The organism is Streptomyces geranii, assembly GCF_002954775.1.
Lineage (GTDB): Bacteria > Actinomycetota > Actinomycetes > Streptomycetales > Streptomycetaceae > Streptomyces > Streptomyces geranii.
Genome location: NZ_PJME01000040.1, coordinates 1 through 57,671 on the forward strand (window position 1 = coordinate 1; position 57,671 = coordinate 57,671).

The 57,671-nt window shown below is 69.8% G+C and carries 43 protein-coding genes and 1 pseudogene (1 of these 44 running past the window's edge); 27 read left to right on the forward strand and 17 right to left on the reverse strand.

The window, feature by feature from the left end; translation table 11 throughout:
• On the forward strand, positions 1-915 hold a 915-nt coding region (locus CW359_RS33415; RefSeq protein ID WP_232838722.1), incomplete at its 5' end, for an aminoglycoside phosphotransferase family protein.
• A pseudogene (locus CW359_RS47690) lies at positions 861-1,037 on the forward strand (cobyrinate a,c-diamide synthase); the annotation flags it as partial. The gene CW359_RS33415 and the pseudogene CW359_RS47690, both read left to right, overlap by 55 nt.
• Positions 1,038-1,275: 238 nt before the next feature.
• Here the strand turns inward: CW359_RS47690 and CW359_RS33425 are convergent.
• Positions 1,276-1,584 carry a hypothetical protein gene (locus CW359_RS33425; RefSeq protein WP_105973959.1) on the reverse strand — a complete coding sequence of 103 codons (309 nt, stop codon included), beginning with the start codon at positions 1,582-1,584 and terminating at the stop codon, positions 1,276-1,278.
• 129 nt (positions 1,585-1,713) lie between these two features.
• On the opposite strand from CW359_RS33425, the gene CW359_RS33430 reads away from it, so the two are divergent.
• The 8 genes from CW359_RS33430 (at position 1,714) to CW359_RS33460 (ending at position 9,046) form a co-directional block, all read left to right on the forward strand.
• On the forward strand, positions 1,714-2,085 hold the full coding sequence (locus tag CW359_RS33430; protein ID WP_105973960.1) for an arsenate reductase family protein: 372 nt from the start codon (positions 1,714-1,716) through the stop codon (positions 2,083-2,085).
• A gap of 97 nt (positions 2,086-2,182) precedes the next feature.
• Complete coding sequence (locus CW359_RS33435; RefSeq protein ID WP_105973961.1) at positions 2,183-2,854, forward strand: RlpA-like double-psi beta-barrel domain-containing protein; 672 nt, start codon at positions 2,183-2,185, stop codon at positions 2,852-2,854.
• Between the two features lie 335 nt (positions 2,855-3,189).
• Positions 3,190-4,218: a glutamine synthetase gene (gene glnII, locus CW359_RS33440; protein ID WP_105973962.1), complete on the forward strand. Its 1,029-nt coding sequence runs from the start codon at positions 3,190-3,192 to the stop codon at positions 4,216-4,218.
• Positions 4,219-4,332: 114 nt separating this feature from the next.
• On the forward strand, positions 4,333-4,455 hold the full coding sequence (locus tag CW359_RS47190) for a hypothetical protein (protein WP_269805616.1): 123 nt from the start codon (positions 4,333-4,335) through the stop codon (positions 4,453-4,455).
• 84 nt (positions 4,456-4,539) lie between these two features.
• Positions 4,540-5,145 carry a winged helix-turn-helix domain-containing protein gene (locus CW359_RS33445; protein ID WP_105973963.1) on the forward strand — a complete coding sequence of 202 codons (606 nt, stop codon included), beginning with the start codon at positions 4,540-4,542 and terminating at the stop codon, positions 5,143-5,145.
• 96 nt (positions 5,146-5,241) lie between these two features.
• Positions 5,242-6,558 (forward strand): sensor histidine kinase, encoded by a 1,317-nt coding sequence (locus CW359_RS33450; RefSeq protein ID WP_105973964.1) that lies wholly within the window; start codon positions 5,242-5,244, stop codon positions 6,556-6,558.
• A complete protein-coding gene (locus CW359_RS33455; protein ID WP_105973965.1) occupies positions 6,543-7,196 on the forward strand; it encodes a response regulator transcription factor in 654 nt (217 codons plus the stop codon). Before CW359_RS33450 ends, CW359_RS33455 begins: the two co-directional genes overlap by 16 nt.
• A gap of 242 nt (positions 7,197-7,438) precedes the next feature.
• Positions 7,439-9,046: a DUF1996 domain-containing protein gene (locus tag CW359_RS33460; protein WP_105973966.1), complete on the forward strand. Its 1,608-nt coding sequence runs from the start codon at positions 7,439-7,441 to the stop codon at positions 9,044-9,046.
• A 94-nt stretch (positions 9,047-9,140) separates the two neighbouring features.
• Here CW359_RS33460 and CW359_RS33465 read toward each other — a convergent pair whose 3' ends face one another.
• Complete coding sequence (locus CW359_RS33465) at positions 9,141-9,602, reverse strand: hypothetical protein (RefSeq protein ID WP_198655489.1); 462 nt, start codon at positions 9,600-9,602, stop codon at positions 9,141-9,143.
• A 188-nt stretch (positions 9,603-9,790) separates the two neighbouring features.
• Here CW359_RS33465 and CW359_RS33470 point away from each other — a divergent pair, with 188 nt between their 5' ends.
• From CW359_RS33470 to CW359_RS33485, 4 genes are all read left to right on the forward strand, one after another.
• On the forward strand, positions 9,791-11,725 hold the full coding sequence (locus tag CW359_RS33470) for a hypothetical protein (RefSeq protein ID WP_105973967.1): 1,935 nt from the start codon (positions 9,791-9,793) through the stop codon (positions 11,723-11,725).
• Positions 11,726-11,883: 158 nt separating this feature from the next.
• On the forward strand, positions 11,884-12,747 hold the full coding sequence (locus tag CW359_RS33475) for a metal-dependent hydrolase (protein WP_105973968.1): 864 nt from the start codon (positions 11,884-11,886) through the stop codon (positions 12,745-12,747).
• Positions 12,747-13,826, forward strand: a complete 1,080-nt coding sequence (locus tag CW359_RS33480; protein WP_105973969.1) for a PDR/VanB family oxidoreductase — start codon at positions 12,747-12,749, stop codon at positions 13,824-13,826. The genes CW359_RS33475 and CW359_RS33480 overlap by 1 nt, the downstream gene beginning before the upstream one ends.
• Before the next feature lie 56 nt (positions 13,827-13,882).
• Positions 13,883-14,608 carry a TetR/AcrR family transcriptional regulator gene (locus CW359_RS33485; RefSeq protein ID WP_105973970.1) on the forward strand — a complete coding sequence of 242 codons (726 nt, stop codon included), beginning with the start codon at positions 13,883-13,885 and terminating at the stop codon, positions 14,606-14,608.
• 29 nt (positions 14,609-14,637) lie between these two features.
• Here the strand turns inward: CW359_RS33485 and CW359_RS33490 are convergent, their stop codons facing one another.
• The 3 genes from CW359_RS33490 to pulA form a co-directional block, all read right to left on the reverse strand.
• Complete coding sequence (locus CW359_RS33490; protein WP_105973971.1) at positions 14,638-14,994, reverse strand: 5-carboxymethyl-2-hydroxymuconate Delta-isomerase; 357 nt, start codon at positions 14,992-14,994, stop codon at positions 14,638-14,640.
• Between the two features lie 49 nt (positions 14,995-15,043).
• Positions 15,044-16,687: a fused response regulator/phosphatase gene (locus tag CW359_RS33495; protein WP_105974026.1), complete on the reverse strand. Its 1,644-nt coding sequence runs from the start codon at positions 16,685-16,687 to the stop codon at positions 15,044-15,046.
• A gap of 71 nt (positions 16,688-16,758) precedes the next feature.
• Positions 16,759-22,227 carry a pullulanase-type alpha-1,6-glucosidase gene (pulA, locus tag CW359_RS33500; RefSeq protein WP_105973972.1) on the reverse strand — a complete coding sequence of 1,823 codons (5,469 nt, stop codon included), beginning with the start codon at positions 22,225-22,227 and terminating at the stop codon, positions 16,759-16,761.
• 206 nt (positions 22,228-22,433) lie between these two features.
• Between pulA and CW359_RS33505 the strand changes: the two genes are divergently transcribed.
• Positions 22,434-24,509, forward strand: a complete 2,076-nt coding sequence (locus CW359_RS33505) for a carbohydrate-binding module family 20 domain-containing protein (protein WP_105973973.1) — start codon at positions 22,434-22,436, stop codon at positions 24,507-24,509.
• Between the two features lie 19 nt (positions 24,510-24,528).
• Here CW359_RS33505 and CW359_RS33510 read toward each other — a convergent pair whose 3' ends face one another.
• Positions 24,529-25,911, reverse strand: a complete 1,383-nt coding sequence (locus CW359_RS33510; RefSeq protein ID WP_105973974.1) for an alpha-amylase — start codon at positions 25,909-25,911, stop codon at positions 24,529-24,531.
• A gap of 216 nt (positions 25,912-26,127) precedes the next feature.
• Here CW359_RS33510 and CW359_RS33515 point away from each other — a divergent pair, with 216 nt between their 5' ends.
• Positions 26,128-27,465, forward strand: coding sequence for a ferredoxin reductase family protein (locus CW359_RS33515; protein ID WP_198655490.1), 1,338 nt, complete (start codon positions 26,128-26,130; stop codon positions 27,463-27,465).
• A 98-nt stretch (positions 27,466-27,563) separates the two neighbouring features.
• On the opposite strand, the gene CW359_RS33520 is transcribed toward CW359_RS33515, so the two are convergent.
• From CW359_RS33520 to CW359_RS33535, 4 genes are all read right to left on the reverse strand, one after another.
• Complete coding sequence (locus tag CW359_RS33520) at positions 27,564-29,240, reverse strand: glycoside hydrolase family 13 protein (protein ID WP_232838723.1); 1,677 nt, start codon at positions 29,238-29,240, stop codon at positions 27,564-27,566.
• A 218-nt stretch (positions 29,241-29,458) separates the two neighbouring features.
• Entirely contained in the window at positions 29,459-30,367 is a 909-nt protein-coding gene (locus CW359_RS33525) for a sugar ABC transporter permease (protein WP_408647548.1), read from the reverse strand.
• A 28-nt stretch (positions 30,368-30,395) separates the two neighbouring features.
• Entirely contained in the window at positions 30,396-31,400 is a 1,005-nt protein-coding gene (locus CW359_RS33530; RefSeq protein WP_105973977.1) for a carbohydrate ABC transporter permease, read from the reverse strand.
• A gap of 116 nt (positions 31,401-31,516) precedes the next feature.
• The gene (locus tag CW359_RS33535) at positions 31,517-32,791 is read right to left on the reverse strand and encodes an extracellular solute-binding protein (protein WP_105973978.1); all 1,275 of its coding nucleotides are present in this window, start codon (positions 32,789-32,791) and stop codon (positions 31,517-31,519) included.
• A gap of 430 nt (positions 32,792-33,221) precedes the next feature.
• Between CW359_RS33535 and CW359_RS33540 the strand changes: the two genes are divergently transcribed.
• A complete protein-coding gene (locus CW359_RS33540; protein WP_269805617.1) occupies positions 33,222-34,256 on the forward strand; it encodes a LacI family DNA-binding transcriptional regulator in 1,035 nt (344 codons plus the stop codon).
• Between the two features lie 98 nt (positions 34,257-34,354).
• Positions 34,355-35,254, forward strand: coding sequence for a phosphatase PAP2 family protein (locus tag CW359_RS33545; protein WP_105973979.1), 900 nt, complete (start codon positions 34,355-34,357; stop codon positions 35,252-35,254).
• 16 nt (positions 35,255-35,270) lie between these two features.
• Here the strand turns inward: CW359_RS33545 and CW359_RS33550 are convergent, their stop codons facing one another.
• Positions 35,271-38,279 carry a bifunctional [glutamine synthetase] adenylyltransferase/[glutamine synthetase]-adenylyl-L-tyrosine phosphorylase gene (locus tag CW359_RS33550; protein WP_105973980.1) on the reverse strand — a complete coding sequence of 1,003 codons (3,009 nt, stop codon included), beginning with the start codon at positions 38,277-38,279 and terminating at the stop codon, positions 35,271-35,273.
• Between the two features lie 172 nt (positions 38,280-38,451).
• On the opposite strand from CW359_RS33550, the gene CW359_RS33555 reads away from it, so the two are divergent.
• Entirely contained in the window at positions 38,452-38,892 is a 441-nt protein-coding gene (locus tag CW359_RS33555; protein ID WP_105973981.1) for a VOC family protein, read from the forward strand.
• Between the two features lie 85 nt (positions 38,893-38,977).
• On the opposite strand, the gene CW359_RS33560 is transcribed toward CW359_RS33555, so the two are convergent.
• Positions 38,978-40,339: a glutamine synthetase family protein gene (locus CW359_RS33560; RefSeq protein ID WP_105974028.1), complete on the reverse strand. Its 1,362-nt coding sequence runs from the start codon at positions 40,337-40,339 to the stop codon at positions 38,978-38,980.
• Positions 40,340-40,627: 288 nt separating this feature from the next.
• Here CW359_RS33560 and CW359_RS33565 point away from each other — a divergent pair, with 288 nt between their 5' ends.
• The 5 genes from CW359_RS33565 (at position 40,628) to CW359_RS33585 (ending at position 46,553) form a co-directional block, all read left to right on the forward strand.
• Positions 40,628-41,323, forward strand: a complete 696-nt coding sequence (locus CW359_RS33565; RefSeq protein ID WP_105973982.1) for a DUF3105 domain-containing protein — start codon at positions 40,628-40,630, stop codon at positions 41,321-41,323.
• A complete protein-coding gene (locus CW359_RS33570; RefSeq protein WP_105973983.1) occupies positions 41,323-41,943 on the forward strand; it encodes a DUF305 domain-containing protein in 621 nt (206 codons plus the stop codon). Before CW359_RS33565 ends, CW359_RS33570 begins: the two co-directional genes overlap by 1 nt.
• A gap of 167 nt (positions 41,944-42,110) precedes the next feature.
• Positions 42,111-44,054, forward strand: coding sequence for a S53 family peptidase (locus tag CW359_RS33575; protein ID WP_105973984.1), 1,944 nt, complete (start codon positions 42,111-42,113; stop codon positions 44,052-44,054).
• A gap of 96 nt (positions 44,055-44,150) precedes the next feature.
• Complete coding sequence (locus CW359_RS33580; protein ID WP_105973985.1) at positions 44,151-45,905, forward strand: NAD+ synthase; 1,755 nt, start codon at positions 44,151-44,153, stop codon at positions 45,903-45,905.
• 33 nt (positions 45,906-45,938) lie between these two features.
• Positions 45,939-46,553, forward strand: a complete 615-nt coding sequence (locus CW359_RS33585; protein ID WP_105973986.1) for an SMI1/KNR4 family protein — start codon at positions 45,939-45,941, stop codon at positions 46,551-46,553.
• Between the two features lie 773 nt (positions 46,554-47,326).
• Here CW359_RS33585 and CW359_RS33595 read toward each other — a convergent pair.
• From CW359_RS33595 to CW359_RS33610, 4 genes are all read right to left on the reverse strand, one after another.
• Complete coding sequence (locus CW359_RS33595) at positions 47,327-48,571, reverse strand: MFS transporter (RefSeq protein WP_105973987.1); 1,245 nt, start codon at positions 48,569-48,571, stop codon at positions 47,327-47,329.
• A gap of 109 nt (positions 48,572-48,680) precedes the next feature.
• Positions 48,681-49,661: an endonuclease/exonuclease/phosphatase family protein gene (locus CW359_RS33600; RefSeq protein WP_408647549.1), complete on the reverse strand. Its 981-nt coding sequence runs from the start codon at positions 49,659-49,661 to the stop codon at positions 48,681-48,683.
• Between the two features lie 298 nt (positions 49,662-49,959).
• Positions 49,960-50,598 carry a TetR/AcrR family transcriptional regulator gene (locus tag CW359_RS33605; RefSeq protein WP_198655492.1) on the reverse strand — a complete coding sequence of 213 codons (639 nt, stop codon included), beginning with the start codon at positions 50,596-50,598 and terminating at the stop codon, positions 49,960-49,962.
• A 101-nt stretch (positions 50,599-50,699) separates the two neighbouring features.
• Positions 50,700-52,298, reverse strand: coding sequence for an MFS transporter (locus tag CW359_RS33610; protein ID WP_105974030.1), 1,599 nt, complete (start codon positions 52,296-52,298; stop codon positions 50,700-50,702).
• Positions 52,299-52,509: 211 nt separating this feature from the next.
• Here CW359_RS33610 and panB point away from each other — a divergent pair, with 211 nt between their 5' ends.
• From panB to CW359_RS33625, 3 genes are all read left to right on the forward strand, one after another.
• Complete coding sequence (panB, locus tag CW359_RS33615; protein ID WP_105973989.1) at positions 52,510-53,394, forward strand: 3-methyl-2-oxobutanoate hydroxymethyltransferase; 885 nt, start codon at positions 52,510-52,512, stop codon at positions 53,392-53,394.
• Positions 53,395-53,612: 218 nt separating this feature from the next.
• Positions 53,613-54,647, forward strand: coding sequence for an ATP-binding cassette domain-containing protein (locus CW359_RS33620; RefSeq protein ID WP_105973990.1), 1,035 nt, complete (start codon positions 53,613-53,615; stop codon positions 54,645-54,647).
• On the forward strand, positions 54,644-55,498 hold the full coding sequence (locus CW359_RS33625) for an ABC transporter permease (RefSeq protein WP_198655493.1): 855 nt from the start codon (positions 54,644-54,646) through the stop codon (positions 55,496-55,498). Before CW359_RS33620 ends, CW359_RS33625 begins: the two co-directional genes overlap by 4 nt.
• A 31-nt stretch (positions 55,499-55,529) precedes the next feature.
• Here CW359_RS33625 and CW359_RS33630 read toward each other — a convergent pair whose 3' ends face one another.
• Positions 55,530-57,671 carry the 3' portion of an AfsR/SARP family transcriptional regulator gene (locus CW359_RS33630; RefSeq protein WP_105973991.1) on the reverse strand. It continues 1,368 nt past the right edge of the window, so the window shows 2,142 of its 3,510 coding nt (coding positions 1,369-3,510); its start codon lies off the right edge, out of view; its stop codon occupies positions 55,530-55,532.

Sequence of the window (57,671 nt, forward strand, 5' to 3'; positions counted from 1 at the left end):
GGTTCGGGGGTGGGGGTGGGGGTGGGGCTGGGTTCGGGTTCGGGGGCGGGTTCGGGTTCGGGGGTGGGGCTGGGTTCAGGTTCGGGTTCGGGGTCGGGGGCGGGGTCGGGGCTGGTGCTTCGGTCGTTCGTCAAGCCCTTCTTCCGGCGGCATGCGCCCGGGTTGCTGAACCGTGAGGCGTCCGTGCTCGCGCTGCTGGCCGGGGAGGAAGGGGTCCCGGCGCCGGAGCTGATCGGCGTGGACGCGACCGCCGAACACTGCGACCATCCCTCGCTGTTGATGTCGTTGCTGCCGGGGCGGGTGCGGGTCGACGAGGAGGATCTGCGGCGGCGGATCGACCTGCTGGCGGCCCAACTCGTACGGATCCACCGGGTCGTTCCGATGGAACGGCCGCGCGACTATGAGGCCTGGACGTCTCCCGAGCGGGTGCGTGTCGGGCTGGGCGGGGGCGTCGGGGAGGACCACGAGGCGTTGTGGGCGCGGGCCGTTGACGTGATCCGGGGGCCCGCACCCTCCTACGACGGATGCTTTCTGCACCGGGACTTCCATCCCGGGAACGTCCTCTTCGAGGGCGAGGGGGACGAGTTGCGGGTCAGCGGGGTCGTGGACTGGGTCGAGACCTCGTGGGGACCCGCCGATCTCGATGTGGCCCACTGTTCGACCGCGCTCGCGTTGTTGCACGGGGTGGAGTACGGCCTCGGGTTCCGGGAGCGGTACGAGGCGCAGGGTGGGGGGCAGCTGGCGGACGGCGGCGACCACTTGTACTGGCGGCTGCTCGACGCGCTCGGCTATGCCCCGGATGCGGGGAAACTGGCGGGGCCTTGGCGGGAGTTGGGGCGGGGGGATCTGACGGCTGAGGTGCTCGGGGAGCGGTTGCGGGGGTATGTGGGTGGGCTGCTGGAGCGGTATGCGTGAGCGGCGGACAAGGCACTTTCTCGCCCCCGCCGCCCCTACCCGTTCCCATCCTTCTGGGGGCTGCGCCCCCAGACCCCCGCTGTCGGCCTGAACGGCCTCGTCCTCAAGCGCCGGACGGGCTGGAGGGCGCCGGCCTGGGGTGGGTGGGGAAGATCGGCTTGGACGGCCTTGTCCTCAAACTCCCCCAGAGGGGGACCCCCAACGGGCTGAGTGGTGTCGGCCGGTGCCGAAGGTGCCCTCGACCCCCGCTGGTCAGTTGGCAGTAAACGGGTGGGTGGGTGGGGGATCGGCCCGGGCGGGCCGAAATGCCCCGCCCGTCCCCGGGTGCCCTGCCCCGTAGGCAGGGCACCCGGGTTGGGGTCAGCGTGAGTAGCGCATCAGTGCTCGGACCATGTGGCACGTCGTGTCCGACGGGGGGTGGATGCCGATCAGGTCCGCCGTGTCTCGGATCGTTTCGTTGCGGGCCTGGTTCGGCATGTAGATGCCCGAGTCGAGCAGGGCTATCGCCAACCGCATCGCCTTGAGGCGGCGGTTGTGCGTGACGTACCACTCGCGGGGGCGGCCCGGCGGGAGCGGGCGCTTCTCCACGGGGGTGCACGGGAGTTCGAGCAGGACTCCCCTCCTGGCGGTGGACTGGGTGGGCGACGGCTTGAGAGCGGCAGCGGGCACAGGCATCCTCCTGTCGCGGTCAGAGTGGCGCCGGAACACCCGGCGCCACCCTCGAACACTTATCCCATTCTACTGCCTGGCACTGACAAAAGGGCCTGGCCATAAGGCCTCTCGCGTACCGTGGGCCTCATGGAAATCTGGATCAACCCGGCCTGTTCCAAGTGCCGTGGAGCCCTCTCCCTGCTCGACGCCGAGGGGGCCGAATACACCGTCCGGCGGTACTTGGAGGAGCCGCCCGGTGAGGGCGAGATTCTCGACGTGCTGGAGCGGCTCGGGCTCGAACCCTGGGACATCACCCGGACCCAGGAGGCCGTCGCCAAGGAGTTGGGGGTTCGGGAGTGGGGGCGGGGCGAGGGGGATCGGGGTCGGTGGGTCGCAGCCCTCGTCGCGCATCCTCGGCTCATCCAGCGGCCCATCATCACCGCCGACGACGGCAGCGCGGTCATCGGCCGGACCGAGGATGCCGTGCGGGACGCCCTCGCACGACGAAACGCCATGTGACGTACGTTACTTCGGCGGCTCCTGTGACCACTGAGCAACGCTGTTCGGTATCTCGTACATAGCGACGAACGCTTCCCCTATCTCTCAGGAGGCGCGCATGTCGCGCAGGAGAACTGTCAGTACGAAGAAGAAGCTGGTGCTGCTGGTCAGCGCGGTGGCGGTGGCCGGCGGTGGCGCCTTCGCCATGGCGGCCACCTCCAACGCCGCCCAGACCGCCGCCGATTCGACCGTCTGCCAGGGGCTCGCCACCGCCCTCGGCAACAACCAGACCTTCATCGCGGGGCAGAAGGCCGCTCCGGACGCCCAGTCGGCCGCCCGGATCGTCAACCGCGAGGCGGTCATCGCTCAGATCAAGGTGCAGCAGGAAGCGTCCGGATGCGTGGTTGGGGAGTCGGCTCAGGACTCCCAGCCCGCCGCTCCGGACGCGCCCGCGGCGCCCGCAAACCCTGCCGCCCCCGCCACCCAGTCCCCGGCACCCACCCAGACCGCCGCTCCCGCCGACCCGGCCCCGCCCGGCGACGGGCAGCAGGTCTGCGACGGTTCCACCGTCACCCTCTCCGGGGAGGGCGGGGCGCCCGCCGCGTCCAGTAATCAGTTCCCGGCCGGGACGAAGTTGCGCGTCACCAACCTCGACAACGACAAGTCCACGACCGTCGAGGTCACCTCGGTCTCCGGCAGTTGCGCCCTCCTCAACAACGCGGCCTTCGAGCAGGTCCGCGAGCCCGGCAAGTTCCTGATCCGCCGGGCGCTGATCGAGAAGGTGGGGTGACGTTCCAGCGCCGACCTCCGCTCGGAACAGGGTCCCGTCGCTCCCGGCCAGGGGCGGCGGGGCCCTGCCGTGTCCACCGGTCCCCGGCACCAGGTCCGTAACCCCTTCGCATACGAGTCCCGGGGCGATCCCCCTCGGTACGCACCCCCGCTCCGCGCACCCCTCCGGGCGTGAAACTCACCACAAGAACACCAGGTAACACGGGGTTCACATTTGAGCAATGATCGGGAAATCGCCTGTTGACAGGCTCGCGGGTAACGAAAAGCGGCGCCCCAGTGCCGCAGCGCCGCAGCACCCGCAAGTGCGCCTAGAGACCCACCCCGAAGGATGGTCCCGTGACCTTCAAGGCTGAGTACATCTGGATCGACGGCACCGAGCCGACGGCCAAGCTCCGTTCCAAGACCAAGATCCTCGCCGACGACGCCAAGGGCGCCGAGCTGCCGATCTGGGGCTTCGACGGGTCTTCCACGAACCAGGCCGAGGGGCACTCCTCGGACCGCGTGCTCAAGCCGGTCGCCTCCTTCCCGGACCCGATCCGCGGCGGTGACGACATCCTCGTCATGTGCGAGGTCCTTGAGATCGACATGACGCCGCACTCGTCCAACACGCGTGCCGCGCTCACCGAGGTCGCCACGAAGTTCGCCGCTCAGGAGCCGATCTTCGGCATCGAGCAGGAGTACACCTTCTTCGACGGCTCGCGCCCGCTCGGCTTCCCCGAGGGCGGCTTCCCGGCCCCCCAGGGCGGCTACTACTGCGGTGTCGGCGCCGACGAGATCTTCGGCCGCGAGATCGTCGAGGCCCACCTGGACAACTGCCTCAAGGCCGGTCTCGCCATCTCCGGCATCAACGCCGAGGTCATGCCCGGCCAGTGGGAGTTCCAGGTCGGCCCGGTCTCCCCGCTGGAGGTCTCCGACCACCTGTGGATCGCCCGCTGGCTGCTCTACCGCACCGCCGAGGACTTCGGCATCACCGCGACGCTGGACCCGAAGCCGGTGAAGGGCGACTGGAACGGCGCCGGTGCGCACACCAACTTCTCCACCAAGGCGATGCGCGAGGGCTACGACGCGATCATCACCGCCGCCGAGTCCCTCGGCGAGGGCTCGAAGCCGCTCGACCACGTCAAGAACTACGGCGCCGGCATCGACGACCGCCTCACCGGCCTGCACGAGACCGCCCCCTGGAACGAGTACTCGTACGGCGTCTCCAACCGTGGCGCCTCGGTGCGTATCCCGTGGCAGGTCGAGAAGGACGGCAAGGGCTACATCGAGGACCGCCGTCCCAACGCCAACGTCGACCCGTACGTCGTCACGCGGCTGATCGTCGACACCTGCTGCTCCGCCCTGGAGAAGGCCGGCCAGGTCTGATCCCGGCGGGATCCCGGACAGATCCGGGCTAGATCCCAGATAGTGAGAAGGGGTGTCCACCGTACGGTGGACACCCCTTCTCCGCTTCCCCACTTCTCTGCTTCAATAGGGTCCATGGCCAGACTTCAGAAGTGCATCGCGACAGGTCGCCACGACCTGGAGCCCTTCTGGCCTTCCCGTCAGCACCACGACTTCGACCGGGTGTGTTGTCGCGCGATGAACGCGCAGGCCCTCTAAAGCCGTATCCCCCGGCCTTCGGCCAGCGCGCAGTCGACGTACGTCAATCCAGACGACCTCCTCGCGCGAAAGAGCTGACCTCTCATGGCGACCACCACTCGTTCACTCTCCCCCGTCTCGCCCCTCTCCCCGGCGCCCTCGGCCCCGAACGGCTCGGCCCGGCACCGACTGCGTGCCGTCGACCGGGACGAGGTGGTCGACGTCGCGGACTTCCTGCCCCCGGGTGCCACCTGGCTGCCCGCTCCCCCGCACACGCTGCCCACGCTGCCGGGCCAGCCGCCGATGATCGGCTACCTGGTGCTCGTCCCGGCCGACCAGCAGCCGCCCGTCCTGCCGTTCGCGCTGCCCGACCCGGAGCTGCAGCCCGAGCCCGTGCAGCCGGCGTCCGACGGCGGCCGGCACCTCGTCCGCGTGGACAACGTGCAGCGCACCGCCGAGGTCGACGGACGCCCGCTGGACCTCACGTACCTGGAGTTCGAGCTGCTCGCCCACCTCGTGGCCCACCCGGGCCGGGTGCACACCCGCGACCAGCTGGTCACCACGGTGTGGGGCTACGGGCACGTGGGCGACGGCCGTACGGTCGACGTCCACATCGCCCGGCTGCGCCGCAAGCTCGGCGCGGAGCACCGGCAGGCGATCCAGACGGTGCGCCGGGTCGGGTACAAGTACACGCCCCCGACCGCGCGTTGACCCCTCCCCCGTACCGAAGGGTGTGCCTGGCACCACCCCCCGGTACGGGTGCTCGCGCCAGTGACCCGGCGGGGTGCGCTCCGCGAGACTGAGCCCATGGACCGTACGGATCGCAGAGAGCGCGTGGATCGCCCCGCCGACAACGACGCCGCCGGTGCGCGGAGTCGGGGGCGTACGGTCGTGCTCGCCGGGCTGCGGGCCCTGTTCCTCGCCGTCGTCTCCCTCGGCGGGTCGCTGTCGCTGCTCGTGCTGTCCCTCGTCTCCCTCGCGCTCGTGCCCGTCCTGGGGGTCGGGCTCCTCACCACTCCCCTGGTCGTCAAGTGGGTGCGGGCGTGGGCGAACTGGCGGCGGCTGGTGGCCGTGCGGTGGGGCGGGGTGCGGATTCCGCCCCGGTACCGGGTGCCGCCCGCCGGCGCGGGGTGGTGGGCGCGGGCCTCCGGAGTACTGCGGGATCCGGCGACCTGGCGGGAGTTCGGCTGGCTGCCCCTCGACGCCGTGCTCGGGTTCCTCACCGCCCTGGTGCCGGCCCTGCTGCTCCTGTACCCCTTCGAGGGGTTCGCGCTCGCCCTGGGGCTGTGGCGGGTGTTCACCGACGGCACGTACGTCGGGTGGTGGTACGGGTTCGTGCCGGTCGGCGGGCAGGGCAGCGCGCTCGCCGCCGGTGCCCTCGGGGCCGTACTCCTGGTCGCCTCCTGGTGGCTGACCCCCGCACTGCTGCGGTTCCACTTCCTCTTCACCCGAGTCCTGTTGGGCGGCGGGCGGGGTGAACTCGCCGAGCGGGTGCGGGTGTTGACCGAGACGCGGCGGGACGCCGTGGACACCTCGGCCGCCGAACTCCGGCGTATCGAGCGGGATCTGCACGACGGTGCGCAGGCGCGGCTCGTCGCCATGGGGATGGAGCTGGGTACCGCCGAGGCGCTGATCGGGAAGAACCCGGAGAAAGCGCGGGAGTTGCTCGCCCGGGCCCGGCGGAGCTCGGGCGAGGCGCTCGCCGAGCTGCGCGACCTGGTGCACGGCATCCATCCGCCGGTGCTCGCCGAACGCGGACTCGGCGACGCCGTAAGGGCGTTGGCGCTGCGGCTGCCCCTCGACACCGAGGTCACCGTCGACATCGGGGGCGGCCGGGCGGACGCGCCGGTGGAGTCGGCGGCGTACTTCGCGGTGAGCGAGGTGCTGACCAACGCCGTGAAGCATTCCGGCGCCGAGCGGGTGTGGGTCGATCTGCGGTACGCGGAGGGGGCGTTGCGGATCGCCGTCACCGACGACGGACGCGGTGGGGCGCGGATCGGGGGCGGTTCGGGGCTGGCCGGGGTCGAGCGGCGGCTCGGTACATTCGACGGCGTCCTGGCCGTCGGCAGTCCCGTGGGCGGTCCCACCGTGGTGACCATGGAGATTCCTTGCGAGTTGTCCTAGCCGAAGACCTGTTCCTGCTGCGCGACGGACTGGTCCGGCTGCTGGAGGCGTACGACTTCGAGATCGCGGCGGCGGTGGAGAGCGGCCCCGAGCTGGACCGGGCGCTCGCCGAGCTGGTGCCGGACGTGGCCGTGGTCGACGTACGGCTGCCGCCCACGCACACCGACGAGGGGCTGCAGTGCGCGCTGCGGGCCCGCCGGGCGCGGCCGGGGCTGCCGGTACTGGTGCTTTCGCAGCACGTGGAGCGGCTGTACGCGCGGGAGCTGCTGGCCGACGGGGCGGGCGGGGTCGGCTATCTGCTCAAGGACCGGGTGTTCGACGCGGAGCAGTTCGTGGACGCCGTACGACGGGTCGCGGCGGGCGGTACCGCAATGGACCCGCAGGTGATCCGGCAGCTGCTCGCGGGGCGGGCCGGGGACGGCCGGCCGCTGGGGCGGCTGACGCCCAGGGAGCTGGAGGTGCTGGAACTCATGGCCCAGGGACGTTCGAACGCGGCGATCGCCGGGCATCTTGTGGTGACGGAGCGGGCCATCGCCAAGCACACCTCCAACATTTTCGCCAAACTCGGACTCGAAGTGTCGGACGACGACAATCGACGCGTCCTGGCGGTACTCGCCTATCTTGACCAGGGGCGTTGATAGCGCGCCAAAGTCGACGATATGCGCCTCCGGTCGACGATATCCGTGCCCCGGTCGGGCACTTGCCGTAAGAGATCCGCAACTCCCGGTACAGCAGGTGAGGTTGGGGTCGAATTGTCCCGCGAATCTCTCACCAATTTCTGAGGCGGCTGAACACTCCTGGGACGCCCCGCGTATGGAATGACGCCGCTTCACTCCTGTCGGGCGCCTCGATAGCCCCGCAAGGAAGTCAGAGGAGTTCCATGGGACGCAACACTCGTAAACGACGCTCACCACTGGCCGTTCGCGCCGTGGCCGCATCCGCGGCCCTCGCGATCGGCGGCGGTGGCCTGGTCTGGGCGAATTTCTACGCCTCCGCACATGAGGAGAACGGCGCCCAGAACCGCACGACGGCAGCCGCGTCGCAGATCGCGACGATCGACTGCCCGGACGTCGGCCAGAAGCTCACCAATGTGCCGGAGAACGCCCGTCAGGGTGTCGCGCAGGAGCTGTCGAAGCTCGACCAGCAGGTCACGGAGGCCTACAAGCGCCTCGCGGACACGCGTCAGGCGCAGGCCGGGGACGCGAGCTTCGTCACCAACTCCATTCTCAGCCCGCTGAAGGCCAAGCGGACGGCCACCATCGACCGGATCAACATCAAGATCCGGAACGCGGGCGGTCAGACCGGCCAGGCCGACCAGCTCGCCGGATGCACCGGTGTTCCGGCCGAGCAGCCGCAGGTCGTCGACGGCAACGGCAACAACGGTGGCAACAACAACGGGAACAACAACGGCGGGAACAACAACAACGGCGGCAACCAGAACGGCAACAACAACGGGAACAACGGCAACAACAACGGCAATGACCAGGACCAGGGCGACAACGGCCAGGACCAGGGCAATGACGGTCAGGACCAGGGCAACGGCGGACAGGCCGGCAACGGCCCGGTAGCCGCCGACTTCCAGGACATCACGCAGGTCCAGCCGAACGGCGGCCCGCAGGGCGTCAACGGCAACGGTCTCCCCGCGAACGGCGACAGCGGTTCGACGGGCTCGTTCACCACGGTCTGTGGCACCAACGAGAACGAGAACCGCAACTCGGACAACGTGATCGTCGCCCCGGGTGTCAGCAACGGCGCCCAGCACCAGCACGACTACGTCGGCAACCAGGCCAACAACGCGTTCGCGAGCGACCAGGACCTGGCCAACGGCAACACGACCTGCCAGAACCAGGGCGACAAGTCCTCGTACTTCTGGCCGGTGCTGCGCGTCCAGGACGGTCAGAACGACATCGACGCCAACGCCCCCGGCGGTGGCCAGGACGGCAACGTCGGCACGATCCTCCAGCCCGCCGAGGCGCAGCTGAAGTTCGTCGGCAACAAGACCAGCGATGTCGTCGCGATGCCGACCGCGCTGCGCATCATCACCGGTGACGCCAAGTCCTTCGTGAACGGCCTGAACAACGCCAACACGAACTGGAGCTGCACCGGCTTCGAGGACCGCCAGCTGACGGACAAGTACCCGATCTGCCCGCAGGGCAGCTCCGTGGTGCGGACGTCCTTCTTCCAGAGCTGCTGGGACGGACAGAACATCGACAGCGCCAACCACCGGACGCACGTCGACTTCGTCGAGCAGGACGGCAGCTGCTCCAACGGCTTCCAGGCCATCCCGCAGCTCCAGGTCCGTCTGGTCTACAACGTCGCGGCCCCGCAGATCAACAACGGGCAGGTCGTCAACCCCTTCGCGGTGGACGCCTTCCCGGACCAGCTGCACAAGCCGATCACCGACCACAACGACTTCATCAACTTCTTCGACCAGAACACGATGAACGAGATGGTCCAGTGCATCAACAGCGGTCAGAACTGCCAGTGAGCCAGTGACCTGCTGAGCAGTCGGCAGTAGCAGTAAGAAGCCGGCGGTGGGAATCTCCCACCGCCGGCTTTCGCTTGCCCCCCGTGCGGAGCGATCAGCTGCTGTGACCGCTGCTGTTGTGGCTGCCGCCGGGGTTCATGTGCGCGGAACCCTCTTCCAGGGCCCCGCCTAGCGAGTCCTGCAGCGCCGCGACCACCTTCTCCTCGCCGACGGCCACCCACTTGCGGCCGACGAGGTAGTAGCCGCCGTAGTCCTTGGCCCCGCTGAGCCATTCGGCCTGGCCGCGGTCGGTGGCGAACGTCGCGAGGACGTACTTCCCGTCGGAGGTCTTGCAGATGGCCTGGCGGATCGTGTCCGCGTCCGTCTGCATGTTCGGCTTGCAGCCCGCCTCGCTCGCCAGGTGTTCGAGGCTGCCGGTCGCGGCCACCGGCACCGCGTCGGTGCCGTCGTGCGCGGAGGCGTGGTCGTCCCCGCTCCCGCCGCCGCAGCCCGTGAGCGCCAGCCCCAGCACAGCCACGGCTCCGGCCGCCGCAAGTTTCGGTCGCGTCAACCTCATCTGTCGTTCCTCCGGTCGTTCCGACGCCGAGCCGATCGGCCCATGCCGCAGAGGGCCCAGGCAAGGGGCCTCTTCTTCGATACGGCTCCCACGCGCCCAGCGCTCAATCGGTTCACCTCCCGCCGCACACCCGGGCCCGCGTCCGGCGTGCCAGGTGACCATCCAACGATTCGCTCGTTCTGCTGAACGTGCAGTCACAGGATGTCGCCTCGAACCCCAACACCACCACCCGCACCAACGCCAAGGGCCGCGCCGTCGTCGACGTGGAGCAGGCCGAGGCAGCGCTCGTCGAGCACTACCCCCGGCTCGTCCGGCTGGCCTATCTGGTGCTGCCGCCGAACCTGGGCCGCGGCCGGCGCGTCCTGACCGCGCACGCCCTCACCCAGCGCGCGCTGCCCAGGGGACGCACCTCCTCGGCCTCGATCCCGGCCCAGTCCAGGGGCCGCGCGGAGGACCCCGGCTACGCGCTCGTCCGCCTCCAGGTGCTGCGTACGGCACTGGCGGCGGGGCAGCCGTGGCGGGGCCGTACGCTGCCGAAGCGGTCGCAGCTGCCGCCGCTGCTCCCCCAGGTGTGGGGCCTGCGCCTCTTCCCGCGCTCGGGCGGCGCCGACGAACTCGCCCTGGACCAGCGGCTGTCGGAGCTGTCCGGGCCCGCCCGGGCCGCGTACGTCCTGCGCGGTCTGGAGAACCTCCCGGACGGCGAGGTCCGCACCACCCTGGAGGCCGCCGGGGTCGACCGGCCGACCGAGGCGCTCCGCGAGGCCGACGAGGTTCCCGCGCAGTACGCGCTGCTCGGATCCGCCGAGTTCGACCCCTGCTCGCTGCACGCCCGCCCGACCGACCTGATGCGGCGCAGGCAGCACCTGAAGGCCGCGCTCGTCGCCGCGGCGGCCGTCGCGGTGTGCGGCGCCCTGCTCGTCAGCGGCGCCGACGGCTGGGCCCCGGACGGCGCCGCCGCCCCCGCCTACGCGCAGAACCCGGCCGCCGAGGCCGCCCTGGACCCGGCCCAGCTGACCCTCGTTCCCGCCGCCGCCTGGAAGACCTCGGCCCGCACCGACTTCTCCGTCTGGCCCGCGCGCGGCGACCTCGTCGACGACAGCGCCCTGCTGCGCCGCGCCCTCGCCGTCTGGGCCCGCCCCGGCGAGAAGGTCCAGGTCTCGGCGACCCCGGGCACCCCGTCCGGCGGCCCGGCGGGACCACCGCAGCTCCTGTACGCGGGCACGGTCGACGCGGCTCACGTCGTGATCCTGTACGACGGTCTGCGCATCGCCCGGTACGCCGAACCGAAGGACGGCACGGCCGGGGCCGCGCTCGACTTCGCCCGGGTCGACGGCGCGACCGGCGCCGAGGCCGACGCGGTGGTCCTGGACCGGGCCGACGGCAACGTCCGTTATCTGACGGCTCCTTGGGTGCTCAGGGCGGAGATGCGGGACCTGCGCGAACCGGCGGCGACGCCGATCGGCCTGGGGCTGACCGACGGGGTGACCGGGCCGCTGGCCGGCCCGCTCGCCCAGAAGGGCGCCTGCCAGTCCTGGAACACCCTCCAGGTGACGGACGCCGGTGGCGCCCGCCTGCTGAGCGACCTCGGCGAACTGGTCCCGGCCCACCTCACCTCGGGCCGCCCGGCCGCACCCCGCGAGGCCTCGGCCCCGGCGGCGCTGGCCTCGTGGGCACCCTTCGCGTGCTCGCTCGCCGCGATGCACTCGCAGGGGGTGCGGGCGGTGAACGCCTGGCAGTACGCCGAGCAGAGGCTGCCGGACGGGAGCGGGGCCGCGGACTGGGTGTGCACCCGGGCGGAGACCTGGCGGGGGGACGGGGCGCGGGTGCTGGCGCAGTTCCATACGCCTGGTGGGCAGTACGGGGCGGTGGCGGCGAAGTCGGAGAGTTCGCCGGCCTGTGGGCCGCGGGATCCGAACGTGCTGGCGGGTGTGCTGTGGAAGTCGGGGGCCGGTGAGTGGTTCATGCTGGCCGCCGGTTCGGAGAATATGGCTTCGATCACGGCTACTGGTGGGGTTAGCTCGACTGTTCGGGGGGCCTTGCTGGCGGCCGAGACCGAGCAGGGCGCCCAGGCGGGGTTGAAGGGGACTTTGAAGGATGGGCGGGCTATTGGGGGGTTGCGTTAGCGAGTGCGGGTCCGGTGGGGGCTGGTCGCGCAGTTCCCCGCGCCCCTGACGGGGCGCTTCAGCTCACCGCGCACCGAACAGCCCCCTAGTTGACACTTGCGTCAGCAAGTGGCCGCAAGGGGGTTCCCCTGCCCCCTACCCGTCAGTACATTGACGCCATGTCCAATATCAAGGCGCGCAAGGTGTCCTTCTCCTGGGAGGGGACGCCCTTGCACTGGGTGCCGGGGGATCCCTTCACCTCGCACACCATCAATGTGCTGCATCTGCTGCTGCCCGCCGGTGAGCGGTGGTTCGTGCATGTGTACAAGCAGGTACTGCCCTACATACGGGACGAGCAGCTGCGGGCGGACGTCGTCGGGTTCATCGGGCAGGAGGCCATGCACTCCCAGGCCCACGACGAAGTCCTCCCGCATCTGCGGGAGTTGGGGCTCGACCCGACGCCGTACACCGCCCAGGTCGACTGGCTCTTCGAGAAGCTGCTCGGCGACCGGGCCCCGCTGCCGGGGCGGCGGGGTCGCAGGTGGTGGCTGATGGAGCGGGTCGCCGTCATAGCGGCCATCGAGCACTACACGGCCTTCCTCGGCGACTGGATACTCAACGCCGCCGAGCTGGACCGGCGCGGCGCCGATCCGACCATGCTGGATCTGCTGCGCTGGCACGGCGCCGAGGAGGTCGAGCACCGGTCGGTCGCCTTCGACCTGTTCATGCATGTCGACGGGGGGTACGCGCGACGGGTGCGGACCTGGCTCAGCGGGCTGCTGGTGATGTTCTTCCTGTGGCAGCGCGGGGTGCGGTTCTTCATGGCGAACGATCCGGCCCCCGGACTCCGCAAGCCGACCTTCCGGGGCTTCTACGTGCGTGGGAAGCGCGGGCTGCTGCCGTCCACCTGGGCCATGGCGAGATCGGTGCCCCGCTATCTCGCCCGTGCCTACCACCCCTCCCAGGAGGGCTCGACCGAGCAGGCCGTCGCCTATCTGGCCTCCTCCCCCGCCGCCATAGCCGCCGACAAGGGCGCCGCCTGATGCCCCGGCCGCTGTCCCTCGCCCTCACCGCCGGGGCCGCGCTGCTCGCCCGGCGGGCCATGCGGCGCCGGATCGAGGGTTCGCCGCTGTGGCCGCTGGGCGCGCTGGCGGAGCCGATCTCCGGCCGGCCCCGCTCACGGGCACTGCGGCTGACGGTCGCCGCGCATGAGGCCGTCGCCGAGGGGGTCGTACAACTATGGCTGGAGGGGCGGGAGTTGCCGGGCTGGGAGCCCGGGGCGCATCTCGACCTGGTGCTGCCCTCGGGGCTCGTACGGCAGTACTCGCTGTGCGGGGACCCGGCGGACAGTTCGGCCTACACGATCGCCACGCGGCTGGTGCCGGACGGGCGCGGGGGCTCGCGCGAGGTGCACGAGGGGCTGCGGGCGGGCATGACCGTCGAGGTGCGGGGGCCGCGCAACCGTTTCCCGCTGGCCCCGGCTCCGGCGTACGTCTTCGTGGCCGGCGGTATCGGCATCACGCCGATCCTGCCGATGATCCGGTCGGTGGCGGATCAACCCGGGCTGGAATGGCGGCTGTTGTACTGCGGGCGCAGTCGGGCCTCGATGCCCTACCTCGCCGAGGTCGAGAAGCTGGGGGCGGGTACGGGTCGGGGCAGGGTGACCGTCGTCGCCGAGGACGAGGACGGGTTGCCCGATCTCGACTCGCTGTTCGCGGGTGTGGCCGCCGAGTTGCCCGAGGGGACCGCCGTCCACTGCTGTGGGCCGGAGGGGTTGATGGCCGCTGTCGAGGCGCGGATTCCCGAGGGGGCCGTGCTGCGCCTTGAGCGCTTCAGCGGGCGGGCGGCGGGCGGGGGCGATCACGCCTTCGAGGTCGAACTCCGGCGCAGCGGGCGGACGTTGACGGTGGCCGCCGACTCGACCGTGCTCGCCGCCGTGCGGAAGGAGCTGCCCGACACGGCGTACTCGTGCGAGCAGGGGTTCTGCGGGACCTGCCAACAGCGGGTGCTGGGAGGGGAAGTGGACCATCGGGACGAGCTGCTGACCGATGCCGAACGGGCGGGCTCGATGCTGATCTGTGTGTCGCGGGCACGGCGCGGTCCACTTGTGCTGGATTTGTGAACATCCTCGGTCGGACCGGTCCGTTGGGGGCCGTAATCGATCGGTAAGGTGTTCGCATGACAACCGGGGTTCGCCGCAGAATGGGAGTCGAGGAACGCCGGCAGCAGTTGATCGGCGTCGCCCTCGAACTGTTCAGCCGCCGCTCGCCCGACGAGGTCTCCATCGATGAGATCGCGTCGGCCGCGGGCATCTCGCGCCCACTCGTCTACCACTACTTCCCCGGCAAACTCAGCCTGTACGAGGCCGCGTTGAAGCGCGCGTCGGACGATCTGGCGGGCCGGTTCGTGGAACCGCGGGAGGGTCCGCTGGGGGCCCGGCTGCTGCGGGTGATGCGCCGGTTCTTCGACTTCGTCGACGAACACGGCCCCGGTTTCGCGGCGTTGATGCGCGGCGGGCCCGCGGTGTCGGCGGACGGGGTGCGGGCGGCGGCCGGCAACGCCTCGGCGACGAACGCGCTCATCGACGCCGTACGCCAGGCCGCCTACGTCCAGATCCTGTCGCATCTGGAGCTGGTCCCCGAACAGGCGCCCGCCCGGCTGGAGTTGGTCATCCGGACGTGGATATCGCTGGTCGAGTCGACCGCGCTGATCTGGCTGGACGGGCGGCGGGTGCCGCGGGCCGAGCTGGAGGCGCAGCTCGTGCACGACTTCGCGGCGCTGGCCGCCGTAAGTGCCGCCTATGACGAGGAGATGGCCGCGCTGCTGCGGCGGATGCTCAAGCAGGAGCCCGCCGACGGCCCGTTCACCGACCTCGTCACCCGGCTCATCTCGCTCGCCTCATAGCCGGTCCGTAGTCGATTCGTTCGGCCGGGTCAGGCGTCGAACTTGCGGTAGGAGTCGTCGAGTTCGCGGACCTCGACCGAGGCGTGCAGGGCGAGGCCCTCGACCGGCTTCACATGGGTGCGGACCAACTCCAGTACGGCTTCCGTCAGTTGGTTCTTCGTCTCGGTCGTGCGTCCGGTCAGCATGCCGATCCAGACGTGCACGACGGCGTGGCCCTCGCTCTCCGCGCCCACCGTGGTGTCCTCGGTGCGGCGGAACTGTGTCTTGCACGCCTCGGGCTTCGCCTTCGCCGTCGCGACGACCTCCTCGTGCAGCGCGAGCGCGAACGCGCGCCGGTCGAAGGCCTCGGCCAGCGGTTCCGAGTAGTCGACGGTGATCTGCGGCATGGGTCAAACCCCTGTTCTACGACTGCTACGACGGCATGGTCAGCCCACCCTAACCGGCGAGGCGCAGGGCCAGCATGGCGATGTCGTCCTCCCGTTCGTGGCCGAAGCAGACCAGCAGGGTGTCGCAGAGGGCGTCCAGGCCGGGCAGGGCGCCGGTGGCGGCGGCGCGGAGGTGTTCCAGGGAGTCGGCGAGGTCGGTGCCCCGGGTCTCGATCAGACCGTCGGTGATCATGAGGAGCCGGTCGGTGGGCTCCAGGAACAGCTCGGTGGGCGGCGGGTGCGGCAGGCCGATGCCGAGCAGCGGGCCCTCGGCCTTGGCGTAGTCGGCGCTGCTGGTGTCGCGGATGATCAGCGGCGGTATGTGACCGGCGTTGGCGATGAGCGTGCGCCCGGTGGCGGGGTCGACATGGACCAGGCAGACGGTGGCGGTGATCTCGGGGTGGTAGCGCTGGAGCATCCGGTCGAGGCGCTCGGCGAGGACGGCCGGGTCGCTCTCGTCGACGCAGTAGGCGCGCAGCGCGTGCCGGATCTCGACCATGACGGTGGCCGCGTCCAGCGAGTGCCCGACGACGTCGCCGACGGCGGTGAGCACGCCGTCGTCGGTGCGCAGGGCGGCGTAGAAGTCCCCGCCGATCTCGGCGTCCCGGGACGCGGGCACGTACCGCACGACGACGTCGATGCCGGGCAGTTCGGGGAGCCGGTCGGGGCGGGGCAGGAAGCTGTGCTGGAGGGTGAGGGCGACGTTCCGCTCGACCTGGTACATGAGCAGGGGCTCGGCCGCGAGTGCGGTGGCCTGGGCGAGCCGGGCGACCAGCGACTCGTTCTCCGGGCTGACCCTGCGCACGCTGCGGGTCGGGGTCGCCAGGCAGACGGCGGCTCCGCCGTCGTGGGTGGGGATCAGCACGAGCCGGGCGTCGTGCTGGACGCCCGGCCGGAAGAACCCGGCGGGCCACAGCGGCGCGGGCACGGTGGTGATCTGGAGTCCGCTCTGCCCGCGGGTGAGCCGGCGGAGCAGTCCGGCGACGACCCGGTGGGCGCTCTCGTCCGGCATGGCGAGGGAGGTGCGGTCGCGGGAGACCGCGTGGTACAGCTCGTCGTCGGGGCCGAGGAAGAACACGGCGGCTGGCGAGCCGGTGAGACGGGCGGTGCCTTCGGCGGCGGCGTCGGCGAGTTCCTGCAGCGAGCGGGCCGCCTGGATGGTGAAGATCGTCTCCGAGAGCCGGGTCAGCCGCCGGGCCAGCGCCTGGTCGTCGGCCCGCAGCCGGGCGGCCCGTACGGCGGCCCGCAGCACGGCGTCGATCTCCTCGGGCTCGGCGGGCACCGACAGATACGCCTCGCCGCCCGCGTCCAGCCCGTCGCAGCGGTCGCCCGGGGTGACGGCGGCGGCCGAGAAGTGCACGACGGGCAGCCCCGCCATGTGCGGCCTGGCCTTGAGGCGGCGGCACAGTTCGACCCCGCTCATGTCCGGCAGGTGCACGTCGATCAGGGCCACGTCGGGCAGCATGCCCTTGCGCAGCCGTACGTCGAGTTCGGCGAGCGCCTCGTTCCCGCTGGCCACGGCCACGACCTGGTGGCCGGCCCGGCGCAGCAGGGCGCCCATGGCATACCGGCTGGCCGCCGTGTCGTCCACGACGAGCACGGTGGTGTCCGCGGTGCCTGTCAACTTGCCCTTGCCATTGCCGTTGCCGTCCATCTGGCCGCCCTTGGACACACCGGTGGGGCAGACCGGAGTCGATCGTCTGCCCCACCAAGATAATGCCCTTCTCAGGAGGTCAGCGAGAATACGGCGACCGTCCTTGCCGGAACGCCGAACGTGCCCGATTCCCGTGCGTACGTGGCCGACTTGACGACCGGGTCCGCGCCCGCCCGCAGGACGGGGTGCAGCGCGTAGGAGGCCCCGGCGAGCGCGCCGATCCGCTGCTCGGTGCGCTCGGGCGTCGCGTTGAACACGACGACCAGACCGCCGAGTTCCATGGTGACGACGCCGGGTGTCTCGTCCTTTCCGGACAGCGGGAAGGAGAGCTTCGACTGCACCTGTCCGGCCGTGTCGAGGGAGAAGTCGCTCTCCGTCGTACGGATTCTCAGCAGATCCCGGTACGCGGCCGAGGCGCCCTCGATCTGGGGGCAGCCGACGCCGACTGTCGTCAACAGGGGCTTGGCGTAAGGCCACTTGGCGGCGTTGTCGGCGGCCATGGGCAGCCCGCGTCCGAAGCCGTTGCCGTTGCTTCCGTTGCCGTCGGCGCAGTTCCAGTGGATGGCGTTGAACCAGTCGCCGCTGTCGTAGGAGTTGCGGTCGAGGGACTTGGAGCGGAGCAGGTCGGTGCCCGCCTGGGAGAGGGCCGGGCCCTGCGAGAGGGTGGCCGTCGCCATGGCGAGGACCTGCATCCGGGCCCGGTCGGCGGCACTGGTCGTCGCGGGCAGCTTGAAGGCGAGGGCGTCGAAGAGGGACTCGTTGTCGTGGGCGTCGGCGTAGGCGAGGGCGTCGCCGGGTGCTTCCGCGTAGCCGGCGGGCTGGCCGTTGTAGTCGACCTGGGCGCCGGTGACGTCCTCGCCGTCGGTGTCGGTGAAGCGGTAGGCGGCGAGGTTGCCGGTCAGGCCGACCTTGATGAGGTCCTGGTAGTGCAGGAGGCGGGCCTTCTGCTCGGCCGAAGTGCCGTTGCCCGTGGAGGAGTTGGGGTCGGTGTAGAGGCCGGACGCGAAGCCCTGGACGCCGGGGTCCTCGTCGAAGGGGCCGCCGCCGCGTACGGCGTCCCGGGCCCGGTCGGAGAAGGTCGCGATGCCGGTGCCGGCCATGTTCTTCTGGGTGGCCTGGACGAACCGGGCGTCGTCGGCGACCTCGCCGAAGTTCCAGCCCTCCCCGTACAGGATGATCTTCTTGCCGTCGACGCCGTCCTTCTTGACGGTGAGCGCGTCGAGAGCCTTGCGTACGGCCAGGATGTTGGCCTTGGGGTGGTGGCCCATCAGGTCGAAGCGGAAGCCGTCGACCTTGTACTCCTTGGCCCAGGTGACGATCGAGTCGACGACGAGCTTGCCCATCATGGTGTTCTCGGGCGCGGTGTTGGCACAGCAGGTGGAGTTGGCGACCGTGCCGTCGGCGAGCAGCCGCTGGTAGTAGCCGGGGACCACCTTGTCGAGGACGCTGGTCCTGGCCTGCCCGCTGGCCGGGGTGTGGTTGTAGACGACGTCCATGACGACCCGCAGCCCGTCGCCGTTGAGCGACTTCACCATCTTCCGGAACTCGACCGTGCGCCGCGTCCCGTCCGGGTCACTCGCGTACGAGCCCTCAGGGACGGTGTAGTGGTACGGGTCGTAGCCCCAGTTGTAGGCGTCCTTCGCGGCGATCTTCGCGACGCAGGCCTGCTGTTGGTCGGAGTCGGCGGCGTAGGAGGCGAGGTCGCAGTCGACGGTCGCCTGGTCCGACTTCTTCTCGGGGATGGTGGCGATGTCGAAGGCGGGGAGGAGATGGACGTACGAGGTGCCCGCCTTCGCCAGTGCGCGGAGGTGCTTGGAGCCGTCGCTGTCCTTGTCGGTGAAGGCGAGGTAGGTGCCCTTGTCCTTGGCGGGCACGGTGTCGTCGGCGACAGAGAAGTCCCGGACGTGCAGTTCCTGGATCTGGGCGTCGTTGAGGGGTACGGACTTGGGCTTGGTGTAGGTCGTCCAGCCGCTGGGGGCGAGGGACTTGTCGTCCAGGTCGACGACGAGGCTGCGTTCGGAGTCGGTGGTCAGGGCTACGGAGTAGGGGTCGGTGACCTCGTTGGTGACGATCGCGGAGACGCTGGGAGCCCAGACCTTCACGACGTACCGATAGGGCTTGTTCTTCCAGGACTTGGGGCCGGTGACGGACCAGACGCCGGTGGTGTCGTCGCGCTTCATGGCGACCTGGGTGCCGTCGAGGTCGAGCCCGACCGACTGGGCTGTGGGTGCCCAGACGGCCAGTGTGGGGCGGCCCTTGCTGAAGGTGGGGCCCAGGTCGGTGGTGGAGGCGGCGGTTCCGTACACGTCGTCGAGTACGCCGGCGAGCTGGACGCCAGTCGACGTCAACACCGCACCGTTCGCGGCTCGTTGGGAGGCGACGAGCTGACCGCGCAGGGCCTCGCGGACCCTGTCCCGGTCGCGTGGGTCGACCGTCCAGGCGGTGTAGGCCTTCAGGTGGGGGAACTTGGCCTTCTGGGCGTCGGTGAGCGCCGACTTGGTGAGGCGGAGCCAGCGTTCGTCGGTGCTGGTGAGAGTGCCGTCGGTCGCGGTGATCGAGCCGGTGCGGGAGTACAACAACTGGGTCGAGGCCGCTGTGTCGTTGCCGTTCCAGGCGACGGTGTTCCGGTCGATCCAGATCGCCTTGGCGGTGCTCAGGTCGAGGGCGGCCGAGCTTCCGGCGGGCTGCGGGAGGAGGTACTTCTCCTGGCCGTTCAGGAGCCAGACCTCGTGGCCGTTGGCCTTGAGGTCGAGGGCCTGGTCGGTGGGGAGGTCCTTCTCGTTGTCCTTGTGGATGATGTAACTGAGGCTGGTGGCACCGGCGTTGAGCGGGACCTCGTAGACGGCGCCGTAGGTGTCGGTGCGGACCGGCTCCAGGGGCTTCGCCCAGTCGGTGGGGTCGGCGGCGCCGGACCAGACGTGCAGGCCCCAGCCGTCGTAGTTCCCGTCGGCGCGGTGGTAGTGGAGGACGGCCTTGGTGGTGTCCTGGTCGGGGTGGTCGGGCTTCTCGGTGAGTACGGCTTCCTTGCCCTGCTCCGTCCAGATCTCGCCGGTCTTCGTGACGTCGATCGTGCGGTCGGCGGAGACGTCCTTGTTGCCGTCCTTGTCGATGACGAGGTAACTGACGCTGGTGGCACCGGGCTTGAGCTTGACGTAGGCGAAGGCTCCGTACGCGTCCCGGCCGACGAAGTCGTGACCGGCCGGCCAGGTGGTGCCCTCGCCGTCGGCGAGGTCGCCCCAGGCGTACAGGCGCCAGTCGGTGTAGTCGCCGTCCGCGCGCTTGTAGTGGACGATCGCGTAGTCGCGCGAGGAGGCGGTGGGGACCTCGGGGGCGGGTGGGGTGCCCGTGGTGGAGGTCGCCGTGGTGCTTGCCGTGCGTCCGGTGCTGTCGACCACAACTGCCTTGTAGCGCAGGGGGGTTCCGGGGGCAATGTTCGCTGCGAGGGTCTGGGTGACCCGGTAGGGGGCGTGGTCGGCGGAGCCGAGGGTCCGCCACTTGCCGGTGCCGATCTGGGCGGCGAAGACGACTCGGGTGAGCTGGTCGCCGCCATCTACGCCGGCGGTGATGTCGACCGTGCCGGTGGCGCCGGGGGTCGGGGCGGTGAGGGTGACGGTGGGCTTGGTGGTGGGGGCGGGGAGCTTGGTGGCGGCCTTGAGGACGATGGCGGCGCCGGGCGGGACGGTGACGGTCAGCTTGTGGTCGGTGCTGGTCGTCGCCTTGGCGGTGGTGCCGTAGATGCCCTTGAAGGCCGTGTTCGCGGAGCCCGTCGGGAAGGTGGCTTGCTTGGCCTCGGTGGCGTTGTTGAAGGCGACGACGTACTCGGTGCGGGACTTGGCGTCGGTGCGGGAGAAGGCGTAGACGCCGGGGCCGTCGGCCGCGTAGCGCTCGGTCTGGACTCCGTCGGCGAGGGCGGGGTTGGCCTTGCGGAGGGCTGCGAGAGCACTGATCTGCTTGTAGAGCGGTGCTCGGGTGTCGTAGGCGTCGGTCGCGTGGGTGCGGTCGGTGCCGAGTTCGTCGTCGTCGAGGTAGTCGGCGACCTTCGAGGCGAACATGGTCTGGCGGGCGTCCTTGTCGCCGCCCGCGCCGGTGAAGCCCTGCTCGTCGCCGTAGTAGACGACGGGGTTGCCCCGGCTGAGGAACATCAGCTCGTTGGCGAGCTTGTCCTTGGCGAGGAGTTCGGCGTCGGTGGCGGTCGGGTCGTCCTGCTTGAGGAAGGAGCCGATCCGGCCCATGTCGTGGTTGCCGAGGAAGGTGACCTGCTCGTAGGCGTTCGCCTGGTCGGTCGTGTACTTGTAGTCGTCGCCGAAGACCGAGGCGAGCCGCTGGGCGCTGCCGCCCTGGGAGGCGTAGGCGCGGGCCGCGTCCTGGAAGGGGAAGTCGAGGGTGGAGTCGAGGCGGCCCTGGGTGACGTACGGCGAGGTCACGGACGTGTCGGCGGAGTAGACCTCGCCGAACATGAAGAAGTCGTCGCGGCCGTGCCTGGCCGCGTACTTGTCCAGTGCCGTGGCCCACTGGGTCCAGAACTCCATGTTGACGTGCTTCACGGTGTCGATCCGGAAGCCGTCGATGTCGAAGTCCCGCACCCACTTCTCGTAGATCTTCTCCATGCCGGAGACGACCTCGGGGCGCTCGGTCCACAGGTCGTCGAGCCCGACGAAGTCGCCGTAGGTGGCGGACTCGCCGGCCCAGGTGGAGTCGCCCCGGTTGTGGTACATCGTCGGGTCGTTGAGCCAGGACGGGACCTTGGTGGTCTTCTTCGCGGCGGGGACGGTGGGGGTGCGCGGGAAGGAGTCGGCGTCCACGGCGGGGAAGTCGGCCTTGCCGTCCGCGTGGTCGGCGTAGTCGGAGTCGTCGAAGGGTTCGCCGTCCTTGGTCAGGTACGGGAAGGCGCCCTTGGAGAGGTAGTTGTAGGACTTCTCGTCGTAGTCGACGACGTCGGCGGTGTGGTTGGTGATGACGTCGAAGAAGACCTTCATGCCCTTGGCGTGTGCCTTGGAGATGAGGGTTTCGAGGTCCTGGTTGGTGCCGAAGTGCGGGTCGACCTGGGTGAAGTCGGTGATCCAGTAACCGTGGTAGCCGGCGGAGGCGTCCGCGCCGGTGCCCTGGACGGGCTCGTTCTTGAAGATCGGGGCCAGCCAGATGGCGGTGGTGCCGAGGCCCTTGATGTAGTCGAGCCTGTTCGTGAGGCCCTTGAGGTCGCCGCCCTGGTAGAAGCCCTTGTCGGTGGGGTCGTAGCCGGTGGCGAGGCGTGAACCGGTGAGCCCGCCAAGGTCGTTGGCGGTGCTGCCGTTGGCGAAACGGTCCGGGAGCACGAAGTAGAACTGCTCGCGGGTGAGGTCGTTGCGGGCGGCGGTCTTCGCCAACTGGGCGTCGGAGGGCGGCGCGGGTGGGGTGGCGGCTCCGGCAGACCCCGCGGCCAGTGGCTGGACGAGGGCCGCGGCGAGCGCGGTCACGGTGAGGACGGCGATCCGTGCGGCGGACGCGGTACGGCGCGATGAGCGCGCCGTCCATCTCGGTGTCGCCGTCCATCTCGGTATCACAGGGGCACTCCTTGTGGCGTACGGCTCTTGGGTCCGACCCGGCGCGACCGTATCGCTAACGAAAGGTTTACAGCAAGAGTCTTGAAACCGATCGCAAGGACTTTCATCCGCAACCTTGACGTGCCCTTCTCAACTGCCCCACGCTCACCACTTGTTGAACCCCGAACCTGCCAGCCGACGTCGTCTGCAACCTTTCGGAGCCGCACATGACCAGATACCGAACCCGTCCCCCTGGTGCGGGCCTCGTCCGCCGCGCCGCCGGTGCCACGGCAGCCGCCGCACTGGCCCTCGCCGGGGCCGTCGCCCTGCCCGCCACCCCCGCCCAGGCGGACGCCACGACGTCCGGCGATGTGATCGCCAACCTGTGGGAGTACAACTGGGACTCGGTCGCCGCCGAGTGCACGAACGTCCTCGGGCCGAACGGCTACGGCGCGGTGTGGGTCGCACCGCCCTCGGAGTCACTGCGGCAGCCCAACTACTACTGGTGGGACGTGTACCAGCCGTACTCGTACAACCTGAGCGGCCGTTTCGGGACGGCGACGGAGTTCGCAGCGATGGTGGACGCCTGCCACGACGCGGGCCTCAAGGTGTACACGGACGCGGTGATCAACCACACCGCCGCACAGACCGGCACGGGGTACGCCGGCACGACGATCACCAACAAGTACGACACCCCGGACTGGGACCCGGACGACTTCCACACGTCGGCCGAGTGCAACGACTCGGACCTGATCATCGACGACTGGTCGAACCTGTCCGAGATCCAGAACTGCGAACTGCTGGGCCTGCCCGACCTGGAGACCGAGGACGACGACGTCCGCTCGGGCATCGCGGCCTTCCTCAACAAGCAGATCGCGGTCGGGGTCGACGGGTTCCGGATCGACGCGGCCAAGCACATCCCGGTGGCCGACCTGAACGCGATCTGGGGCAAGCTGAACAACACGACGGCGGGCTCGGCGCCGTACATCTTCCAGGAGGTGTACCCGGGTTCGACCCCGGCGGCCTCCGACTACTACGCGGCCGGTGACGTCCTGGACTTCACCTACGCGAGCAGGCTGAAGTCGGCTTTCCAGGGGAATGTGAGCGACCTGGCGTCGCTGTCGTCGTCGGGTGTGCTGACCCCGGCCAGCTCGGTCTCCTTCGTCACGAACCACGACACCGAGCGCAACGGCCTGCACCTGAGCTACAAGGACGGCGACACCTACCGGCTGGCGAACATCTTCCAGCTGGCCTACAAGTGGTCGACGCCGACGGTGTATTCGGGCTTCGAGTGGTCGTCGTCGGACCAGGCCCCGCCGAACTCCAGCGGCTTCGTGACCGACACCAACTGCTCCAGCGGCTGGTACTGCCTGCAACGGGACACCGCGATCACCGGCATGGTGAAGTGGCACAACGCGGTGGGCTCGGAGGCGGTGTCCAACTGGTCGACCAAGTCGTCCGGCGTGATCGGCTTCGGGCGGGGCACGGGCGGTTACGTCGCCATCAACAACGCTTCGTCGGCGGCGACTTACACCTTCGCGACGGGCATGGCGGACGGTACGTATGCCAACGTCGTCGACAACGGCGCCACGACGGTGACGGTGTCGGGCGGGAACGCGACGCTGACGGTGCCCGCGAAGGGCGCGATCGCCTTCTACAACGGGGAGTTCACGCCGTGCACGACCTGTGGTGGCGGGGGCGGTGACGGTACGACCGTGACCGCGACCTTCAACGAGTACGCGGCGACCACGACCGGCCAGGACGTGTACGTCGTCGGCTCGATCGCGGCGCTGGGGAGCTGGGACACGTCGAAGGCGGTGAAGCTGTCGTCGACCGGGTATCCGGTGTGGTCGGGCGGGGTGAGCGTGCCGACGAACACGTCGTTCGAGTACAAGTACGTCAAGAAGGACGCGTCGGGGAACGTCACCTGGGAGTCCAACGCCAACCGGACGGCTGCCACGACGGCTTCGGCTCTGACTCTCAACAACAGCTGGAACGTGGCGAGTTCGAGTGCGACGGACGTGACCTTCAATGTCACGGCCACGACGACGCTGGGCACGAACGTCTACGTCGTCGGGTCGATCGGGGCGCTGGGGTCCTGGAACACGGCGGACGCGATCCCGCTGTCGTCGGCCGCCTACCCGACCTGGTCCAGGGCGGTCATCGTCCCCAGGAGCACGTCCTTCGAGTACAAGTACATCAAGAAGGACGGCTCCGGGAACGTGACGTGGGAGTCGGGCACCAACCGCTCGTACACGACGGGCAGTTCGAGCGGCTACACGACGGCTGACACGTGGAAGTAGGAGTGACGGTGACAGCGGCTCAGCAGGTGGTCTTGCCCGTGTAGATCGCGAGCGCCGTGTTGGCACCCAAGGTGGCCGTGAACTGCCCGCTGGAGTTCACGGTCACCGAAGTGTTGTTCTGGACGTTGCAGTACGTGCCCGCCGCGAGGGACGTCTGATACGTACGGCTCAGGCTGCTCGACTCGTGGTTGATGGCGACGAACCCCTTGCTGCCCCGCCCGAAGGCAATCGCGTCGCCCCCGTTGTCCCACCAGTTGGAGAGAGACTCTCCGCGCGTCGCGTTCCGGAAGGCGACCATGCGCAGGATCTCCGGCCAGGCATGCTGGCACTTCCAGCCGTCCTGCCAACAGGCGGTCACGGAGCCGCCGTTGGGCGGTCCGGCGTCGGTGTCGGAGAACTCGTACCCGGAGTTGATGTCGGGCGCACCGTACGGATACGCCAGCATGAAGACGTTGGCCAGGGTGTAGTTGGCGTTGTCCTTGTAGCTGAGTGTGGAGCCGTTGCGCTCGGTGTCGTGGTTGTCGACGAAGACACCGGCGACGGAGCTGCTCATGTAGCCCCAGCCCTCGCCGTAGTTCTTCAGGTAGGCGAGGTTCTCGTTGTTGAAGACGCGCTTGAGGTCGTAGGCGTAACGGAACTCCTGCACATCACCATTACCCGTGTACTCGGTCGGCTGTACGGCCTCCCCGCTGCCGTAGATGGCCTCCTGCTTCCAGTACACGCTCGAATTGCTGAGCCGGGACTTGATGTTGGCGAGGTCGGTGGCCGGGATGTGCTTGGCGGCGTCGATCCGGAAGCCGTCGACGCCGTACCCGAGCAGGGAGTTCATGTACCCGGCGATGGTCGCGCGGACGTACTCCTCGCCGGTGTCCAGGTCGGCGAGCTGTACGAGTTCGCAGTTCTGGACGTTGGCGCGGTTGGTGTAGTCGGTGATGGTGGCGGTGCAGTCGTCGAAGTCGTAGGAGGAGTACAGGCCGGGGTAGTTGTACTTCGTGTACGACGAACCGCCGGTGCCGGTGCCACTGCCCGCCGACATGTGGTTGATGACGGTGTCGACGACGACCTTGACGCCGGCGGCGTGACACGTGTCGACCATGCTCTTGAAGGCGGTGGCGTCCCCGAGCCGACCGGCGATCCTGTAACTGACGGGCTGGTAGGAGGTCCACCACTGCGAGCCCTGTATGTGCTCGGCGGGCGGCGAGACCTGGACGTAGCCGTAGCCGGCGGGGCCGAGGGTGTTGGTGCACTCCTTGGCGACCGAGGCGAAGTTCCACTCGAAGAGGACGGCGGTGACGTCCTTGGTGCCGGGCGGGGAGGCGTAGGCGGTGCCGGTGGGGACGGCGAGCGCGATGGACGCGCCGGCGGCGAGGGCGAGCGCGCCGGAGAGGGTTCTGCTGGCCATGTCGGGGTCCTTCTCCGTTGAAGGTCCAGGCAAGATCTGTTGCTGAATCTTGCTGCAAGATGACTGAAAACTTTCAGCCGAGCAGAAGGTACGAGTGCGGTTGCGGGGCGGTCAACCCTTGGGACGCTTCCTACAGCCACGGATCGGCCCCGTCCGCCGTACACTCGCCCGATCGAGAGGGCCGCGAGGGCGCGGCCTCGGGGGCGAGGGGCGATCATGGCGGCGACGAGTAACCCGGTGCGAAGAGGCACCGTGCATCCGGTGGACGCGGCGCGCTGGGCGATGTGGGCCTTTGTCGTCGTCAATGTGGTGATCGTCGAGGCGTTGTTCGTGAGCGCCGGTTCGGGCAAGAACGGCGTGCTCACGGTCGCGAAGTTCTTCGGGCTGCACGCGGCCCTGCTGATGCTGTTCCAACTCCTGCTGGTGGCGCGGCTGCCGTGGCTGGACCGGCGGATCGGGATGGACCGGCTCACGGTGTGGCACCGCTGGGTCGGCTTCTCGCTGCTGTGGACGGTCCTCACCCACGCCACGCTCGTCGTCCTCGGCTACGCGACCCTCGACGACACGACCATGGGGAAGACGTTCGTCGCCCTGAGCGGCGTGACCGCCTCGCTGCTCGGCATGCTCGCCGCCGGCATCATCCTCGTCATCGGCGTGATCTCCACCCGCTCTCTGCGGCGACGGCTTCGGTACGAGGTCTGGCACGGGCTGCATCTGCTGCTGTACGTCGCTCTGGGGCTGGCCTTCGTCCATCAGCTGGAGGAGACGACGACCTTCACGTCCTCCGCGTTCGCCGAGGCCTACTGGTGGCTCCTGTGGCTGTTCTCCTTCGGCGCCCTGCTGACCGGCCGGATCGTCATGCCGCTGTGGCGCAACGCCTACCACCAGTTCCGGGTCACGGCCGTGGTGCCGGAGTCGGACAACGTGGTCTCCGTGTACGTCACCGGCCGCAACCTCGGCAAACTCCCCGCCCGCGCGGGCCAGTTCTGCATCTGGCGGTTCCCCGGACACAACAACTGGTGGCTCGCCAACCCCTTCTCCCTCTCGGCGGCGCCCGACGGACAGGGGCTGCGTCTCACCGCGAAGGCGGTCGGCACGACCAGCGCCGGTCTGCGTGAAGTCCCGGTCGGCAGCCGCGCGTTCGTCGAGGGCCCGTACGGGGCGTTCACCTCGCTGCACCGGAGCCGGCCCGGTGCCCTGCTGATCGCGGGCGGCGTCGGCATCACGCCGGTGCGGGCGATGCTGGAGGAGCAGACGAACGGCGACGTCGTCGTGCTGTACCGGGTCCGCAGCGAGGCCGACGCCGTACTCCTCAACGAGGTACGCCGACTGATCGCGGTCAAGGGCGGCCGACTGCACCTGCTCACCGGCCGGACCTCTGAGGGCGCCCCGCCGTTCGGCCCGGAGAGCCTGCACCGGCTGGTCCCCGACATCACCGACCGCGACGTGTACGTCTGCGGCCCCGGCGCCATGACCGAGGCCGTACTGTCCGGCCTGCGGGAACTCCGGGTCCCAGCCCGCCAGGTGCACTCCGAGCGGTTCGGCCTGGCCTGAGCGGGAGCGGGCCGGCCTTCCTTCCTTCCCGACCACAGCAGCACAGTGCCCGCCGCCCCTGATCGGGCGGCGGGCACTGCTGGTCGGACAGTTGGGCCTCAGCCAGTCGTCCACCACACCGTCGTGTCCGCAGGCAGCTTCGCCTCCTCGGCGTCCACCACCGTCAACTCGCCGCTGGCGACCAGGACTTCGCCGTACGCCGGAATCGTGACCGCCTCGCCGCCCGTGTTCGCCACGCACACGAACCGGCCGCGGCGGAAGGCCAGGACGCCCTCGGGTGCGGTCAGCCACTCGACCGAGTCGCCCGCGCCCAGGTCGGGCTGCACACGGCGGGCGGTGAGGGCCGTGCGATACAGCTCCAGGGTCGAGCCGGAGGCACCGGTCTGCGCCTCGACGCTCAACTCCGCCCATTCCGCGGGCTGCGGAAGCCAGCTGCCGCCCGCGCCGAAGCCGTACGACGAACCCTCGCGGGTCCACGGGATCGGGACCCGGCAGCCGTCGCGGAAGCCGTCCTGGCCCGCGCCGCGGAAGTAGGCCGGGTCCTGGCGGACCTCGTCGGAGAGGTCCACGACGTCCGGCAGGCCCAGTTCCTCACCCTGGTAGACGTACGCCGAACCCGGGAGCGCCAGCATCAGCAGGGTGGCCGCGCGTGCCCTGCGCAGGCCGAGCGCGCGGTCTCCGGCGAGGCGGAGCTGGGTGCCGAGGCCGGGCTCGTTGGCGAAGCGGGTGGCGTGGCGGGTCACGTCGTGGTTCGACAGGACCCAGGTGGCGGGGGCGGCCACCGGACGCATCGCGTCCAGGGTGCGGTCGATGACGCTCCTCAGTTCCGTCGCGTCCCAATACGTCGCCAGGTACTGGAAGTTGAACGCCTGGTGGAGTTCGTCCGGGCGGACGTAGTTCGCCGTGCGCTCGATGGTCGGGGTCCAGGCCTCGGCGACGAAGATGCGTTCGCCCGCGTACTCGTCGAGGACCAGGCGCCACTCGCGGTAGATCTCGTGTACGCCGTCCTGGTCGAAGAACGGCATGACATCGTTGCCCAGGAGCTTGACCTGGTCGTGGGTTCCGAGGTCCGGGAGGCCCTCCGCCTTCACCAGGCCGTGGGCGACATCGATGCGGAAGCCGTCGACGCCCATGTCCAGCCAGAAGCGGAGGACGGAGCGGAACTCGTCCCCGACCGCCGGGTGTTCCCAGTTGAAGTCGGGCTGCTCGGGTGCGAAGAGGTGCAGGTACCAGTCGCCGGGGGTGCCGTCCGGTTCCGTGATCCTCGTCCACGCCGGGCCGCCGAAGACCGACTCCCAGTCGTTGGGCGGGAGTTCGCCGGTCGCGCCCTTGCCGGGGCGGAAGTGGTAGCGGTCCCGGAGGGGTGAGCCGGGGCCTTCGGCGACCGCCCGCTTGAACCACTCGTGCTGGTCGGAGGAGTGGTTGGGGACCAGGTCGACGATGATCCGCAGGTTCAGCTCGTGTGCGTCTCGGATCAGGGCGTCCGCGTCCAGCAGCGACCCGAACATCGGGTCCACCTCGCGGTAGTCAGCGACGTCGTAGCCGGCGTCGGCCTGCGGGGAGGCGTAGAAGGGGCTGAGCCACACGGCGTCGACGCCCAGGTCGCGCAGGTACGGCAGGCGGGAGCGGACGCCTTCCAGGTCGCCCATGCCGTCTGCGTTGCTGTCGGCGAAGCTGCGGGGGTAGACCTGGTAGATGACCGCGTCGCGCCACCAGTCGGGGGTGGCGGTGACGTTGGTGGAGGTCGGGGCCGGAGCGGTGGAGTGCTGGCTCATAACGTCCTTGATACGTAACGGAGTTCGGGTCATGGGCGGTTTCTGCGGGTCTTGAGGCTGCGGGTGCGTTGTGGCTGGTCGCGCAGTTCCCCGCGCCCCTAAAAGCAGGGCGTGGCCGAACCGTTGGGCATAAGCGGACGCGGTGGCAGCGGGGTCGGAAGGCCACCGCGTCCGCCACCCGCGCGGCAGCTGACGCGCGGGAGTTCACTGGACCTGGGTCAGCCCTTCGTGCCGCCCGCCGTCAGGCCTGCCACCAGGTTTTTCTGGACCAGGTAGAAGAAGGCGGAGACCGGTATCGCGACCAGTACCGCTGTGGCGGCCATCAGGTTGCGCTGGGCGTCGTGTTCGCTTACGAAGCTCTGCAGGCCCACCGCGAAGGTGTACTTCGTGTCCGACAGCATGAACGTCGAGGCGAAGGCGACCTCGCCGAACGCGGTGATGAAGCTGTAGAACGCGGCCACCGCCAGGCCCGGTTTGGCGAGCGGGAGGATCAGCCGGGCGAAGGTGCCGAAGGGGGTCAGCCCGTCGACGCGTCCCGCCTCGTCGATCTCGAAGGGGATCGTGTCGAAGTATCCCTTGAGCAGCCAGGCGCAGTACGGCACGGCCGTCGAGCAGTAGACCAGGATCAGGCCGAGGTAGTTGTCGATCAGCTGGAGGTCCGACAGGATCTGGTACATCGGGACGATCAGTACGGCGATCGGGAACATCTGGGTGACCAGGAGCACCCACATGAACTTGCGGTAGCCGGGGAAGCGCATCCGCGAGACCGCGTACCCCGTGGTCGCCGCGACGAGGACGCCGATGACCGTCGTACCGAGCGAGACGATCAGCGAACTCCTCATCCAGTCGAAGAAGTTGGTGTGCTGGAGGACGAACGAGTAGTTGTCGAACGTCATCTTGTCCCAGATGCGCCCGGGGTGGAGATAGTCGTCCTTGTCCGGGCCGAGGGACAGGAAGAACAGCCAGGCGATCGGGAACAGCGCGATCAGGCTCGCGACGGTCAGGACGCCGTGGGAGGCGAGGGCGGCGGTGCGGCCGGGCCGGCCGCCGCGTCCTGCGGGCCTCGGGGGCGCGGGTGTGCCGGGCGGGTCCGTCGGCCCGGTCGGCTCGGGCTTTTCGACTGTCATGGCGCTCATGGGGGCTCGGGCTCCTGTCTCAGTTCGCGAGCTGCTGCTCATTGCGGTTCAGCCAGCGGCGGTAGAAGGAGGTGAAGACGACGAGGATGGCCAGCAGCAGCATGCCGTAGGCCGCCGACTGGGCGAAGTCGCGCGGCTGTTGGCCGAAGCCGAGGTAGTAGGCCCAGGTCACGAGGATCTGCGCGTCCGGCGCTGTGGTGCCGAACAGCAGGAAGATCACCGCGAACTGGTTGAACGTCCAGATGACGCCGAGGAGTACGACGGTCGAGCTGACGGAGCGCAGGCCCGGGAGAGTGACGTACCAGAACTTCTGCCAGGGACTGGCCCCGTCCATGTCCGCGGCCTCGTAGAGGGTGGAGTCGATGGACTGGAGGCCGCCGAGCAGCGAGACCATCATGAACGGCACCCCGCACCAGGTGTTGACCATGATCGCGGCGAACCGCTGCCAGAAGGTGTCCTCCAGCCAGAGCGGTGTCGGCAGGTGCACCGCGTCGAGCATCGAGTTGATGATGCCGCCGTCGGCGAGCATGAAGCGCCAGCCGAAGACGGTGACGAAGGTCGGCACCGCCCACGGCAGGACCAGGATCAGCCGGTAGAAGGTGCGCCCGCGCAGCTTCTGGTTGAGGAGGAGGGCGAGGCCAAGGCCGATGCAGTAGTGCAGCGCCACACAGCAGACGGTCCAGACGATCGTCCAGATGAAGTGCGACCAGAAGCGGTCGTACGCGGTGTCGCCCCACAGGATGTCGGCGTAGTTGTCGAGGCCGATGAACTTGTAGGTGGCGTCGATGTGGTTGACGCCGATCGTCCGGGCCGAGTTGAGGCTGTTGGCGTCCGTGAGCGTCAGGTAGAGGCCGCGCACGAGCGGGTAGAGCACGAGTCCGCCGAGCACGACGGCCACGGGGGCGATCATCGCGTACGCGTACCAGTACTTCTGGTACGCGTGCCTGAGACGATCGAGCCGTCCGGGCCGCTGCCCGGGCTCACCTCGGCGCTTGCCGGTCGCGCGGTCGATGGCGACTGTCATCTTTCGACACCTTCTGGAAGATCACTGGAGGATCACTGGAAGATCGCTGGAGGATCGGGGGCTGTGGCGCACGCCGGTGACCGTCGGAACCGGTCGGCTCCGACGGCCACGCGGGGTCACTTGCTGAAGTCCGGGACCAGCTTGGCGATCGCGGTCTCCGCGTTGCCCAGGCCCTTGTCGAGGGACTCCTTGCCGCCCGCGATCTGCGGCAGCTCGGTGTCGAGCGGACCCCACAGCGAGCTGTACTCGGGCAGCGCCGGGCGGGGCTGGGCGGCGGGCAGGACGCCCTGGTAGCCGGCGAGGCCCGGGTCGGCCTTGACCTCGGCGGTGTAGGCGTCGTCGCGGGTGGGCAGCGTGGAGTTCTTCAGGGCGATCTGCGTCTGGGACTTCGCGGAGGTCATGAAGTTGACGAACTTCAGCGACGCCGCCTGGTGGGCCTTGTCCGAACCGGCGTAGACCGAGAGGTTGTGGCCGCCGGTCGGGGCGCCCGCCTTGCCGCTGGAGCCGGCCGGGACGGTGGCGACACCGAGGTTGGCCTTGTCCGTGAACGCGCTGCCCTTGTAGAAGTTGGTGATCTCCCACGGGCCCTGGACGATCGCGGCGACCTTGCCGTTGACGAACGCGTCCTGGATGTGGGCGTAGGCGTCGGCGGTGGTGTCCGCCTTGTGCAGGCCCTTGCCGTCGAAGAGGCCGAGCCAGGTCTCGTAACCCTTCTTCGCGGCGGCCGAGTTGACGGTGATCTTCTTCGCGGCGGCGTCGACGGTGTCGGTGCCCTCGCCGTAGAGGAAGCTCTGCGCGTAGTAGGCCTGGGTGGAGCCCCAGTAGCCGTCGACGCCGGTCTTGGTCTTGATGGCGGCGGCGGCCGTCTTCAGGTCGGCCCAGGTCTTCGGGGCCTCGGTGAGGCCGGCCTTCGCGAAGAGCGCCTTGTTGTAGACGAGCGCGAGGGTGTCGGTGACGATCGGGACGCCGTACGTCTTGCCCTCGTACTTCGCCTGCTCGATCAGGTTGGGCTGGAACTTGGCCTCGTCGGTGAGGGCCTCGGTGCCGTCGAGGGGCAGCAGGAAGCCCTTCTTGGCGAAGGCGGGGGTCCAGCCGACCTCGGAGCGCAGCACGTCCGGGGCGCCGGAGGCACCGGCCGCGGTGTCGAACTTGTTCTGGGCCTGGTCGAAGGGGACGTTGACGTACTTGACCTTGATGTCCTTGTTGGCGGCCTCGAACTCCTTGACGAGGGCCTGGTACGTCGGTGCCTCGTTGGTGGCGTTGGAGGTGTCCCACCAGGTGATGGTGACCGGGCCGTCGGCCTTGTCGCTGCCACTGTCGTCCCCGCCGCAGGCCGTCGCCGCGAGGGCGATGGACGCCACCAGCGCGGTGGCCGCTATGCCACGCCGCATGAGTTCTCCTTCGAGGGTGAAAGCCCGTGTACTGGCGGTAACGGCCTCGTCCGCCGTTCCCACCGCTTCGCCGACCGCACCGTTGCCGCCGTCGGGCGACGTGAACGTAACAGCGATGTAAGCGTTGCGAAAGACCTTGCAGCAAAAAACCGCAAGAACCGACGACAGTTACCCGGCCGTGACCCTCGAACGCGGCCTCGATTCCGTGCTCTGCCGCCGATCGACGGGATCTGGGACAGTTGTGCAAGACTCTGCAAGCTCTTGCTGAAGACGCCCGATCAGAACACCGTCAGAACACCGAGGGAGCGCGATGACGCAGCAACCCCCAGCGGCGGGCGGCCGTCCCGGCCGCCCGATGGGCCGTTCGACGGCCCGGGCCAGGCGAGTGTTCGGTGGGCAAGGAGAGGGACGGCCGGTACAGTCCAGCCCTGTGACCACACGGCTTGCCGACATCGCCGCCCAGGCGGGGGTGAGCGAAGCGACGGTCAGCCGGGTCCTGAACGGGAAGCCGGGCGTCGCCGCCACCACCCGCCAGTCCGTGCTCGCCGCCCTCGACGTACTGGGGTACGAGCGCCCGGTCCGGCTGCGGCAGCGCAGCGAGGGCCTGGTGGGCCTCATCACTCCCGAGCTGGAGAACCCGATCTTCCCGGCCCTGGCGCAGGTCATCGGCCAGGCCCTGACCCGGCAGGGCTACACCCCGGTCCTGGCCACCCAGACGCCCGGCGGCTCCACGGAGGACGAGCTGACGGAGATGCTCGTCGACCGGGGCGTGGCCGGCATCATCTTCGTCTCCGGACTGCACGCGGACACCTCCGCCGACATGACGCGCTACGAGCAACTGCGCGCCCAGGGCGTGCCGTTCGTGCTGGTCGACGGCTTCTCCCCCAAGGTGCAGGCGCCGTTCATCTCCCCCGACGACCGCGCGGCGATGCATCTCGCGGTCACCCATCTCGTCTCCCTCGGCCACACCAACATCGGCCTCGCGCTCGGACCGAAACGTTTCGTTCCGGTCCAGCGCAAGATCGAGGGCTTCGTACGGACGATGCAGGACCTGCTGGGTCTGACGGCGCAGGACGTCGAGTCCCGCCTCGTCCAGCACTCCCTGTACACCCTGGAGGGCGGCCAGGCGGCCACCACGGCCCTCATCGACCGCGGCTGCACGGCGGTGGTGTGCGCGAGCGACATGATGGCGCTGGGCGCGATACGGGCGGCCAGGCAGCGCGGTCTGGAGGTCCCCCGGGACGTCTCGGTCGTGGGCTTCGACGACTCCCCGCTGATCGCCTTCACCGACCCGCCCCTCACCACCGTGCGCAAACCGGTCCCCGCGATGGGCCAGGCCGCCGTACGCACCCTCCTTGAGGAGATCGGCGGTACGCCCGCCCCGCACAGCGAGTTCGTGTTCATGCCGGAGCTGGTGGTCCGGGGGTCCACGGCGTCGGCCCCTGGGGAACGGACTCGTTCCTAGGTAGGAGTCGGGGGCGCCTCCCCTGCCGTAGAACGTGCGGGTCGTACAGGACCAGGGGATGATCTGGGAGGGGGCCGAATCTGGCAGACTCTGTGTCCATGGGTGAGACGACCGTGACGACGAAGGAAGGCCGTGACATGGCCGCTCCGCACTCTGTCGCGGGCCAGGCGGACCCGGCGGACGCGCAGGACGAGGTGAACGGCCGTGCGGGCAACGCCTTCCTGCGCAGGCTGCGCGCTCCGCGCCGGCCACGACTGTGGTTCGAGATCCTGCTGATCGCGGTCAGTTACTGGACGTACTCACTGATCCGCAACGCCGTCCCGGAGCAGAAGGCCGAGGCGCTGCGCAACGCGGACTGGATCTGGAAGACCGAGCACACCCTGGGCATCGCCTTCGAGGAGTCGGTCAACCACGCGATCAACAAGGTGACTTGGCTGATCGTGGGCATGAACTACTACTACGCGACGCTGCACTTCGTCGTCACGCTCGGTGTTCTCGTGTGGCTGTACCGCAGTCACCCCGGCCGTTACGCGGCGACCCGGCTGACCCTCTTCGCCACCACGGTCGTCGCACTGGTCGGTTACTACCTGTATCCGCTGGCCCCGCCCCGGCTGATGAACGGCGGCGACTTCATCGACACGGTGATGGTCCACCACACCTGGGGTTCGATGGCCTCCGGCGACCTCAAGCACATGTCGAACCAGTACGCGGCGATGCCGTCGATGCACATCGGCTGGTCCACCTGGGCCGGTCTGACGATCTTCGCCCTGGCGACCGTGCCGTGGGTGCGCGTGCTCGGCCTGCTCTACCCGGTGGCGACCCTGCTGGTGATCGTCGCCACCGCCAACCACTTCTGGCTGGACGCGGTCGGCGGCCTCATGTGCCTGTCCTTCGGCTTCCTGGTGGCCCGCCTCTGGTACGGCAAACTCCCGTACCACCTCCCGAAACTGGTCCCGGTGCGCGGGCAGGGCGGCCCGCTGCTCCCGGTCAAGCCGTAGCCGACCTGCGTCTCTCTTACATGGACGCCGCTCCGTAGAACAGGGTGTCCACGACGCCCCGGGCCCGTCGGGTGGTCCTCCGGTACGCGTCGATCATGTCGCCGACATGCCCAGGCCCGTACCCCAGATACCGTCCCACGGCGCCCAGTTCGCGCCCGTCGGAGGGGAAGGTGTCGCCGGCCCGGCCGCGCACCAGCATCACGGCGTTGCGCACCCGGGTGGCCAGGACCCACGCCTCGTCGAGGATCGCCGCGTCCTCCCCGGAGATCAGCTCGGCGGCGCGGGCGGCGGCGAGGGCTTCGCGGGTACGGGTGGTGCGCAGCCCCGGTTCGGCCCAGCCGTGCTGGAGTTGCAGCAGCTGGACGGTCCACTCGACGTCCGAGAGACCACCGCGCCCGAGCTTGGTGTGCAGGGTCGGGTCGGCGCCGCGGGGCATCCGCTCCGACTCCATACGGGCCTTCAGGCGCCGGATCTCGCGTACGGCGTCGTCGCCGAGTCCTTCCGCCGGGTAGCGCAGGGGGTCGATCAGCTCGATGAAGCGGCGCCCCAACTCCTGATCGCCTGCGACGACTTCGGCGCGCAGCAGCGCCTGGGACTCCCAACCGAGGGACCAGCGCCGGTAGTAGGCCTCGTAGGACGTCAGGGTTCGCACGGTCGGCCCGGACTTGCCCTCGGGGCGCAGGTCGGCGTCGATCAGCAACGGCGGGTCGGAGCTGGGCACTTGGAGGAGCCGGCGCATCTCGGAGACGACGGTGTTGGCGGCCTTGGCGGCCTCGTGTTCGTCGACGCCCTCGCGGGGTTCGTGGACGAACAGGACGTCGGCGTCGGAGCCGTAGCCCAGTTCGTGCCCGCCGAAGCGGCCCATGCCGATCACCGTGAACCGGGTGGGCAGGGTGTCGCCCCAGCCGTCCCGGACGACCGCGCGCAGGGTTCCGGCGATGGTGGCCGCGGTGATGTCGGAGAGCGCGCCGCCGACCCGGTCCACGAGGGCGCCCTGGTCGGCCTCGGCGGGCGACTGCTCGGTGCCGTAGGAGCCGACGATGTCGACGGCGGCCGTACGGAAGAGTTCGCGGCGGCGGACACCGCGCGCGGCGTACACGCCCTGTTCGCCGGTGTCGGCGCGGCCCACGGCGGCCAGTATCTCCTGCTCCAGGTGGGCGCGTTCGCGGGGCTCCAGCTGGCCTCCGCCGTCGCCGTCGCCGAGCAGGGCGACGGCCTCGGGGGCGCGCATGAGCAGGTCGGGGGCGAGGCGTCCGGCGGACAGGACGCGGGCGAGGTTCTCGGCGGCGGCGCCCTCGTCCCGCAACAGCCGTAGATACCAGGGGGTTCGGCCGAGGGCGTCGGACACCTTGCGGAAGTTGAGGAGTCCGGCGTCCGGGTCTGCGGAGTCGGCGAACCAGCCCAACAGGACGGGCAGCAGGGTGCGTTGGATGGCCGCCTTGCGGCTGACCCCGCTGGCGAGGGCCTCGATGTGCCTGAGCGCGGCGGCCGGATCGGCGTACCCGAGGGCGACGAGCCGCTCCCGGGCCGCACCGGTACTCAACCGGCTCTCACCGGGGGCGAGTTGGGCGACGGCGTCGAGCAGCGGCCGGTAGAAGAGCTTCTCGTGCAGCCGCCGTACGACGGAGGCGTGCCGCTTCCACTCGCGGTTCAGCTCGGCGACAGGGTCGGTACGCAGCCCCAGCGAGCGCCCGATGCGCCGCAGATCGGCCTCGTCCTCGGGGACGAGGTGGGTGCGGCGGAGCCGGAACAGCTGGATCCGGTGCTCCATGGACCGCAGGAAGCGGTAGGCGTCGTCGAGCTGGACGGCGTCGGCACGTCCGACGTACCCACCGGCGGCGAGGGCGCTGAGCGCGTCGAGGGTGGTACCGCTGCGCAGGGAGGTGTCGGCCCGCCCGTGCACCAACTGAAGCAGCTGCACGGCGAATTCGACGTCGCGCAGACCACCGGGCCCGAGCTTCAGCTCGCGCTCGACCTCGGCGATGGGAATGTTCTCGACGACCCGGCGGCGCATCTTCTGCACGTCGACGACGAAGTTCTCGCGCTCGGCGGCGTGCCAGACGAGGGGGGCGAGCGCGGCGACGTACTCCTCCCCCAGCTCGACGTCACCGGCGACGGGCCGGGCCTTCAACAGGGCCTGGAACTCCCAGGTCTTGGCCCAGCGCTGGTAGTAGGCGAGATGGCTGCTGAGGGTGCGCACGAGCGGCCCGTTGCGCCCCTCGGGCCGGAGGTTGGCGTCGACGGGCCAGATGCTGCCCTCGACGGTGGTCTCGGAGCAGATCCGCATGAGGTGCGAGGCGAGCCGGGTGGCGGCGCGAAGGGCCTTGCCCTCATCGGCCCCGTCAACGGCCTCCCCCACGAAAATGACGTCGACATCGGAGACGTAATTCAGCTCGTGGCCACCGCACTTGCCCATGGCGATGACGGCGAGCCGGCAGATCGAGGCGTCCTCGGGGGCGGCGGTACGGGCGATGGCGAGGGCGGCGCGGAGGGTGGCGGTGGCGAGGTCGGCGAGTTCGGCGGCGGTCTCGGCGAGGTCGGTCGTGCCGCACACGTCGCGGGCGGCGATGGAGAGGAGGCAGCGCCGGTAGGCGACGCGCAGGGAAACGGGGTCATCGGCCTCGGCAAGCCCGCGCTCGAACTCCTCGACGCCGGGATGAAGATCCCGGGGCTCGTACATCACGAAGGCGTGCCAGTCGCGAGGATGCCGGATGAGGTGGTCCCCGAGGGCGGCGGAGGCGCCGAGCACGCCGAGGAGCCGGTCGCGCAGCGGCTTGGACGCGATGACCGTGTCCAGCAGCTCGTGCCGGGCGGTACGCCCGTCCTGCGCCTCGACGAGCCGGACGAGCCCGAGCAGCGCGAGATCGGGGTCGGCGGTGGCGCCGAGGGCGTCGAGCAGCACGGGGTCGTCGCGCAGGGAGGCCAGCTCGGCACTGTCGAGCAGCCGCTCGGCACCGGAGGGATCGGTGAAACCGTGCCGCAACAGCCGAGTGAAGGTACTGCTCCTACGCCCCGGCGCCATCATCCTGGGCCTCCCGTCGGATCCAGTTCCATCGGATCAAGGTCGTACGGCCATGAGCCTAACCGGAGAGCAAACGGGAAGCGCCGGTCGGACATTCGCCGAGAGGTGGCGCCCCGCACGGTTTTCGGCTTCGGTAAGGGGGAGCCGTTCAGCCAGTTGTCTGGAGGACCTTGCCATGCAGTACACACTCGAAGTCATCCCGCTGCCCGTGAGCGACATCGACCGGGCCCGGGACTTCTACCGCGACAAGGCCGGTTTCCACGTCGACATCGACCAGGAGGTCATGCCGGGAATGCGCATCGTCCAGCTCACGCCACCCGGCTCGGGCTGTTCGATCGCCCTGGGCGACACCATCTGGGACACGATGGCCGGCCCGACCCCGGCCCCGGGCTCCTACCAGGGCCTCCAGCTGTGCGTGGCCGACATCAAGGCGGCTCACGCGGAGCTGGTGGAGCGCGGCCTGGAGGTGTCGGAACCGATGCAGTACTCGCCGGACGACGGCGCGACCTTCATGTACTTCAAGGACCCGGACGGCAACGGCTGGGCGATCCAGGAGTACCGCGTACGGGGCCAGAAGCCCCTGCACGCGCTGCTGACGGAGCAGGCGGGCAGTTAGCCCTTAGGGGCGCGGGGAACCGCGCGAGAACCCGCCACCGGCCGCAACTGAGGATCGCGGCCGGTGCACCCCCTTCAAGCGGCCCTCAAAGAACTGGCAGGTTCTTCCGCAGCTCGAACGCGGTCACCTCGGACCGGTACTCCTCCCACTCCTGCTTCTTGTTGCGCAGGAAGAAGTCGAACACGTGCTCGCCGAGCGTCTCGGCGACCAGTTCGCTGCGCTCCATCAGCGTGAGCGCCTCGCCCAGGTTCTGCGGGAGGGGCTCGATGCCCATCGCGCGGCGTTCCGCGTCCGAGAGGGCCCATACGTCGTCGTCGGCGCCCGGGGGGAGTTCGTAGCCCTCCTCGATGCCCTTGAGGCCGGCGGCCAGCAGGACGGCGTACGCCAGGTACGGGTTCGCGCCCGAGTCCAGGGAACGGACCTCCACGCGCGCGGAGCCGGTCTTGCCGGGCTTGTACATCGGGACGCGGACCAGGGCCGAGCGGTTGTTGTGGCCCCAGCAGATGTACGAGGGGGCCTCGCCGCCGGCGCCCGCCGTGCGCTCCGAGCCGCCCCAGATGCGCTTGTACGAGTTGACCCACTGGTTGGTGATCGCGGCGATCTCCGCCGAGTGCTTCAGCAGGCCCGCGATGAACGAGCGGCCCACCTTCGACAGCTGGTACTCCGAGCCCGACTCGTAGAACGCGTTCCTGTCGCCCTCGAAGAGGGAGAGGTGCGTGTGCATGCCGCTGCCGGGGTGCTCGCTGAACGGCTTCGGCATGAACGTCGCGTTCACGCCCTGCTCCAGCGCCACCTGCTTCATGACCAGGCGGAACGTCATGATGTTGTCCGCCGTCGACAGAGCGTCCGCGTACCGCAGGTCGATCTCCTGCTGGCCGGGGGCGCCCTCGTGGTGGGAGAACTCGACCGAGATGCCCATCGACTCCAGCATCGTGATGGCCTGGCGGCGGAAGTCCTGGCCGACGTGGGTCGGGGTGTGGTCGAAGTAGCCGGAGTTGTCGGCCGGGGTCGGGCGGGTGCCGTCCAGCGGCTTGTCCTTCAGGAGGAAGAACTCGATCTCCGGGTGGGTGTAGAAGGTGAAGCCCAGGTCGGAGCCACGGGTCAGGGCGCGCTTGAGGACGTAGCGCGGGTCCGCGAAGGACGGGGAGCCGTCCGGCATGAGGATGTCGCAGAACATCCGGGCCGTACCGGGGGCCTCCGCGCGCCACGGGAGGATCTGGAAGGTGGACGGGTCCGGCTTGGCGATCATGTCGGATTCGTATACGCGAGCGAATCCCTCGATCGCGGAGCCGTCGAAACCGATGCCCTCGTCGAATGCCTGCTCCAGCTCGGCCGGGGCCACGGCCACGGACTTGAGGAAGCCCAGCACGTCCGTGAACCACAGCCGGACGAACCGGATGTCACGCTCCTCCAGTGTCCGGAGCACGAACTCCTGCTGCTTGTCCATCTTCCGCTTCCCCATCCTTGCTGGTCAGGCCGCCTGTCTCCCGCACCACGGAAGGCGGTCGGGCACCTGAGCATCCCACCACAACAGCATTTCATGCGCGTTGCGCACCATGATCGGCCGGCCGACCTCGGAGTGAACGCCTCACGTACGGCGGGTGGACCGCTCTGCCCCTCATCTTGCCTGTTCGCACCGACATTCGTAATGGCTGACCCGGACCGCGACTGCGGCGGGCCGCCACGGATTACGATCAGGGGACCGACCGCCCCTTTCCCCAGAAGGACCGATCCCATGGCTTCCGCCAAGAAGAGCGCCAAAAACAGTGGCGCCAATGACAGCGGCAGTGCGGCGCGCAAGGCGCGCATAGAGGAGATGCGGCGCGCCGAGCGCTCCCGCGAGCGCCGCAACCGCGTCCTCACGATCGGCGTGAGCGTCGTCATAGTGGCCGGCCTCGTCGTCGGCGCGACGGTCCTCGTGCGGTCGCAGTCCGACGACGACAGCAGCACCGCCGCGAGCGACTCCAAGGGCGCGGGCAAGTTCGTCACCGGCGCGGACGGGGTGAAGACCTGGGACAAGAAGCTCACCCAGAACCACGTCACCAAGACCGTGGACTACCCGATGGAGCCCCCGGTCGGCGGTGACCACAACCAGGTCTGGATGAACTGCAACGGCGACGTCTACACCAAGGCGATCAACAACATGAACGCCGTTCACTCACTGGAACACGGCGCCGTGTGGGTGACCTACAACAGCAAGGCGTCGAAGACCGACATCGACGCGCTCGCGGCCAAGGTGAAGAAGACGCCGTACACGCTGATGAGCCCGGACGACAAGCAGGCGGACCCGATCATGCTCTCCGCCTGGGGCAAGCAGCGCACGGTGACCAGCGCCACCGACCCGAACGTGGAGAAGTTCTTCCAGGAGTTCGTCCAGGGCGACCAGACCCCCGAGCCGGGCGCCGCCTGCACGAACGGGCTGTCCCAGTGATGCGCGCCCCCTGGATCGCCGGTGCCGCCGTGACGGCGCTCGTCGCGGCCGGCGCGATCACGTACGCGGTCGCCGACGGCGACGACTCCGGGATGACGGCGCCCTCGGCCGAGTCGGCGGACGCCGGGTTCGCCCGGGACATGGCCGTCCATCACCAGCAGGCCGTCGAGATGTCGTACATCGTGCGCGACCGGACGGACAACGAGGAGATCAGGCGGCTCGCGTACGACATCTCGCAGACGCAGGCCAACCAGCGCGGCATGCTGCTGGGCTGGCTCGACCTGTGGGAGCTGCCGAAGGTGTCCTCGGACGCGCCGATGTCCTGGATGGACATGGCGGGCATGGCCAGCGGCAAGGACGGCGCGCTGATGCCGGGCATGGCTACCAACACCGACCTGACGAAGCTGGGCAAGCTCAGCGGCAAGCAGGCCGAGGTCTTCTACCTCCAGCTGATGACCGAGCACCACCAGGGCGGGGTCCACATGGCCCAGGGGTGTGTGGAGCGGTGCGAGGTGGGGGTGGAGAAGCGGCTCGCGGAGGGCATGGTCAACGCGCAGGAGTCGGAGATCTCCCTGATGGCGGGGATGTTGAAGGAGCGCGGCGCCAAGGCCCTTTCGTAGAAACCGGGTTCAGCGGGACGTTTGGGGCGTACGGCTCAAATCGCTTGCGTATACGGTTCCTTGGGTGCTTCTTGGCCCAGCCATGCCCGCCTGATTCCCCTGGCATGAACGGTTCATCGCGAGAGTCGGACGATCACCCGCGTTGAACCGCATCAGGGGGTTCCTCAATGAGATCCAATCGCGCCATCACGCGCGCCGGTGTGAGCCTGGCAGCGACCCTGCCGCTCCTCGCCGGCGCACTGGCGCTCGGTATACCCGCGGCCCATGCCGCGGACGCCCCGGGCCGGGACACGCTCGCCGGCACCAGGCCCGCGTGGGCCACCGCGAAGGCCGACAAGGGAGCCACGTCCGACGGCTCCAAGGTCTCCGCCCGGGTCTACTTCGCCGGCCGGGACGCCAACGGCCTGGCCGCGTACGCGAAGGCCGTCTCCGACCCGACGTCCGCCGCGTACGGCAAGTACCTCACCGCCGCGCAGGTCCAGCAGCGCTTCGGGGCCTCCCCGGCCCAGGTCGCCGCGGTCAAGGCGTGGCTGACGTCGGCGGGCCTCAAGGTCACCGGCGTGACGGCGCACTACGTCACGGTGACCGGTGACGTGGCCGCCGCCGAGAAGGCCTTCGGCACGCAGCTGCACAACTACGCCAAGGGCAGGAAGACGTACCGGGCCCCGGCGAAGACGGCGTCCGCGCCGGAGAGCCTGAACGGTGCCGTCCTGACCGTCACGGGTCTGGACAACGCCCCGCACACGGCGACCCACGACGACACGCTGCCCGCGCCGGAGACCGTGTTCCGCAACTCCGGGCCGTTCTCCTCGTACTACGGCTCGAACACCGCCACCACGCTGCCGACGGCGTACGGCCAGCAGATCCCGTACGCCGTACAGGGCTACACGGGCAAGCAGCTGCGGGCCGCGTACGGCGCGGGCAGCCGCACCGGCAAGAAGGTGCGCGTCGCCATCACCGACGCCTACGCCTCGCCGTACATCGCCGCCGACGCCGCCACCTACGCGGCCAAGCACGGCGACGCCGCCTACCGCAGCGGCCAGCTCAAGCAGGTCCTGCCCGCGGACTACACGAACACCGAGGCCTGCTCCGCCGCCGGCTGGTACGGCGAGGAGACCCTCGACGTCGAGGCCGTGCACGCGGTCGCGCCGGCCGCCGACATCACGTACGTCGGCTCGGCGTCCTGCACCGACGACGACCTGCTGGACTCCCTCGGCAAGATCGTCGACAAGCACCTCGCCGACATCGTCTCCAACTCCTGGGGCGACATCGAGGCCAACCAGACCCCGGACCTGGCCGCCGCGTACGACCAGGTGTTCAAGCTGGGCGCGGTCGAGGGCATCGGCTTCTACTTCTCCTCCGGCGACAACGGCGACGAGGTCGTCAACACCGGTACGAAGCAGGTCGACACCCCCGCCAACTCGGCCTGGGTGACGGCGGTCGGCGGTACGTCGCTGGCGGTCGGCAAGGGTGACGCGTACCAGTGGGAGACCGGCTGGGGCACCGAGAAGGCCACGCTGTCGGCCGACGGCAAGAGCTGGACGAACTTCCCGGGCGCCTTCACCTCGGGCGCGGGCGGCGGCACCAGCGCGACGGTCGCGGAGCCCTTCTACCAGAAGGGCGTCGTCCCGAACTCGCTGGCCAAGGCCAACAGCGAGAAGGGCAACCGGGTCGTCCCGGACATCGCGGCCATCGCGGACCCGAACACCGGTTTCCTGGTCGGCCAGACCCAGACCCTGCCGGAGGGCGGCACCGCGTACAGCGAGTACCGCATCGGCGGTACGTCCCTGGCGGCGCCGGTGATCGCGGCCGTACAGGCCCTCGCGCAGGAGGCCCGCGGCGGCAAGCCGATCGGCTTCGCCAACCCGGCGATCTACGCGAGGTACGCCGCCCGTACGGGGCTCTACCACGACGTGACCGACAACCCCACGAAGCACGGGCTCGCCGTGGCACGCCTGGACTTCCTCAACGGGTACGACGCCACCGACGGGATCGCGACCTCGGTCCGCACCCTGGGCGCGGACAGCTCGCTGAAGGCCGTACGCGGCTATGACGACGTGACCGGCGTGGGTACGCCCGCGAAGGGTTACGTGGAGTCGTACCGCCGCTGAGGCGACGCTCGCAGGACTGGGGTGGCGGAGGAACGTGGGGCGACCCACACCCCTCCGCCACCCCATCGCGTCGCATTGACGATTACACTTGGCGGCGTGCCTCAACTACGCCTCGCCCTGAACCAGATCGACTCGCGCGTCGGCGACATCGCCCAGAACGCGGAATCGATCCTCCGCTGGACCCGGCACTCCGCCGAGCAGGGAGCGCATCTCGTGGCGTTCCCGGAGATGGCGCTGACCGGGTACCCCGTCGAGGACCTCGCCCTGCGCTCCTCCTTCGTGGAGGCGTCCCGCGCGGCCCTGCGCTCGCTCGCCGCGCGCCTGGCCGAGGAGGGCCTCGGCGAGCTGCCGGTGGTGGTCGGCTACCTCGACCGCTCCGAGACCGACCTGCCGAAGTTCGGCCGCCCTGCGGGCTCCCCGCGCAACGCGGGCGCGGTCCTGCACCGGGGCGAGGTGGTCCTCACCTACGCCAAGCACCACCTCCCCAACTACGGCGTGTTCGACGAGTTCCGCTACTTCGTGCCGGGCGACACCATGCCCGTACTGCGGGTGCGCGGTGTGGACGTGGCCCTGGCGATCTGCGAGGACCTCTGGCAGGAGGGCGGCCGGGTCCCGGCGGCGCGCTCCGCGAAGGCGGGCCTGCTGCTGTCGATCAACGCGTCCCCGTTCGAGCGCGACAAGGACGACACGCGTCTGGAGCTGGTCCGCAAGCGCGCCCAGGAGGCGGGCTGCACGACGGCCTACCTGGCGATGGTGGGCGGCCAGGACGAGCTGGTCTTCGACGGCGACTCGATCGTGGTGGACGGGCACGGCGAGGTGATCGCGCGGGCGCCCCAGTTCGAGGAGGGCTGCGTGGTCCTGGACCTGGACCTGCCGGCGGCGCTGCCGGACGCGCCGACGGGCGTCGTGGACGACGGCCTGCGCATCGACCGGGTGGTGCTGTCGGAGGAGCCGGTGGAGCGGTACGAGGCCGAGCTGACGGGCTCGTACGCCGAACGCCTGGACGACACCGAGGAGATGTACTCGGCGCTGGTGGTCGGCCTGCGGGCGTACGTGAAGAAGAACGGCTTCGGCTCGGTCCTGATCGGCCTCTCGGGCGGCATCGACTCCGCCCTGGTCGCCGCGCTGGCGTGCGACGCGGTGGGCGCGGAGAACGTGTACGGCGTGGCGATGCCGTCGAAGTACTCCTCCGACCACTCGATCGGCGACGCGGCGGACCTGGCGAAGCGGACGGGCCTGAACTTCCGTACGGTGTCGATCGCCCCGATGTTCGACGCGTACATGGACTCCCTGGGCCTGACGGGCCTGGCGGAGGAGAACCTCCAGTCGCGGTTGCGCGGCACGATGCTGATGGCGATCTCGAACCAGGAGGGCCACATCGTGCTGGCCCCCGGCAACAAGAGCGAGTTGGCGGTGGGTTACTCGACGCTGTACGGCGACTCGGTGGGCGCGTACGGCCCGATCAAGGACGTGTACAAGACGTCGATCTTCCGGCTGGCGGAGTGGCGGAATCGGGCGGCTGTCGAACGTGCTCAGACTCCGCCGATTCCGGAGAACTCGATCACTAAGCCGCCGAGCGCGGAATTGCGCCCGGGCCAGGTGGACACGGACTCCTTGCCCGACTATCCGGTGCTGGACGCGATTCTTGAGCTGTACGTGGACCGGGACTCGGGGGCCGATGCGATCGTCGCGGCCGGGTACGACGCGGAGTTGGTGACCCGGGTGCTGCGGATGGTGGACACGGCCGAGTACAAGCGGCGGCAGTATCCGCCGGGGACGAAGATCTCGGCCAAGGGATTCGGGAAGGACCGGCGGCTGCCTATTACCAATGGGTGGCGGGAGTCGGTGTAAAGGGCGACGGCGGAACGGAAAGGACGTGCCGATATGCCGCAGGGCGACGAGGTGGCCTCGGCGTGGGAGCGAATCGTCGGCTGGCTCCGGAGTCATGCTCCGGCCAGTGCGGAGGCGCTTCGTCCAGGGGCCTCGGACGAGGAGATCGCGCGGCTGAAAGAGAATCTGGGATTCGAAATCCCGGACGTTCTCGAAACCTGGCTCCGCATGAGCAACGGGAGTACCGCGAAGGATTCCACGAAGCCCGTTCCCGGCGGTGGGATCTCCCTCCTGCCGCACCCTGATTCGGTCGTGTTCCCCGGCGGTATGAGATTCCTCGGCTGCGGGGAGATGGCCGGTCAGCGCGCGGAGTATCTGCACATCGCCCAGGACATCGGGGACGACGAGTACTGGCAGTCGCCCTGGATCCCGGTCATGGAGAAGAGCGACGGGCCCTACGGAGTCATTCTGGACGCGCGGAACCCCGCCGGCCCGCCGCCTCTGCTGACGTTCGCCGAAGGCGACTTCCCGAGCTTCTTCCTGCCCTCACTCGGTGACTATCTCCGGCCGCTCGCCGAGCTGCTGGAGACCGGTTCGGCGCCCGGCTCCGTCATGGAGCACGAGCGCTTCACCGTCACCGAGGGAAGGCTGCGCTGGACGAGGACTTGAACCAGGCGGATTCGTCGGCCACTTCAAGTGCTGTGACCTTGTGATGATGGCTATGTCCACTCTCGTGCTAGTGCTTCCAGGAACCCGGCCGTGCAAGCCGGGGGCAGGGCGCTGTCGCGCATGGCGTCGTAGCGGCGGACGTTCCTCTGCACTTCCCGCCGCTCGTCGGAGACACTGATCGTGTTCCACATGTCGACACTGCCATCACGGCAGTGGTCGGTAGGTCCCCGAGCTGGGCGGCTGCCATTGATGAGTCCCATCGGAACCGGTACAAGTGACGAGTGACAGAACCTCTCGCTCATCGCCCGGATGGCCGCGTCGCGTCGAAGCCGGGACGGTGGACCCAGCAGTCAGCGGGCGCGGTGTTCGCTGCCGTCGCAGCGTTCCTCCTCACTCGCGACGTCACGTTCGGGTACTTCAGGCAGACGCTGCCCGACCATGCCTACACCGCTACGGTCCTCGCGGGACTCGCTGTGTCGGCTGTCGCCTACGGCCTTGCCGTGTTGTGGCTCAGGCGATTGCCCTAGCAGGACTCACGGCACGCTCAGCGTTGCTGCACGGGCGTCATCCACTGGGCGACTCGGTCACCTTCACAGGGCACGCCACCGGCAATCGCGACCGGCAGCAACGTCACCCTCCAGTTGTAGGACGGCGCCAAGTGGGTGTCGCTCATGACATCGCGCACGACAGGGGATCAGTGACCACGACTGCCCCACCCCGTTGGAGCCGGGGTGGGGCGGTCGCCGTGAATCCCAGGGGTTCGTGAACCTCCCTCAGTTGTGCGCGTGCTCCGGACGCGAAGGCACATGCGACGCCACCAGCCGCTCCCGGCCAGCCGACGTCGACCGAGTCGCTCCGCGCCTGTCCACCACGTACGCCACTGTCGCGACACCCAGGCCCAGGAGGGCCAGCCCCGCCCCCACCAGCGCCGGTGACGTCACGCCGAAGCCCGCCGCCAGGGCCAGGCCGCCGACCCACGCACCCCCCGCGTTCGCCAGGTTGAACGCCGCCTGGTTCGCCGAGGAGGCCAGCGACGGGGCCGATGAGGCCCGTTCCATCACCATCAGGTTGAGCGGTGAGCCCGTCACGAACGCCGCCGCGCCCAGCAGGGTGACCGCCAGGGCCGCGCTCCACGTCGTGCTCATCAGGAGCGGGAACGCCGCCAGTACCGCGATCAGGGACAGCAGGCCGCCGAAGAGCGTGCGGCGCATCGCGTGGTCCGCCAGGCGTCCGCCCAGCAGGTTGCCTATCGTCGCGCCCACGCCGAACAGGGCCAGGAGCAGGGTCACGCTGGAGTCCTTGTAGCCCGCCGCGTCCGTCAGCATCGGGGTGATGTAGCTGTACGCCGAGAACAGCGCGCCGAAGCCCGCCACCGTCGTGCCCAGGGCCAGCCACACCGGGAGCGATCGCAGCGCCGCCAGTTCGCCTCGCAGGCCCGCCACCGGGGTCTCCACCCGGGTCTGCGGGATCAGCAGCGTCAGGGCCGCTATCGCCGCCACGCCGATCACGCTCACGCCGAGGAAGGTCGCCCGCCAGCCCAGCTGCTGGCCCATCGCCGTCGCCACGGGGACGCCGACCACGTTCGCGACCGTCAGGCCCAGGAACATCAGGGAGACCGAGCGGGCCTTGCGCTCGGGGGCGACCATCGTCGTGGCCACCACCGCGCCCACGCCGAAGAACGCGCCGTGCGGCAGCCCGCTCAGGAAGCGGGCGGCCAGCAGGGTGTCGTAGGTGGGCGCGAACGCCGACAACGCGTTGCCCGCCACGAACAACACCATCAGGCCGATCAGGAGCTTGCGGCGGGACATCCGGGCCGTCACCGCCGCGAGCAGCGGGGCGCCGATCACCACGCCCAGCGCGTACGCCGAGACCAGGTGTCCGGCGGACGGGATCGAGACGCCCAGGTCGTCGGCGACTTCGGGCAGCAGGCCCATCATCACGAACTCGGTCGTTCCGATACCGAACGCGCCTACGGCGAGAGCCAGCAGGGCCAGGGTCGGCGTGCGCCGGGACAGCATAGGAAAAACGGCCTTTCGAAAGGGTGCGGCGGGTCTGCGTCCGTACAGTTTATGTTCAAGTACGGAACAAAGGCTGCCACGCCCAGTATTCCCCCGGGGTGCCGACTGGTTACGAGCCCGTTGCCGACGACGGAATCTTCACCCTCGCCGCGATCGGCAGATGGTCGCTCGCCGTGCGCGGCAGTGACCAGGAGCTGACCGGTTCCACGCCCTGCACCATGATCTGGTCGATCCGGGCCAGCGGGAACGACGCAGGCCAGCTGAAGCCGAAGCCGCTGCCCGACGCGCCCTGCGTGGAGCGCATCTGCGCCGTGACGGCGTTCAGCGCGCGGTCGTTCATCGTGCCGTTGAGGTCGCCGAGCAGGATCTTGCGGGTCAGCTTCTCGTCGGAGAGCGCCTCGCCGAGGGCGTTCGCGCTGCGGTCGCGCTGGCGGGCCGTGAAGCCGGCCTCCAGCTTCACGCGCACCGACGGGAGGTGGGCGACGTACACCGCGACCGGGCCCTCCGGCGTCGCCACGGTGGCGCGCATCGCACGCGTCCAGCCCAGCTTGATGTCGACCGGGCGGGCGGCGCTGAGCGGGTACTTGCTCCACAGGCCGACCGTGCCCTGCACCGAGTGGTACTTGTACGTCGGCGCGAGTGCCTTCTCGTACGTCGGGACCGCCGTCTCCGTCAGCTCCTCCAGGGCGACGACGTCGGCGCCGGAGCCCGCCACCTCGCGGGCCGTGCCGGACGGGTCCGGGTTCTCCGCGTTGACGTTGTGGGTGGCCACCGTCAGGTTGCCGCCGGTGCCGGCGTTGCTGCCGAGGAGCCCGCCGAAGAGGTTGAACCAGACCGCCGTCGGCACCAGCACCGCGATCAGCGCGGTCGCCGAGCGCCGGATCAGCCCGACGATCAGCAGCAGCGGTACGACGACGATGCCGAACCACGGCAGGAACGTCTCGGAGAGGCTGCCCAGGTTGCCGATCCGGTTGGGGATCTGCGCGTGCAGCACCATCACGAGGGCGAGCAGCAGGGCCAGTGCCGCCGTGACGATGCCCCGGCGCCAGATTCTCGGATCGCCCCGCCAGCCGTCCGTCAGACGGCTCATCAGGCGCCGAAGCCGGGATCCCTGACGCTCGGGTCCCGAGCCTCCGTCGTCCGTCTCCGTCATGTACGCCTGCTGGGCCATACCGTCGCCTCACAACCTGCCGTGCATCCCGTCCGTCCCCGCGTCTAAGACCCTAGGGGATGATCGGATCCGTTCTCGCCGTCCCATGACGGCCGTACGGGGACGATGACGAACAAGTCGGCACGGCCAGTTCCGGTTGCCGGTGGTGTGGGCGCCCTCTGTGACGAAACACGCACAGTCGAGCGCCGGCCGCCCCGACAGACGTACGAATTACCGCTTACGGGGCAGTCGGCCGCAGACCTTCCAGCACCGTGTCGACGATCTCCTCGGCCAGACCCTCCGGCAGCTCCGCGTCCGGGCGCAGTACGGCGCGCAGCAGCATGGGGCCGACGAAGAGGTCGTTCAGCAGGGCGAGGTCGGCGTCCGCGCGCAGTTCGCCGTCGCGCTGGCCGCGGCGCAGGACCTCGTCGCCGAGCAGTCGGCGCGGTTCGACGACGGTGGCGTGGTACGCCGCCCAGAGCTTGGGGCTGCTCTTCATCTGGGCGTGCACGTTGTGCAGGAACGCCGAGGTCCGGTTGGCGAGTCCGCGCCGGCGCATCGCCTCCAGCAGGACGACCAGGTCGTCGCGCATCGAGGTGCCGGGCAGCTCGGGGTCGGCCGGCTCCATGGCCCGCATGACGTCGACGAACAGCTCCTCCTTGCCCGGCCAGCGACGGTAGATGGTGGCCTTGCCGACCCCGGCGGTACGGGCCACCCGCTCGATGGAGATGTCCGCGAGCGGCACGCCCTCCTCCAGGAGCTGCAGCACGCCCTCGATGATGGAGCGCTCCACGGCCTCGCTCCGGGGGCGGCCACGGGTGGCTCCGGCGGTGGTGCCGGGGGTGGCTCGGCGTGCCAGGCCGTCCGCGAGGTTCACGCGACCGTTCCTTTCCTCGTCCTGCGTCCTGCGTTCTGCGTTCTGCGTTCTGCGTTCCGCGTGCCTTGTTCCGTGTACCGCCCCCCGATTCTTCCCTGTGTTCAGTGTTCGGTGGACACCAACTGTGCTTCCTGCTCGCCCTCCTGGGGCGCCGCGGGGCGGCCCGGCAGGCACAGGGCGACGACCAAGGCGCCCAGGACGGCGACGCCCGCGCCGCACAGCGCGGTGATGTGCATGGCGTGCAGGAAGGCGTCGTTGGCGGGGCCGACCAGGGCGTCGCCCCGGGGGCCGAGCTTCGCGGCGACGCCGAGGGTGGCCTCGATGGACTCGCCCGCGGTGTGCCGGACGCCGGCGGGCAGCGCGCCGAGCTTGTCCTCGATGCCGCTGCGGTAGGCCGCCGAGAGGACCGAGCCGAGTACGGCGATGCCGAGGGCGCCGCCGACCTGGCGGAAGGTGTTGCTGAGCGCGGAGGCGGAGCCGGCCTTCTCGCGGGGCAGGGCCTGCATGATGACGACGCTGGTCGGCGTCATGATGTGCGCCATGCCGGTGCCCATGAGGAAGAAGACGACCTCCAGGACCCAGATCGGCGTGTCGGCCTCGAACGAGGCGAACGCGGCGAGCGTCGCGGCGATCAGCAGCATCGCGGCGGTGGTCGTGGCCCGGTTGCCGAAGCGGTCGACGGCCAGCCGGGCGCGCGGCGCGAAGATCAGCTGGGCGGCGGCCAGCGGCAGCATCAGCAGACCGGTCTGCAGGGGCGAGTAGCCGCGCACGCTCTGGGTGTAGAAGACCGAGAAGAAGGTCACACCCATCAGCGCGAAGAAGACGAGGGCGATGACGGACATCGCGGCCGAGAAGGTCTTGTTGCGGAAGTACGTCACGTCGATCGACGGATGGTCGCTGCGCTTCTCGAACAGCACGAAGCCGACGAGTACGGCGAGACCGGCGCCGATGGTCGCCAGCACCTGCGGGTCGGTGAAGTCGGCGAGCTGGCCGCCCTTGATGATGCCGTAGACGAGGAGGACGAGCCCGACGACCGAGAGCAGGACCCCTACGGGGTCGATCCGGCCGGGCTTCGGGTCGCGGGAGTCGGGCACCAGGACCGTCATCAGCACGAGCGCGATGATCACGATCGGCACGTTGATGAGGAAGACGGACCCCCACCAGAAGTGGTCGAGGAGGATGCCTCCCGTGATCGGCCCGATGGCGATGGCGAGGCCGACGCCGCCGGCCCAGATGCCGATGGCCTTGGGCTGCTCCTCGCGCTCGAAGACGTTCATCAGGACGGCGAGGGTGGCGGGCATCACGAAGGCGGCGCCGAGGCCCATCACGGCCCGGAAGCCGATGAGTTCGGTGGGCGAGCCGGCGAAGGCGGCGAGGGCCGAGCCGAGGCCGAAGACGGTGAGGCCGCCGAGGAGCACCTTCTTGCGGCCCAGCCGGTCGCCGAGGATGCCGGCGGAGAAGAGGAGCCCCGCGAAGACGAGGGTGTAGGCGTTGATCGCCCACTCCAGCTCGCTCTGGGTGGCGCCCAGGCCGGTCGGGGCGGGGGTGGAGATGGTCTTGATGGCGACGTTGAGGATGGAGTTGTCGAGCACCACGATCAGCAGGCTGAGCATGAGCACGCCGAGGATGACCCAGCGTCGCCGGTGCACGGCCTCCGGGATTCGGGGGCCGAGGGTGGATGGGCCGGCAGAAGTCGTCATGGCCACCACCCTAGGCTCATTTCGATACGAGACCGTCTCGTATTGGAATTCCTTTACCGAGACCTTAAACATCGCGGGTCACGAGACGTTCGGCACAGGCACGGGGCCTCCGCGGGCGACCACTAGCCGATCCACGACGCGAGGTGCCACCATGGGTGGCGATCCGGGGACGCCGTCAGGGCGCCTCGAGATGATTGAAGGAGCCGTTGCCATGACTCAGCTTCAGGCTGCCCACCAGACCCCCGCCGGCGGCACCGGCGCGACGCACGCGACGAACGCGCTGTACGGGGGCAAGGGCACGCGCCGCATCACGGTCCGCGACATCGCCACCGCCAAGGAGCGCGGCGAGAAGTGGCCGATGCTCACCGCGTACGACGCGATGACCGCGTCCGTCTTCGACGAGGCCGGTATCCCGGTCATCCTGGTCGGCGACTCGGCGGGCAACTGTCACCTCGGCTACGAGTCGACCGTGCCCGTCACCCTCGACGAGATGACCATGCTCTCGGCGGCCGTCGTACGGGGCACCGGCCGCGCCCTGGTCGTCGGGGACCTGCCCTTCGGCTCCTACCAGGAGGGCCCGGTGCAGGCGCTGCGCTCGGCGACCCGGCTGGTGAAGGAGGCGGGGGTCGGGGCGGTCAAGCTGGAGGGCGGCGAGCGCTCGCACCGCCAGATCGAACTGCTGGTCGAGTCCGGTATCCCGGTGATGGCCCACATCGGCCTGACGCCGCAGTCCGTGAACTCGATGGGCTACCGCGTGCAGGGGCGCGGCGAGGAGGCCGCCCAGCAGCTGCTGCGGGACGCGAAGGCCGTGCAGGACGCGGGCGCGTTCGCCGTGGTGCTGGAGCTGGTGCCGGCCGAGCTGGCCGCCGAGGTCACGCGGATGCTCCAGATCGCGACGGTCGGCATCGGGGCGGGACCGGAGACGGACGCCCAGGTGCTGGTGTGGACGGACATGCTCGGGCTGACCGGCGGGCGGATGCCGAAGTTCGTCAAGCAGTACGCGAACCTGCGTGAGGTCATGGGGAACGCGGCGAAGGCGTTCGCCGAGGACGTGACGGGCGGGACGTTCCCGGCGGAGGAGCACTCCGTCCACTGACCCGGCGGAGCCACCTGGCCCACCTGACCCACCTGACCGGACAGGGTCACCCGACCCGACAGAGCCACTGCGGCACGGATGCAGCCCGCCGACTCCCCCATCGGCGGGCTGCGGCTCTGTGGCGCCGCGGGAGACACCTGACACGGCCCGGCCCGGACCGATGGGCGCTGTCGGTGGGCTGTCGGTGGTTTGTCGGTGGGGGCTGTCAGGTTGTGGTCATGACGCGAATCGACAATCACCCCGCCGACGGGGCCGAGCGTGCCGTTTCCGTACGGGGGCTGGTCAAGCACTACGGCGAGACCAAGGCTCTGGACGGTGTCGACCTGGACGTCCGGGAGGGCACCGTGCTCGGTGTGCTCGGGCCGAACGGCGCCGGCAAGACCACCCTCGTACGCATCCTGTCCACCCTGCTGCAGCCGACCTCGGGGCAGGCCACCGTCGCGGGATACGACGTCCTGCGCCAGCCCCGGCAGCTGCGGCGGGTCATAGGACTCACCGGGCAGTACGCCTCCGTGGACGAGAAGCTCCCGGGCTGGGAGAACCTGTACATGATCGGGCGGCTGCTCGATCTGCCCCGCAAGGACGCCCGGGCCCGGGCCGACGAGCTGCTGGAGCGGTTCTCGCTCACCGACGCCGCCAAGCGGCCCGCGAGCACCTACTCCGGCGGTATGCGGCGGCGGCTCGACCTCGCCGCCTCCATGATCGGCCGCCCTGTCGTCCTCTTCCTCGACGAGCCCACCACCGGGCTCGACCCCCGCACCCGCAACGAGGTCTGGGCCGAGGTCAAGCGCATGGTCGGCGACGGTGTGACCGTGCTGCTCACCACCCAGTACATGGAGGAGGCCGAGCAGCTCGCCTCCGAGCTGGCCGTCATCGACCGGGGGAAGGTCGTCGCGGGCGGTGCCATCGACGAGCTGAAGGCACGGGTCGGCGGCCGTACGCTGCGGATCAGGACCGCCGATCCGCTGCAGCTGCGCCCGCTCGCCCGCGACCTCGACGACCTCGGCATCACCGGCCTCGCCGGCACCGCCGTGGACACCGCGAGCGGCAGCGTGCTGGTGCCGATCCTGAGCGACGAGCAGCTCACCGCCGTGACCGGCGCGGTCATCGCGCGCGGTATCACCATCGCCTCCATCAGCACCGAACTGCCCAGCCTGGACGAGGTGTTCCTGTCCCTCACCGGCCACCGCGCCAGTGCCCCGCAGGACGCCGACAGCGCGCCCGCCGACACCCGAGAGGAGGTCGCCGTATGAGCACCGCGACCACGACCACGAGCACGGCCGTCACCGACATCCAGGCCGCTGCGGCTGACATCAAGGGCGACGGGCGTATCCCGCTGCGCGCTCATCTGCGGCACACCGGGGCCCTCGTCCGCCGCAATCTGCTCTGGATCCGGCAGGACCCCGAGTCCATGTTCGACGCGCTGCTGATGCCGATCGTCTTCACCCTGCTGTTCGTGTTCGTCTTCGGCGGCTCGATCGGACAGGCCACGGGCGGCGGGCAGGACGGCTATGTGCAGTACGTGATCCCGGGCATGATCGCGATGATGAGCATGACGCTCTCCCAGGGCGTCGGCACCGGGTTCAGCCAGGACTTCAACTCCGGTGTCATGGACCGGTTCCGGTCGCTGCCGATCGGGCGCGGTTCGGTGCTGTTCGCGAAGATCTCGGTCGAGCTGCTCCGGATGCTGTTCGCGACGACCGTACTGATGATCGTCGCCGTGCTCGTCGGCTTCGACATCAACAACTGGGTCGGGCTGTTCGCGGCCGTCGGGCTGTCCACGCTGTTCGCCTCGTCGATCATGTGGGTGTTCCTCACCCTGGGCGTGGTCCTGAAGAACGCGCAGTCCGTGCAGGCGATGGGCTTCCTGGTGCTGTTCCCGCTGCAGTTCGGTTCGTCGATCTTCGCCCCGACGCAGTCGATGCCGGGCTGGCTCCAGACGTTCACCGACTACAACCCGCTGTCCACGCTCGCGGACGCGGCGCGCGGACTCATGGTGGGCGGTCCGGTCGCGCACGACCTGTGGGTGACCATCGGCTGGTCGGTGGCGATCACCGCGGTGATGGCGCCGGTCGCGATCCACAAGTTCCGTACCAAGAGCTGACAGCACTCATACGTAGGTCCCGGTACGTGCGTCAGATCAGAGCGGTCGCCTCCGCTGGGGAGAGGCGACCGCCCTCGGCGTATCCGGCCTCGTACGCCTCGTCGCCGAGCACGTCCCTGACCGCGCGTACGGCACGGGCGCGGACCTCGCGCTCCACATGCCCGGAGACATGGCCGGGCGGCAGCAGGGCGTCGGCGGCGCCCAGGCAGCGGGCGGCCTCGCGGGCGCGGCTGCCGCCGTCGATGCCCGCGAGGGCGACGGCGCCGGTGGTCAGGAAGGTGGAGCGGAGCTGGGGGGCGATGTTGCGGGACAGCGCGTCGTCGGCCTTGGCCAGCGCCTGGGCGGCCTTGGTGAGGGCCTCCTCGTGCAGTCCGTCCATGGCGTCCAGCCAGGCCTCCAGGCCGATGATGAACGCGTCGAAGACGACGAACGAGGCGGCCCTGAACTCGCTGCGCAGCAGCACGAGTTGGTCGCGGGCCTCGGGGACGCGGTCGGTGATGCCGAGCCAGGCGGCGAGGAAGATCCGGGCGGCGGGGCGGGCCTCGTTGACCATCCCGTCCGCCTCCTCGACGACCTGGCGCAGGAGTTGCTCGCCCTCGTCGGTGCGGCCCGCCTCCAGGAACACGTTGCCGAGGCGGGCGGCGAGGATGGTCTTCTGGGCGCGGGCGCCGAGTTGGTCGGCCAGTTCCATGGCCTCGCGGAAGTCGAGGGCGGCGGGGTCGTACTCGCCCTTGCGCTCATGGGCCTCGCCGCGCGCGGAGAGGGCTTCGGCGGCGCCCCAGGCGTCGCCGTGGCGGTGGAAGATCTCCAGGGACTCGTCGGCGTCCCGGGCCGCGTCGCCCGCCCAGTCGCCCCGGTTGGCAAGGACGTTGGCGCGCATCTGCAGACAGGTGGCGAGTTCCCACTCGAAGTCGGGTGCCGCGTCCCGGCAGGTGTGTACGGCCGCGTCGACGATGTCGCGCAGCCGTTCCATGTCGCGGGTGAGCATGATGGCGTAGAACCAGAGGAGGCCGGGGAAGCGGCAGGTCTGTGGGGCGCCGGGTTCGTAGACGCGGGTGATGGCGTCCAGTTTCTGTCTGCCCTCGGGGGTCTGCCAGGCCTCCAACTCCATGTCCATGGAAGCGAGATGGATGAGGTGGACGCCGCGCCTGGCCTCTTCGAGCACGTCGTCCTGCCAGGGGGGCGGGGTGTCCGTGCAGCGCGGCCAGAGGGGCGGTGCCGGGCGGATGGGGAGGGCGAAGGGGTCGGGGCCGAGGTTCATGACCTCGCGGGACCAGTTGCGGCCGGCCAGCCGCAGGTCGCGCATCTGCCAGTACCAGGAGACCGACAGGACCAGGCAGAGCGCCTCCTGTTCCTCGCGGGTGCCGACGGCGTGCCGGAGGGCGGCGCGGATGTTCTCGCTCTCCTCCTGGAACACGTCGAGGGCGGCGCGCTGGCCGGGGCCGCGCAGCAACGGGTCGGTGGCGCGGGCGAGTTCGCGGTAGTACGTGAGGTGCGCGCGCTCGGCGCCGGGGCGGTCGCCGGATTCGTCGAGGCGTTCGCCCGCGTACTCGGCGACGGTCTCCAGGAGGCGGTAGCGCATCGCGCCGCGCTCGCCCGAAGGGGCGGCCACGACAAGGGACTTGTCGACGAGCGAGCCGAGCGCTTCGAGGGCGACGGGGCCGCAGACGGCCTCGGCGGCGGGGAGGTCGCAGCCGCCCGCGAAGACGGACAGCCGCCGCAGGACGTCCCGTTCGGACTCGTCGAGGAGGTCCCAGGACCAGTCGACGACGGCGCGGAGGGTCTGCTGGCGGGGCAGGACCGTACGGCTGCCGGAGATCAGCAGCCGGAAGCGGTCGTCGAGGCGGTCGGCGATCTGGCGCGGCGACAGCATCCGCAGCCGGGCGGCGGCCAGTTCGATGGCGAGGGGCAGTCCGTCGAGGCGGCGGCAGATCTCGGCGGCGGCCTCCGGGTCGTCCTCGACGTGGAAGCCGGGGCGGGCGGCGGCGCCCCGGTCGGTGAGCAGCCGCAGCGCGACGGGCTCGGGCAGCGGTTCGACGGGACGGACCAACTCCCCCGGTACACCCAGGGGTTCACGGCTGGTGGCGAGCACCGTGACGCCGGGGCAGCGCACCAGCAGCTCGGCGACGAGCTTCGCGGCGGCTTCGACGACGTGCTCGCAGTTGTCGAGGAG

Coding starts and splice junctions, on each gene's coding strand:
- CW359_RS33480 (WP_105973969.1), top strand. CDS start 12,747: ATGCCCCGGCCGCTGTCCCTCGCCCTCACCGCCGGGGCCGCGCTGCTC.
- CW359_RS33525 (WP_408647548.1), bottom strand. CDS start 30,367: ATGACAGTCGAAAAGCCCGAGCCGACCGGGCCGACGGACCCGCCCGGC.
- CW359_RS33430 (WP_105973960.1), top strand. CDS start 1,714: ATGGAAATCTGGATCAACCCGGCCTGTTCCAAGTGCCGTGGAGCCCTC.
- CW359_RS33515 (WP_198655490.1), top strand. CDS start 26,128: ATGGCGGCGACGAGTAACCCGGTGCGAAGAGGCACCGTGCATCCGGTG.
- CW359_RS33450 (WP_105973964.1), top strand. CDS start 5,242: ATGGACCGTACGGATCGCAGAGAGCGCGTGGATCGCCCCGCCGACAAC.
- CW359_RS33600 (WP_408647549.1), bottom strand. CDS start 49,661: ATGAGCCGTCTGACGGACGGCTGGCGGGGCGATCCGAGAATCTGGCGC.
- CW359_RS33595 (WP_105973987.1), bottom strand. CDS start 48,571: ATGCTGTCCCGGCGCACGCCGACCCTGGCCCTGCTGGCTCTCGCCGTA.
- CW359_RS33495 (WP_105974026.1), bottom strand. CDS start 16,687: ATGGACGGCAACGGCAATGGCAAGGGCAAGTTGACAGGCACCGCGGAC.
- CW359_RS33445 (WP_105973963.1), top strand. CDS start 4,540: ATGGCGACCACCACTCGTTCACTCTCCCCCGTCTCGCCCCTCTCCCCG.
- CW359_RS33485 (WP_105973970.1), top strand. CDS start 13,883: ATGACAACCGGGGTTCGCCGCAGAATGGGAGTCGAGGAACGCCGGCAG.
- CW359_RS33575 (WP_105973984.1), top strand. CDS start 42,111: ATGAGATCCAATCGCGCCATCACGCGCGCCGGTGTGAGCCTGGCAGCG.
- CW359_RS33560 (WP_105974028.1), bottom strand. CDS start 40,339: ATGGACAAGCAGCAGGAGTTCGTGCTCCGGACACTGGAGGAGCGTGAC.
- CW359_RS33520 (WP_232838723.1), bottom strand. CDS start 29,240: ATGAGCCAGCACTCCACCGCTCCGGCCCCGACCTCCACCAACGTCACC.
- CW359_RS33620 (WP_105973990.1), top strand. CDS start 53,613: ATGACGCGAATCGACAATCACCCCGCCGACGGGGCCGAGCGTGCCGTT.
- CW359_RS33555 (WP_105973981.1), top strand. CDS start 38,452: ATGCAGTACACACTCGAAGTCATCCCGCTGCCCGTGAGCGACATCGAC.
- CW359_RS33435 (WP_105973961.1), top strand. CDS start 2,183: ATGTCGCGCAGGAGAACTGTCAGTACGAAGAAGAAGCTGGTGCTGCTG.
- CW359_RS33610 (WP_105974030.1), bottom strand. CDS start 52,298: ATGACGACTTCTGCCGGCCCATCCACCCTCGGCCCCCGAATCCCGGAG.
- CW359_RS33585 (WP_105973986.1), top strand. CDS start 45,939: ATGCCGCAGGGCGACGAGGTGGCCTCGGCGTGGGAGCGAATCGTCGGC.
- panB (WP_105973989.1), top strand. CDS start 52,510: ATGACTCAGCTTCAGGCTGCCCACCAGACCCCCGCCGGCGGCACCGGC.
- CW359_RS33550 (WP_105973980.1), bottom strand. CDS start 38,279: ATGATGGCGCCGGGGCGTAGGAGCAGTACCTTCACTCGGCTGTTGCGG.
- CW359_RS33570 (WP_105973983.1), top strand. CDS start 41,323: ATGCGCGCCCCCTGGATCGCCGGTGCCGCCGTGACGGCGCTCGTCGCG.
- CW359_RS33510 (WP_105973974.1), bottom strand. CDS start 25,911: ATGGCCAGCAGAACCCTCTCCGGCGCGCTCGCCCTCGCCGCCGGCGCG.
- CW359_RS33460 (WP_105973966.1), top strand. CDS start 7,439: ATGGGACGCAACACTCGTAAACGACGCTCACCACTGGCCGTTCGCGCC.
- CW359_RS33545 (WP_105973979.1), top strand. CDS start 34,355: ATGGGTGAGACGACCGTGACGACGAAGGAAGGCCGTGACATGGCCGCT.
- CW359_RS33475 (WP_105973968.1), top strand. CDS start 11,884: ATGTCCAATATCAAGGCGCGCAAGGTGTCCTTCTCCTGGGAGGGGACG.
- CW359_RS33490 (WP_105973971.1), bottom strand. CDS start 14,994: ATGCCGCAGATCACCGTCGACTACTCGGAACCGCTGGCCGAGGCCTTC.
- CW359_RS33530 (WP_105973977.1), bottom strand. CDS start 31,400: ATGACAGTCGCCATCGACCGCGCGACCGGCAAGCGCCGAGGTGAGCCC.
- CW359_RS33625 (WP_198655493.1), top strand. CDS start 54,644: ATGAGCACCGCGACCACGACCACGAGCACGGCCGTCACCGACATCCAG.
- CW359_RS33505 (WP_105973973.1), top strand. CDS start 22,434: ATGACCAGATACCGAACCCGTCCCCCTGGTGCGGGCCTCGTCCGCCGC.
- CW359_RS33565 (WP_105973982.1), top strand. CDS start 40,628: ATGGCTTCCGCCAAGAAGAGCGCCAAAAACAGTGGCGCCAATGACAGC.
- CW359_RS47190 (WP_269805616.1), top strand. CDS start 4,333: ATGGCCAGACTTCAGAAGTGCATCGCGACAGGTCGCCACGACCTGGAG.
- CW359_RS33535 (WP_105973978.1), bottom strand. CDS start 32,791: ATGCGGCGTGGCATAGCGGCCACCGCGCTGGTGGCGTCCATCGCCCTC.
- CW359_RS33465 (WP_198655489.1), bottom strand. CDS start 9,602: ATGAGGTTGACGCGACCGAAACTTGCGGCGGCCGGAGCCGTGGCTGTG.